The sequence below is a fragment of the Polynucleobacter sp. 78F-HAINBA genome (assembly GCF_018882325.1).
GTDB lineage: Bacteria > Pseudomonadota > Gammaproteobacteria > Burkholderiales > Burkholderiaceae > Polynucleobacter.
The window spans coordinates 230,687-287,043 of record NZ_JACVOQ010000002.1 but is presented as its reverse complement, the minus strand read 5'-3'; the positions used below and the strand labels follow the sequence as shown (position 1 = coordinate 287,043).

Here is a 56,357-nt window from a genome sequence, read left to right as displayed (position 1 = left end):
AGACTTCCGCCATGAATGATTTAGTTAGCAACGATACCGTTACCAAGAATGAGCTCTCGGAAGCCCTCTTTGATCAAGTTGGCCTGAATAAGCGTGAAGCCAAAGACATGATTGATGCTTTCTTTGATCGCATTGGGCAATCTCTAGAAACTGGCGTAGAAGTGAAGATTTCAGGTTTTGGTAATTTCCAATTGCGCAATAAGTCTGCGCGCCCTGGTCGTAATCCTAAGACCGGTCAAATGATTCCGATTGCAGCCCGTCGCGTTGTTACTTTTCATGCAAGTCAAAAGCTCAAGGACGTAGTTGAGTCACATGCTCGAGAAAACAGCATTTGATGCTGGGTCGGTGCTGCTCAGTTCGCAGCTCCCCCCAATTCCCGCTAAGCGTTATTTCACTATCGGTGAGGTATCAGACCTTTGCGGGGTTCGCTCCCACGTACTCCGTTACTGGGAACAAGAGTTCTCACAGTTAAGCCCACAAAAGCGTCGAGGCAATCGTCGCTACTATCAACATCATGAGGTTGTCTTAATTCGCAAGATTAGGGCGCTTTTGTATGAAGAGGGCTTCACGATCAGTGGCGCCCGAAACCGCCTAGATGAGGCTCGTGGTGAGCTTCGCTTGCGTGATGAGTTGCAGGCCGTTCTGCAAATTCTCTCCAAATAGTTGCTGATACAATTTTGTTTCTCGTCGGGGCGTAGCGCAGCCTGGTAGCGTACATGCATGGGGTGCATGTGGTCGGAGGTTCAAATCCTCTCGCCCCGACCATTCACTCAATTTCAAATTTCCTATGACATCCAGTTCAAACGACACGACTTACTTCGGCTTAACCATTCCTTTTTTGGCTCACTTAGGTGTTGTACCCGAGTACGCTGAAGGGGGTAAATCGCGAATTAGCCTAGTCATAAAGCCGGAGTTTGAGAATAGCTTTCATATTGCCCATGGCGGAGTGGTGATGACTTTGTTGGATTTTGCGATGGGGGCAGCAGCTCGCAGCACGATTGATCAGCCTCTTGGCGCCATGACAATTGATATGAGTGTGAGCTTCTTGCGTCCTAGCGTGGGCAAAATCGTTGTTGAGGGAAGCGTTCTCAAGTCCGGAAAAACCATTAATTATTGTGAGGCAGTGGTTTTAAATGAGGCCGGTGAGGTCACCGCTAAATCTAGCGGCACATTTATGCTCCGGAGATAGTGTTTATATACCTATTATAAATATAGTATTTATAATGATTATGTTAATTATTTAACTATAAATACTCCAATAGGCTTATTTCTAAAGGGTTATTAGTCTTATTGAATATATATTCCGATTTATTAATATCTGTATATAATGACTATTCAGGAATAGCCAATCCTTAGTTATTCCATAAAATTAATATTCGGAGAAATTAATACATGTCTTCTTATAAAGAACTTTTAGCCCAACGTGAATTGTTGGATAAACAGATTAAAGAGGCGGTTTTGCGTGAAAAGGCTGATGGCATTGCAAAAGCCAAACTCATCATTGAACAGTACGATTTAACAGCATCAGACTTATTTAGTCGTAAAGCTGGTGTGCGCAGCTCTAGTGGCAAGGTTGCGCCGAAGTACCGCAACCCATCTACCGGCGATACTTGGACTGGTCGCGGTAAGGCTCCAAAATGGATTGAGGGAAGAGATCGCAGTAATTTCCTGATCTAATCTATTGATTTAAATAGGTTTACTGTTTGAAAAAGGCCGCTCATTGCAAATTGAGCGGCCTTTAACTTTGGCGCATCGCAACTAAGGCTTTAAGCGCACTTTCGATTGAGGGCCTGGATAAACATAGGCTCCAACAGTTCATGACGGTTTTTATCTCCCAAAACAGTCTCAAGCTCTGGATTGGTGGCTGGATAGCCAATAATGAGGGGATTTTGATCAATTAAGCCATTTTCAAGCTCTTCTTGGAGGACTTCTGGGTACTGGGGCCTCACCCCAACTGTATTTTCATCTGCTAAGCCCATTACCCCAGGATGCAGGCGTATAAATCCTTCATCTACTAGAATAGGAATACGCTGAGTGTCCTTGTTTTTACTGAGATAATGGATTAGATGAACCTGCTCAACAGGTGGAATTAGGGCGTCGAGAAATATCAAATCAGGGGAGATTGATACCGCCTTCATGAGGCCTTCAAGGCTATCTACTGCTACCTCCATATCCACCTTTAACTGCCAACATTGAATAGATTCGATTAATTCATGGCTATTTTCAATTCTCCTGAATATCCCCATGGCAATACAGTTTTGGGTTGTTTTTTGCCTCATAGCTCTTTTACGACGAGCAAGCTGTTGATCTAAAGAGCTTGCCAGAATGCGACGGTGGCCTCCACGGGTCTTCCAAGCGATTAATTCACCTAATTCAACCATTTTCTGGACGGTACCAAGTGATACTTGCAATACTTTCGCGCTTTGACGAGTACTTAGATATTCCAATTCTGGGGTAATTGCTTTCATATATCCTTAATCTCATTAATTCATTTGAAGATTTAGAGAATACGAATCAATCCCAGGGGAATCTGTCAGGAGCGGTTTAAATCAGAGTAGGAAAATTCTTATTCGGGGTCAAAATAGGGAAATACCCCTGAAAGCCCCTAAATCAGGGAAAGCCCTTTATGAATCAATGGGTAATCGTGTTAAATTAGCATCGTTGTAAGAGTATTCGCACAGATCAATTCGTAAAGCGGTTTAGCCGTGGAGTGAATGGTTTTAACCACAGTTTTTATTCGGGAAACCCGATGAAAGGTGAGCATCATGATGCAGGATCAAAGAGATAATTCCTATCTCTTCGGCGGAAACGCCCCCTACGTAGAGGAACTCTACGAATCCTACTTGCACGATCCAGCTTCTGTAGCTGATCATTGGCGAGACTATTTTGATAACGTGAAGCAAATTCCAGCGGTCGACGGTTCCTCTCGAACTGATATTGCCCATGGACCTATTGTTGCTTCATTTGCAGAGCGCGCTAAGCAGGGTCCAATCAGAACGATTTCTGATTCCGCTGATTCGGAGTTGGGTCGTAAACGCGTTGCCGTTCAACAGCTTATTGCCGCGTATCGCAACGTCGGTAATCGCTGGGCGAACTTAGATCCATTGAAGCGCACAGAGCGCCAGGACATTCCTGAATTGGATCCAGCTTTCTATGGCTTTACTGATGGCGATATGGATATCGTCTTTAATACCAGCAATACATTCTTCGGCAAGAACGAAATGTCCTTGCGTGACTTGCTGCAGGCATTGCGTGAAACTTATTGCGGCACGATCGGTGTCGAGTTTATGTTTATTGCCGACCAGAAGATTAAGAAGTGGTGGCAAGAAAAATTAGAATCAATTCGTTCAACTCCACAATTTAATGTGGACGAAAAACGTCAGATTTTGGATCGCGTCACTGCGGCCGAAGGTTTGGAGCGTTACCTCCAGGCCAAGTATGTTGGTCAAAAACGATTCTCTCTTGAGGGTGGTGAAAGCTTCATTGCCTGTATGGACGAGTTGATTCGTGACTCTGGCAACAAGGGTGTTCAAGAGATCGTTATTGGTATGGCCCACCGCGGTCGTTTAAACGTTCTGGTAAATACCTTGGGCAAAATGCCTAAAGACTTGTTTGCTGAGTTTGAACACAAAGGCCCAGAAACATTGCCTGCGGGTGACGTGAAATATCACCAGGGTTTCTCAAGCGATATCTCCACGCCTGGCGGTCCAGTACATTTGTCTTTGGCATTCAATCCATCCCATTTAGAAATCGTTAACCCAGTAGTAGAGGGTTCTGCACGTGCTCGTATGGAACGTCGTGGCGATATGCTCGGTCTCCAAGTGATGCCAGTATTGGTTCACGGTGATGCGGCGATTGCTGGACAGGGCGTAATGCAAGAAACATTAGCGATGTCTGAGGTTCGTGGTTACTCCACGGGCGGCACAATGCACATCGTGATTAATAACCAAATTGGTTTCACAACTTCGGATCCACGCGACTTGCGTTCTAGCTTGTATTGCACGGACATCATGAAGATTGTTGATGCTCCTGTATTGCACGTGAATGGCGATGATCCTGAGGCGGTAGTCTTGGCAACGAAGCTGGCTGTTGAGTTCCGCATGAAGTTTCATAAGGATGTTGCGATTGACATCATCTGCTTCCGTAAGCTTGGCCACAATGAGCAAGATACGCCTGCAATGACTCAGCCTTTGATGTACAAAATCATTGCTGCACACCCAGGCACACGTAAGTTGTATGCCGACAAGCTAGAAACTCAAGGTGTATTGCCTGCTGGTACTGGCGACCTTATGGTTAAAGAGTATCGCGCTGCCATGGACGAAGGTAGGCAGACTTCCGATCCAGTGCTGAGTAATTTCAAAGGCAAGTTTGCGGTTGATTGGTCTCCATTCCTAAATAAGAAGTGGACCGACGAAGCTGATACCGCTATTCCGCTGACTGAGTGGAAGCGTTTAGCTGAAAAGATTTCAACTGTTCCTGAGGGCTTTAAAGCGCACCCATTGGTTTCTAAGGTCTATAACGATCGCGCAGCAATGGGACGTGGCGAAGTCAACATCGACTGGGGTATGGGTGAGCACATGGCTTTCGCATCCTTAGTTGCCAGCGGTTACCCGGTACGTTTATCGGGTGAAGATAGTGGACGCGGTACCTTTACTCACCGTCATGCAGTGCTGCATGAGCAAAATCGTGAGAAGTGGGATACCGGTACTTATATTGCGCTTCAGCACGTCACTAAAGATCAAGCTCCATTTGTGGTGATTGACTCGATTCTTTCTGAAGAGGCTGTACTTGGTTTTGAATATGGCTATGCTGCTGCTGAACCAAACACCTTGACTATCTGGGAAGCGCAGTTCGGCGATTTCGCGAACGGTGCTCAAGTGGTAATTGATCAATTTATCGCTTCAGGAGAAGTGAAGTGGGGCCGTGCAAATGGCTTGGTCATGATGTTGCCGCACGGTTATGAAGGTCAAGGCCCTGAGCATTCATCTGCACGTTTAGAGCGCTTTATGCAGTTATGCGCCGATACCAATATGCAAGTGATTCAGCCAACGACTGCAGCACAGATCTTCCACGTATTGCGCCGTCAAATGATTCGTCAGTTCCGCAAACCGCTGATCTTGATGACACCAAAATCATTGCTGCGTAATAAAGAAGCTGCCTCACCATTAACTGAATTCACAAAGGGCGGTTTCCAAACCATCTTGCCTGAGCGTGATGAGTCTATTGATGGCAAGAAGGTAACTCGTTTGGTGATGTGTTCCGGTAAGGTCTATTACGACTTAGCGAAAACACGTACCGAGAAGAAGATTGACGATGTTGCCATTATTCGCTTGGAGCAGTTGTATCCGTTCCCGCATAAAGCATTGACTGCTGAGTTGAAGAAGTATCCGAATCTGCAAGAGGTTGTGTGGTGTCAAGATGAGCCACAAAACCAAGGCGCTTGGTTCTTTGTTCAGCACAATATTTTGGAGAACATGTCTGAGGGTACGAAGTTGGCATATGCAGGTCGTCCAGCGTCTGCTTCACCAGCTTGTGGATATGCCCACCTCCATCAAGAACAACAGAAATCTCTTCTCACTGCAGCATTCGCAAAACTAAAGGGTTATGTCATTACGAAGTAATCGTAGACGTCACTCAATATACAAACACTAAATAGGATTAATCATGGCTATTTTTGAAGTTAAAGTTCCTCAACTCTCCGAGTCAGTAGCAGAAGCTACTTTGTTGCAATGGAAAAAGAAAGTCGGCGATGCCGTCGGTCAAGATGAAATCTTGATTGAAATTGAAACTGACAAAGTGGTGCTAGAAGTTCCAGCGCCATCTGCCGGCGTTATTACAGAGATCGTAGTTGCTGATGGCGGTACTGTAGTTGCTGAACAATTGATTGCCAAGATTGATAGCACAGCTGTTGCTTCAGCCGCTCCCGCTGCTGCTGCACCTGCAGCAGCCCCAGCTGCTGCTCCAGCACCAGCTAAAGCTGCCCCTGCAGCGAAATCATCTGGCGCAGCTGCCGCACCTTCAGCAGCAAAAATTCTCGCAGAGAAAAATATCGATGCTGGTCAAGTTGCTGGCTCTGGACGTGATGGTCGTATTACCAAAGGCGATGCATTAAATGCTTCTGCCGGTGGATCAACTGCTGCTGCTTTGCCAAGTGCACCAATTCCGATGGGTGATCGCCCAGAAGAGCGCGTACCAATGAGCCGCTTGCGTGCTCGTATTGCTGAACGTTTGCTCGAATCACAAGCAAACAATGCCATCTTGACTACCTTCAATGAAGTCAACATGGCTCCAGTAATCGCTATGCGTAACAAGTACAAAGATCAGTTTGAGAAAGTTCACGGCGTTAAATTAGGTTTCATGTCTTTCTTCGTAAAAGCGGCTACTCATGCGTTGAAGAAATTCCCATTGTTGAATGCCTCTGTTGATGGTAACGACATCGTGTACCACGGTTATTTTGATATTGGTATTGCCGTAAGTTCACCACGCGGTTTGGTTGTTCCAATTCTCCGTGACGTTGACCAAATGAATTTGGCTGATATTGAGAAGAAGATTGCCGAGTTTGGTGTTAAGGCACGCGAAGGTAAATTGTCATTAGAGGACTTAACTGGCGGTACATTCTCCATCTCTAATGGTGGTGTATTTGGCTCCATGCTTTCTACTCCAATTATTAATCCTCCACAGTCTGCGATCTTGGGTATTCATGCAACTAAAGAGCGTGCTGTAGTTGAGAATGGCCAAATCGTGATTCGTCCGATTAACTACTTGGCTTTGTCATATGACCATCGCATCATTGACGGTCGTGAGGCAGTTCTTGGTTTGGTAGCAATGAAGGATGCGTTGGAAGATCCTTCACGTCTTCTCCTTGATTTGTAAGAGGGAAGAATATGAGCCAATCATTTGACGTATTAGTTATCGGCGGTGGCCCTGGTGGCTACATCGCCGCAATCCGTGCAGCCCAACTGGGTTTCAAGGTTGCTTGCGCGGAATCTAACGCCTACGACGATCCAAAGGGTGAGCCACGCTTAGGTGGAACCTGCTTGAACGTTGGTTGCATTCCTTCCAAAGCTTTGCTTGCCTCTTCCGAAGAGTTTGAGAAGATTAGTCATCACGTTGCTGACCACGGTATCACTGTAGGATCAGTGAAATTGGACTCCGGCAAGATGATCGCTCGTAAAGATGCGATTGTGACAAAGATGACTGCTGGTATTCAGTTCTTGTTCCGTAAGAACAAAATTACTTTGTTAAAAGGCCATGCTTCTTTTGAAGGTAAGGGCGCTGACGGCTATCAAGTCAAGATCGACGGTAAAGACAAAGAAGTCGTTACTGCTAAAAACGTGATCATTGCTACTGGATCCAAGGCGCGTCATTTGCCAGGCATTCCTGTCGACAACGTGTTGATTAGTGACAATGAAGGTGGTCTAAAGTTTGATTCCATTCCGAAGAAGTTAGGCGTCATTGGCGCTGGTGTGATCGGCTTGGAGTTGGGTTCTGTTTGGCGCCGTGTTGGCTCTGATGTGACTATTCTTGAAGCGCTCCCATCTTTCTTGGGTGCTTGCGATCAGGGCATTGCAAAAGAAGCGCAGAAGATCTTCACTAAGCAAGGCCTCAAAATAAATATGGGCGTCAAGATTGGTGAAGTTAAAGCCGACAAGAAGGGTGTTGTTGTTAACTACACCGATAGCGAAGGTAAAGCTCAGAAATTAGAATGCGATCGTTTAATCGTTTCTGTTGGCCGCGTTCCCAATACTGAAAAATTAGGTCTTGATAAGATTGGCCTCAAAGTAGATGAGCGTGGTTTCATTCCGATTGATGATCACACTTGTGCAACAGCAGCACCTGGCGTATACGCTGTGGGTGACGTTGTTCGTGGACCTATGTTGGCTCATAAAGCTGAAGATGAAGGCGTATTGGTTGCTGAAACTATCGCCGGTCAAAAGCCACACATTGATTACAACTGCATCCCTTGGGTTATTTACACCGATCCAGAGATTGCATGGGTTGGTAAAACTGAAGAGCAGCTCAAACAGGCAGGCATTGCTTACAAAGCAGGTCAGTTCCCATTTGCTGCTAACGGTCGTGCATTAGGCATGGATCGAGCTGATGGTTTCGTCAAAGTATTGGCCGATGAAAAAACCGATGAAATCTTAGGCGTTCATATTATTGGGCCTAATGCTTCTGACTTAATTGCTGAAGCAGCCGTAGCAATGGAATTTAAAGCGGCAGCTGAAGATATTGCCCGTATCTGTCACCCACATCCAAGCTTGTCGGAAGTGGTTCGCGAAGCAGCATTAGCGACGGATAAACGTGCATTAAACATGTAATTGAAAGCATTAGAGTATTACCATCAAGAGTTAAAGGCGCGCGGGTATCAAAGTGATCCCGCGCAGCTTGCTGCCATCGAGCGCTTACAGCGCTGCGAAGATGAGTGGATTGCTTATAAAGAAATCCGCAGTAGTGGCTTAAAAAAGAAACTGTTTAAACCAAAACTACCCCGTGGCGTTTATTTGTGGGGTGGAGTAGGTCGTGGTAAATCCTTTCTCATGGATTGTTTCTTTGCGGCTTCGCCCTTGGAAAAAAAGATCCGCATTCATTTTCATGAGTTCATGCGCGAAGTGCATCGTGAGTTGCATGAGCTTTCTGGTTTATCTGATCCGCTGGATGAGCTCTCCAAAAGAATTGCTAAGCGCTATCGACTGATTTGTTTTGACGAGTTTCATATCAACGATATTGCTGATGCCATGATTTTGTATCGCTTACTGAGCGCGTTATTTGAAGATCGTGTTCAATTTGTGATGACATCAAACTATCAACCAAGTCAGCTCTACCCCAACGGCTTGCATCGAGATCGCTTATTGCCGGCCATTAAGCTTTTGGAAGATAAGCTAGATGTCATGAACGTCGATGCGGGTAATGACTATCGTCGCGTCCAGATGGCGCAAGTTGAGGCTTATCTCACGCCGGTTAATGCTGAAACTCATGCAACCCTAATGCAAATGTTTCAGACCTTGATAGGTAATCAAAAAGAAACTGTCCGCCCAGTTTTGCGGATTGAATCTCGTGAGCTAAGACCTCTGCATATGGCCGAAGGAGTGGTTTGGTTTGATTTCCAAACCCTTTGCTGTGGTCCAAGATCACAAAATGACTATTTAGAGATCGCCAATCAGTTTCATACGTTGATTCTGTCTGGTGTGCCCTATATGCCCCCTAGAATGACTAATGAGGCCCGTCGCTTTATTTGGCTGATTGACGTCTTATATGACCATAAAATCAAATTAATCATCTCTGCAGACGTCCCAGCAGTAGATTTATATACTGAAGGTCAAATTACCAGCGAGTTCTCTAGAACAGTTTCTCGCTTAATCGAGATGCAATCCCGCGATTACCTCGATGCGCCTCGCCGGGTAATTGACACCAGCTTGACCTAAAATAGGGTCATGACCAGTAATTCCAGCCTAAACGCCGATTTACACTGCCATTCTGTTGTTTCTGATGGAACCTTAACACCTGAGCAGCTGGCTGAGCGCGCCTATGCAAATGGCGTGCGTTTATGGGCTTTAACTGATCATGATGAATTGGGTGGCCAGGAGAGAGCTCGGGCCGCAGCAAATTCGCTTGGTATGGACTACCTTTCCGGAGTTGAGATTTCAGTGACCTGGATGGGGCAGACTATTCATATTGTCGGCTTAGGAATTGATGCCGCACATGCTGGAATTCTAGAAGGCTTGCGTCTCACACGCGAGGGTCGTGGTAATCGTGCTAGGCAGATGGCAGAGCAATTATTAAAAGCTGGAATACCTGGCGCATATGAGGGTGCACTGCATTTTGCGGGCAATCATGAGCTGATTGCCCGCACTCACTTTGCACGCTTCCTAGTGGAACAGGGCATTTGCAAAGATACCGATCAGGTTTTCAAGAGATACTTGGTTGAAGATAAGCCTGGCTATGTACCCCATCTCTGGGCAACGCTAGATGATGCGGTTGCATGGATCAAGGGGGCGGGGGGCGCCGCTGTAATTGCGCATCCAGGACGTTACAAGCTTAGCGCTATGCAGATGGATGAACTCTACAAGCACTTCAAAGAAATCGGCGGCATGGCCATTGAGGTGATTACTGGCAGCCATAGTCCGAATCAATATCAAACTTATGGCAAGATTGCTCAGCATTATGGATTTTTAGCTTCTCGAGGCTCTGATTTTCATGATCCTGAAGAGAGTTATATTGATCTGGGTACATTGCCGCATTTGCCGGATCATTTAACCCCTGTGTGGTCACTTTTTCACTAATCGATTTCTCCTATTTGCTTAACTAGTTTTAATTACCTTAAAAGAATACAAATCAAGATGTTTGCAGAACGCGTTCTCTCTGGCATGCGACCAACTGGTAGCTTGCACCTCGGCCATTACCATGGTGTTTTAAAGAATTGGGTTCGCTTGCAGTCCGAGTATCCCTGCTACTTTTTTGTAGCAGACTGGCATGCCTTAACCACCCATTATGAAACCCCAGATGTCATTGAGCAATCTGTATGGGACATGGTGATTGACTGGTTGGCTTGCGGTGTTGATCCAAACCAAGCCACTTTATTTATCCAGAGCAAAGTGCCTGAGCATGCAGAGCTATTTTTGTTGCTATCGATGGGTACGCCTTTAGGTTGGTTGGAGCGTGTGCCAACCTATAAAGATCAAATCGAAAAACTTAAAGAAAAAGATTTGCAGACCTACGGGTTTCTAGGTTACCCCTTGCTACAGGCTGCCGATATATTGATGTATCGCGCACAATTTGTGCCGGTAGGTGAAGACCAGGTGCCTCACGTAGAAATGACTCGTGAAGTAGCACGCCGCTTTAACTACCTTTATGGTCGCGAGCCTGGCTTTGAAGAGAAGGCGTTAGAGGCGGTTAAAAAATTAGGTAGTAAGCGCGCAAAGATGTACGCTGAATTGCGTGTTGCGTTTCAGGAGCGTGGCGATGATGAGGCTCTAGAGCAAGCCAAGGCTTTGCTACAGGAGGCGCAAAGCCTTTCAATGGCAGACCGTGAAAGATTATTTGGTTTCTTGGAAGGCGCCCGCAAAATTATTCTGCCTGAGCCACAAGCTTTACTGACAACTGCATCACGTATGCCAGGTATTGACGGTCAAAAAATGTCCAAGTCTTATGGCAACATGATTAGCATTCGTGAAAATCCTGAAGATGTGATCAAGAAGATCAGGACAATGCCCACCGATCCTGCGCGGGTGCGAAGAACCGACCCGGGCGATCCTGCGCGTTGTCCAGTATGGCAGTTACACACGGTGTATTCGAATGAAGATACTAAGGCCTGGGTTCAAAAAGAGTGCCAGTCAGCGGGTATCGGATGCTTGGAGTGCAAGCAGCCTGTCATTGATGCCATTCTTGCTGAGCAGCAGCCCATGTTTGAACGTGCCCAGAAGTACCTAGATGACCCTAGCCTATTGCGATCCATCATTGCGGATGGTAGCGATAAGGCGCGTAAGGTTGCTCAAGAAACCATGCGTGAGGTCCGAGAGTCTATGGGCTTAGCGTATGACTAAGGCCACCTTTTGACATCAATGCATGATGCTATTGCAAACGCATCTCCTTGGGTAAGGCGTTTTGCTCCCACCATTCCAAATGGTGGGGTGGTTCTGGATCTAGCTTGTGGGGCAGGTAGGCATTCTGTTTTGCTGGCATCTCAGGGCCACACTGTTTTAGCTGTTGACAGAGATATTGCTGCTTTGGGGTCTCTGAAAGATGCCCTCATTCAAACCCAAGAGCTGGATCTTGAAGGTGTTGTCTGGCCCTTGCTAGGTAGGCAATTTTCCGGAATTGTCGTTACGAATTACCTCTACCGCCCATTCTTGGATGAATTGCCCAAAATGCTCTGCGAGGACGGCGTTTTAATCTATGAAACCTTCGCGGAAGGGAATGCCCAATTTGGCAAGCCTTCCAACCCCAATTTCCTGCTAAAACCAGGCGAATTGCTTGCTTTGGCAGAGCGATCAGGCTTGAAAGTGATTGCTTATGAGGATATTTACCTCGACCAACCTAAACCAGCTATGGTTCAGCGGATTTGTGCCGTAAAAGGCCATTTAAAAGGGTGCATTCCGTTACAATTTGGTGGTTAACATTCAGATAATTCAGACACATTCAGTGACTAATACAACACAATCCAACGCTAGTAAAAAGCCTATCGCAGGCAGTATGCCTGCCATTGTGACGCCAATGTTTGAAGATGGAAGCCTGGATTTTCCGGCCTTACGTTCATTGCTGGATTGGCATGTTGCCGAAGGTACAGATGGCATCGTCATTGTTGGTACGAGCGGTGAATCACCTACGGTGTCCGTTGAAGAGCATTGCGAGCTTATTAAGACGACGGTCGAACACATTGCTGGACGTATTCCGGTAATTGCTGGCACTGGCGGCAATTCGACTACAGAGGCAATTGAGTTAACTCAGTTTGCTAAATCTGTTGGTGCTGATGCAAGCCTTCAAGTTGTTCCTTATTACAACAAACCAACTCAAGAGGGCATGTATGCCCACTTCAAGAAAATTGCTGAGTCAGTTGATCTGCCTGTGATTCTTTACAACGTTCCCGGTAGAACGGTTGCGGATCTTGCTGGCGAAACTACAGTGCGCCTAGCGGGTGTTCCTGGAATCATCGGCATTAAAGATGCTACCGGAAGCATTGAGCGTGGCACTTTGTTGTTAGCTGATCTCAAGCACGCTGGCCACCAAGATTTCTCTGTATTTTCGGGCGATGATCTCAGCGCTGCAATGCTCATGCTCATGGGCGGTAAAGGCAATATATCTGTAACTGCAAATATCGCGCCACGTTTGATGCATGAACTATGTCAGGCCGCGATGTCTGACGATGTAGTTAGAACGCGTGCGATTCAATATCAATTACTGGCTGTTCATAAAGCCATGTTTACCGAGGCAAATCCGATTCCTGTGAAATGGGCTCTGCATGAAATGGGCAAAGTTACAGCTGGAATTCGTTTGCCTTTAACCCCTTTAAGCGTTGCTTTGCGTGAACCTTTGAAGACTGCAATGAAACAGGCTGGCTTACTATGATGAATTTGATGCAACTCCTGCGCCGATATTGTGCGACTTTACTAATCCTCGCTTTTGCAAGCTTTGCTTTGCTTGGATGTAAATCCGTTGGAACAAACGATACGGTTGATTACAAGTCCGCTGGCGCTGTTCGTGGGCCTAATCTATCCTATCCACCAGACCTCATTACCGCTCAAGCGGATCGTCGTTATATTGTTCAAGATGGTTCTGCCACGATGTCTGAGTACAACGCTGCAGTAAAAAAATCAGTGCAGACTCGCAAGAATGTCATGACCGGTATTCCGGGTATGCGGATTGCGCGTGATGGTGAGCGACGTTGGTTGGTCGTTGAGAAGCCAGCTCCAGAGCTATACCCACAAATTAAAGATTTTTGGCAAGAGAATGGTTTCTTGTTGGTCATTGATTCACCATCCACCGGCATCATGGAGACGGACTGGGCCGAGAATCGCGCTAAGATTGCACAAGACTTTATTCGCAATATTGTTGGCGGCGCCTTAGATTCAATTTATGACACTGGAGAGCGTGATAAGTACAAGACCCGTCTTGAGGTAAGTAAGCCTGGTGAAACTGAGATTTATATTACTCAGCGTGGTGCCATTGAAAAATGTACAACTGATAGTACTGGTGCCTGTATCTCGACGATTTGGACCGCACGCCCGAATGATCCAGAATTAGAAGCTACATTTTTGGCTCGCTTGATGGAGCGCCTGGGAATGACGCAAGAAATGGCCAAGGCTCAAGTTGCTGCACCATTGGGACCTAAGACACCAAAAGCAAAGTTAGTTCAAGAGGGCGTTAATACTGCTCATATTGAAATGGCTGCTGGCTTTGACCGCGCATGGCGTGACACAGGACTTGCTTTGGATCGCTCGAACTTTACTGTTGAAGACCGTAATCGTACGAACGGTGTTTACTATGTGCGCTACGTTAACCCTAAGGATTTGGGTGATACCAAGGGATTTTTCACCAACTTGTTTAGCAGCAAGGACGACTCTAGCTTGAAGGCTAAGAAGTACCTCGTAGTAGTTAAATCAACTGGGGATAATTCTTCAAGCGTCTATGTTCAAGATGCTGACGGTAAACCAGAAAATACTGCGGCTGGATTACAGCTCCTGACCTTGCTTACCGAACAGATGACTCGTTAAGCTACTGGTTTTAAAGATACCAGCCAATAAAAAAGCCGCTTTTCAGCGGCTTTTTTTCTTCAAGAAGAAGATTACTTCTTAGCGTCAGCAGCTGGAGCAGCTGGTGCAGCAGCAGGAGTATCAGCAGCAGGTGCAGCAGCAGGTGCAGCAGGAGCAGCTTCTACAGGTTTTGCTTCTTCTTTCTTACCGCAAGCGGCCAAAGCGATTGCCAACATTGCTACGAGTGCGAGTGACTTCTTCATTTGTAATTTCCTCTTAAAAAATTATCATTAATAACCGGTTATTAATACTTAGAAAGTACAGGGTTACCCCTTAGGTACTTTCCAGTAATCATTATAGCTACCTCTAAATCAGACGTTAAAAAACCAACCACCCAGCCTCAAATGCATCAAAAAGGCTATTATTTGCATCGATTTTGCCGACAGAGCCCTTAAATTGCTTTTTGGCGGCAAGTGCGCGCCAAGCCTTCTTGATTGAACCAGCTTGTCCAGCAGTCACATCTTCGCCATTGCAATAAATCCTAGCGCCTATTGCGAGGAGTCTTGTTTGAGGATGCAGCTTTACTGTCCGCTTGGAAAGCTGAAAACTAAATTCTTCAGGTGAAAGCTCATCCGCGCTTCCATCAAAAAAGGCCTGGGGTTTTGGTTCGCTGAGGTAAGCAGCAATTCCAGGAAGGAAGGTTTCTATGCGGTCCAGCTTTAAGTGGTTTAATTTTTGTGCAACTTGTTTAATGAGCTCTTCCGGAAGTTGCTCAGCCTGACTGGTTGCCGTTTGCTTGGGGTCAGCAAAGCGCTTTTCTAGCTCTGGGATATCTTCAAGAGATTCCGCTAAACGCCATAAACCTTCCTGCAATATTTCTTTATAACTTTGCGCTCTAAAGCCAACGGACCAAGTTTGACAGCCTCCATCTAAGGCAATGCCGTCATGAGCAACGTGAGGTGGTAGATAAAGCATGTCACCTGGTTCTAGATCCCATTCCTGCTCTACCTTAAAGTTTTTCAGAATCTTCAAGGGTAGATCGGGGTTAAGACTCAAATCTTTCTGCTCCGAAATGCGCCAATGCCTGCGTCCCGACATCTGAATTAAAAAGACATCATATGAATCAAAGTGCGGGCCAACGCCGCCGCCAGGGCCAGCAATGCTGATCATTAAATCGTCTAAGCGCGCATCGGGAATAAACCGAAACCAAGAAAGAATGTTTGCTGCTGCAGGATGTCGCGCTTCCATCCCTTGGAGAAGTAGGGTCCAGTTGGGAGACTCAAGCGAAGGAATTGCTTTCTTTTTAAATGGACCGTCTGTAAAGGTCCAGGGCTTTGCCTTGATCAATCTAGATTCCACTGCTTCATTGCTTGATATTTTGAATAACTCTTCAGCAGATATTGCGCTTCCCAAAGGTTCACCCATGCGTTTGGCAAGCTCAAACGCGGGGATAGCGCCGCGGACTAATAGTGGCTTTTTATGCCAATAGGTCTTCATAAACTGCTGAGGGCTATTGCCCCCCAGAAGAGCCCATGGGCGATCTAGTGGAAGGTTTTGGGGTGCCTGTGGAGGATCGTAGGGCTTGCTCAAGTAAAATGCAGTCATATAGGTAAAAAGCTGTTTAAAACACAATGTTGAATGAATTACGCATGAAAATCGAAAAAAATACCGTTGTATCCCTGCGCTACAAATTAACCGATGCGCAAAACAATATTATCGAGGAACCAGATTCTCCGATGGTATACCTGCATGGTGGATATGAGGGTACTTTTCCCAAGATTGAAACCCTGTTGGATGGTCAGGACGTTGGCTACGAGGCTAGCATTCAGCTTGAGCCCAGCGAGGCCTTTGGTGAGTACGATCCTGAGTTATTAAAGATTGAGCCACGCGCACGCTTTCCTGAGCCTTTGGAAGTGGGTATGCAGTTCGAGGGTGTTCCTGATGCTGAAGACGAAGGTGACTCTGGCGACGCTGATGATGAACCGCTTATTTACACCGTTACCGATGTTGCTGATAGTCAAGTGGTTTTAGATGGGAATCATCCGCTTGCTGGAATGGCGCTCCGGTTCTGGGTTCAGGTAGAAGACATTCGCGCTGCTACTGACGAAGAGATTGAGAACCGTCATCCCGAGGGTGGCGAAGCGTTTGCATTCGGAATGCCTGATGATTCCGATGACGGTGATGATGAATTCGCGGGAGATATTTCTAATCCTGGTAGCTCATCACCAACTCTACATTAGAGCCAATAGACTTACTCTTTAAGCCATTCTTTTAGGGCGCCCAAGTCACGCTTGGTGTCGCTCGATTCGCTCTCATCGGATGCTGGTGTATTGCTCAATTTAGCAAGCGCCTTCTCAAGCATTGCGATTTTGGCCTCTTGCTCAAGGGTGGCATCAATCAAACCTTTTAATGCCATAGACACTGGGTCATCTACATTTGGTGTGACACCATAAGCTGAGAAGTATTCCTTGACCTTGCTGTCTGGTGTACTTGCCTGCGGTAAATCTGGGTGCAAAATGCGCGCAGGAATTCCTACTGCAGTTGCTCCGGCCGGAATTTCTTTGAGTACTACGGCATTGGATCCAACGCGTGCACCATCGCCTACGGTAAAGCCTCCGAGTACTTTGGCACCTGCGCTAATAACAACACCTTTGCCTAAAGTAGGGTGACGCTTCACGCCTTTGTACAGCGATGTTCCACCCAAGGTAACACCTTGATAGATGGTGCAGTCATCACCAATTTCTGTGGTCTCCCCAATGACGATGCCTAGACCGTGATCTAAAAATACCCGACGACCGATCTTCGCACCAGGATGAATTTCAATACCGGTAATAAAGCGAGCCAGCATCGACAGAAGTCGTGCAATCCACTTCAGACCTAAGTTCCATAAACCATGAGATACCCGATGAATCCATACAGCATGCAAACCTGGATAGCAGGTAATGACCTCTAAGCGATTTCTAGCGGCGGGGTCACGAACAATGATGGAGTCGACTTGGTCGAAAAGCGAATTAAACATAGAACGATTTTAACGGGTAAAGCTGAATTTATTTTCTCAAGAGCATCTGCTTGGCAATCCCGCGCAGAAGATCGATTTCTTCTTTGTGGAGGCGAGTTCTAGCAAAGAGGGCTTGCAAACGGGGCATGAGCTTCTTTGGATTAGCGGGGTCAAGATAGCCAATGGCCTCAAGCCCTTCACGCCAGTGATCCAACATGGCCGCTACAGCAGCGGGATCAGCATAGTCGACTAGCTCGGCATTCGAGTCTGAGGGCGAGGCCCCCAGATCATTAACTAAGGACTCCCTGAGAGTAAAGGCGCAGACCATCATGGCTTGAGCGAGGTTCAATGAGGGGTAGAGTGGGTTGGCATCAAGCCACACCCGATGGGTGCAAAGCGATAGGTGATGATTATCTAGGCCAGTGCGCTCAGGGCCAAACAGGAGTGCAACTCGCTGATTGCCCGCAATAGCAGCCTGAATGAGGGGGCGAGCATCTTGCCAATTCATGGCCGGTGGCCCGAATTCACGATCACGACTAGTTAAGCCCAGGACTAGGGCGCAGTCTTGAACTGCGGACTCTAGGGAGGAGGATTCCTGGCTGGATTCCAGAATATCGCTGGCACCGCTTGCTAAAGCAATGGCCTCAGGCGTCTGTGCAACCCCCAGAATCTTCGGTGAAATCAGGCGCAGATCACTAAACCCCATGGTTTTGAGTGCGCGGGCAGCCGAGCCCACATTTCCTGGGTGGCTGGTTTCAACGAGAACCCAGCGTAATAACTGTGCCTGAGCGGTATTCATATTGAAAAGATTTCTTTAGGGGCTTGGGAGTTCAAATGGGCAATCGTTTAGAATCAGGGTGTTAGCTCCTTATTGTCATGCAGTTTGCAATCTGGTGAGCTTGTTCTTATTTAATTTGTCCATCAATACTATGCATCCCATGTTAAATGTGGCCGTTAAGGCTGCCCGTCGTGCCGGAACCGTGATTAATAGAGCTTCTCTGAATTTAGAGCGACTCCAGGTTGACCGCAAACAACATAATGACTTTGTAACCGAGGTGGACAGACAGGCTGAAGCGGCCATTATTGAAACGCTCAGCGAGGCTTACCCATCTCACGGCTTTTTGGCTGAAGAGACTGGCGCCCAAAATACAGATGCTGAAAATGTATGGATCATTGATCCATTGGATGGCACAACCAACTTTATTCACGGTTTCCCACAATATGCAGTTTCGATTGCATTGGCTGTTAATGGCGTAACACAGCAGGCAGTGGTCTATGACCCAACTCGTGATGAACTCTTTACTGCTACTCGCGGTGCAGGTGCGTATTTAGATCGTCGGCGTTTGCGCGTTGCCACTCAAGATCGTTTGGCTAATTCCTTACTTGGCACTGGTTTCCCATATCGCGAAGATCAAGACTTAGAAAAGTATTTGAAAATCTTTGGCGACATGTCACGTCAATGTGCTGGTCTTCGTCGCCCTGGGGCTGCGTCACTAGATTTAGCGTATGTTGCAGCTGGCCGTTACGATGGATTTTTTGAGAGTGATCTCAAGCCATGGGATATGGCTGCCGGCGCTTTGTTGATTACTGAGGCCGGTGGTTTAATCGGCAATTACCGTGGTGAAGAAGGCTTCTTGCAAAGCGGTGAAGTGATGTGTGCAAATCCACGCATCTTCGCTCAGATGGTGCAGTGCCTATCTAAATATTCCACCTGTTAATTAGGCGGCAGTATTAATTTTTGATCAGATCGGCGTAACGTACGCCATCTTGATTAATGAGAAGTGCGCTCGCACGTGGTCGCCCGCTTTCAGGGTGATCTAAATCCCAGTCTGATAAGACCCAGCGCTGCCACTCTTGATCTAAAAGATGCTCTTGATGGTGCTTGGGCAGATGGGTATGCCCATGAATCAACCGATTGCAGGCCTCATCTCTCAGGACCGCAGCGCAGGCTGCCAAGGTGACATCTGTTTTAGCTTGTGCTACTTCAGGAGAAGAACTCATAGCACGTTGATATTGCACGCCACTATTGCTACGTAAATGATTTGCAATGGAGCGACGCCAATTTAAAGGCAATCGTAGAAATAATTTTTGGATCCACGGTTTACGAACCCATCCGCGGAAAACTTGATAGCCAATGTCTGCCGTGCACAGCGAGTCACCATGACAGAGAACATAGTCAGATCCAGCAATATTAATTTTGCTCGGATCAGTCAAGAGAGTCATGCCTGTCTTGCTTAAAAAATGCTTTCCAACTAAAAAGTCTCGATTGCCATGAAGGTAATAGGTCTTCACTTTGGTGGAGAGTGTTGCAAGCGCATGTTTGACTTCTTGCTGGAAAGGAGAGTGCAGAGCGGCATCATCTCCAACCCAATACTCAAATAAATCTCCCAAGATAAATACCGCCTCTACCTTGGGGGCATCCTTTTCGCAAAAATCAAAGAATCGTTGCGCCGTCAAAGGCATTGACGGCGTGAGATGCAAGTCAGAGATGAATAGCGCGCTCGCGTATTGCGGAATCATTCCTCGAGAACGCTTGCCTTTTCAATCACAACATCTTCAGCAGGAACATCTTGGTGAAAGCCGGCATTACCTGTTTTTACTTTTCGAATTGCGTCGACCACATCAAGACCATCTGTGACTTTGCCAAAAACCGCATAACCCCAGCCTTGAGCATTTGGAGCTGTATGGTTCAAGAAATCATTGTCATTCACGTTAATGAAAAATTGGGCTGTTGCAGAGTGTGGATCGCTAGTGCGAGCCATAGCTACTGTGCCGCGCTCGTTCTTGAGGCCGTTGTTTGCTTCGTTCTCAATTTTGGCGCCAGAGGATTTTTCTTTCAGGCCAGCAGTCATGCCGCCGCCTTGAATCATGAAGTTGTCGATCACGCGATGAAAGATGGTGCCATCGTAGTGGCCGCTTTTCACATACTGTAAAAAATTAGCAACGGTCTTTGGTGCTTTAACAGCATCCAATGAGAGGGTGATATCACCCTTATTTGTTTTGAGTAGAACTTTAGCCATGATGAATTAACTTTCTGGTGAGTTAGTAGATAAAAACTGTAAAAAAATTATTTTGAGATTGGCGCAGTTGGTGAAGCTGGTGAAGTTACTTTTTTAGGTGGCTTCAGTATTTCCATTAATGCTTTTGCACGATTGGTGTACTGACGTTGATTCAGGGCAGCATCTTTTGCCGCATTGTCATAGGCCTGCGCAGCAAGACGAACGTAGACTTCACCTAAGTTGGCGGAGGCAACTGTATAGCTTGGACGCAATTTCAAGGCGAGCTCAAGATAATCTCGCGCTTCAATCCAATTGCCTTGGTTTGCTGCAAGTGCGGCTAAGTTGTTATAGGGCTCAGGTAGCTCTGGAAATTGCTGAGTAATTTCCACTAAAGTCTTCTTGGCTGCCTCCCACTGGCGCATTTCAATCTGCATGCGTGCTTTTACATATCGGAGTTGCACGTTGCCTGGAGTTTTCTTGAGTTGCTGATTAATCTTATCGATGGCTTCGGGATATTTCTTGGCCTTAATGAGCTTTTCAATATCTGACGGAACACCATTTTTAGTAACTGGATCCGGTTCAATGATCAAAAAGGACAGAAATGGAACTGCTACAGAGTCTGAGAGCTCAGAGTTAAATTGATCGTATCCAGCATCATTGCCAGCAAGTCTTGGAGGGTCATTGGGGCCATAAGATCCCAGATAGGGTGCTTGAGTGCCTTGAGCATTGGTGGAGGCGCTATTTAGGGCCTTAATTTCGGCATCCGCAAGCTGTTGTCCAGGGGTGCTGCAGCCCACAAGTAGTAAAACAGCAAAAATAGCGCTCAAGCCACCCAAATGGGCTGGACGAAGTGAAAAAAGGTTAGCTGACATAGAGGGTGGGGTGAAAAACTGGCTCATTCGATATACTCAGCGCTCAGTCTAACAAATTGGCGCTACTTGCCCACCTTTATAGCCTCTATGCTGCAAATCTATAACACTCTCAGTCGTTCCAAGCAGGCCTTTAAACCCATCGAGCCGGGCAAGGTGAAGATGTATGTCTGTGGAATGACAGTCTATGACTTTTGTCATATTGGCCATGCCCGGGTGATGATTGTGTTTGATATGGTGGTGCGCTGGTTGCGAGCCAGTGGTTATGAGGTCGTTTACGTCCGCAATATCACCGATATTGACGACAAGATCATCAATCGGGCGATTGAGAATGGTGAGCCTATTTCTGCTCTGACACAGCGTTTTATTGACGCTATGCATGCCGACTCAGATGAGTTGGGTTTGATGTACCCAGACCATGAGCCCCGCGCAACAGATTACATAGCGCAAATGCAAGGGATTATTGGGCGCTTGATTGAAAAAGAATTAGCCTATCAAGGCGAAGATGGCGATGTGAATTTCGCTGTTCGTTTATTTCCAGAATATGGTCGTCTTTCTGGTAAATCTTTAGATGAACTGAATGCAGGTGAGCGGGTCGCCGTTGGCGGTGGCAAACGTGATCCACTGGATTTTGTTTTGTGGAAAAGTGCAAAAGCAGAGGAGCCTGTCGATACCCGTTGGAAATCTCCTTGGGGTGAAGGTCGCCCTGGATGGCATATTGAATGTTCTGCTATGTCATGTGATTTGTTGGGAGAGCATTTTGATATTCATGGTGGAGGTGCTGATTTGCAATTTCCGCATCACGAGAATGAGATTGCTCAAAGCGAAGGTGCTCTATATGGACAGGACCACAAAGCCAGCGATCAACCGTTTGTAAATTATTGGATGCACAACGGACATATTCGGGTGAATGAAGAAAAGATGTCCAAGTCATTGGGTAATTTTTTCTTAATCCGTGATGTGCTGAAAAATTTTGATCCTGAGGTTCTGCGCTTCTTTATGTTGCGCGCACACTATCGCAGTCCTATTAACTATAGCGATGCACAGCTCGAGGAAGCTCGCTCTGGCTTAGTTCGTCTTTATACGGCCTTAGCCCAAGTACCGCTTAGCGATAAGGCTGTAGACCCCCATTCACCATGGGCGAAGCGCTTTGCTGATGCCATGAATGATGACTTCAATACACCTGAGGCTATTGCGGCACTCTTTGATTTGGCGAGCGAGGTCAATCGCGCACAGGGTGAGGAGAAGGCGCAATTGGCAAATACTCTCAAAGGATTGGCTGGAGTTCTTAATTTCTTGCAGCGTGACCCAACGGTATTTTTGCAAGAAGGATCTCGAGGAAATGATGCGGGGCTATCTGCCGCCGCTATTGAAGAGCAGATCGCCGCACGAGTAGCTGCAAAGCAAGCTAAAGATTTTGCTAAAGCAGATTTAATTCGTAAAACATTATTGGAGCGGGGCGTAGTATTGGAAGATAAACCCGGCGGCCTAACTGAATGGCGTAGAAGTTAAGTAATCCAATTCATGATTGAGAATGTATTTTGACTAAAGTTGTAGAGCAAGAAATTTTTGAAGAATCAGCCCCAGAGTATTGGGAGCAAGCTTGTGCTGAGTTAATAAAGCACGACCGTATTCTCAAAAAATTGATTCCTAAGTATGGTTCAGTTTTTTTAAGAACGCGTGGCGATGCTTTCACAACCCTGGCAAGGTCAATTGTTGGTCAGCAAATATCCGTGGCTGCAGCCCAGTCTGTTTGGAGCCGGGTTTTATTGGCGTCTAAAAATAAAGTTACCCCGAAAAATATCCTTACCTTAAGTATTGAAGAATTACGCGGAGCCGGCTTATCGGGTCGTAAAGTGGAATACATTCGCGACCTAGCCGATCATTTCGATTCTGGCCGTTTACATGCCAACCAGTGGAAAGGCATGGAAGATGAGGTCATCATCAAGGAATTGTGTGATATTCGGGGAATTGGGCGCTGGACGGCTGAAATGTTCCTCATGTTTAATATGGTGAGGCCCAATATCCTCCCTTTGGACGATGCAGGCCTAATTAAGGCCATTTCCCTCAATTACTTCAGTGGAGAGCCTGTCAGCAGGCATGAGGCCCGTGAAGTGGCTGCAAATTGGGCCCCTTGGCGCACCGTAGCCACCTGGTATATGTGGAGAAGTCTCGACCCCATCCCCGTTGAATATTAAAATCAAGCTATGAAAACGACTTTCCTGGATTTTGAGCAGTCAATCGCTGAACTAGAGTCAAAGATTGAAGAGCTGCAGTTTGTGCAAGATGAATCATCAGTAGATATATCTGATGAGATCAAAACGCTTACCGAAAAAAGTCAGCAGCTGACTAAAGATATTTATGCGAACCTAAGCCCTTGGCAAGTTTCACAAGTTGCGCGTCATCCACAGCGTCCTTACACGCTGGATTACGTGAGCGCATTGTTTACAGATTTTCATGAACTTCATGGTGACCGTAATTTTGCAGACGATCAATCCATTATTACTGGCTTAGCCCGTTTTGAGAATCAGCCTTGTGTGGTTATCGGCCATCAAAAGGGTCGCGATACTAAAGAACGTGCTTTAAGAAACTTTGGTATGAGTCGTCCAGAGGGTTACCGTAAAGCAAAGCGTGTCATGCGCTTGGCGGAAAAATTTAAGTTGCCTGTGTTCACTTTTGTCGATACACCAGGCGCGTTCCCAGGCATCGATGCAGAAGAGCGTAACCAATCCGAAGCGATTGGCCACAACCTCTATGTTCAGGCTGAATTAGAAGTTCCAATCATCGCCACCATTATTGGTGAGGGCGGTTCTGGCGGCGCACTTGCGATTGCCATGGGCGACGTGGTGTTGATGTTGCAAAACTCAACCTACTCTGTGATTTCACCTGAAGGCTGCGCATCTATTCTTTGGAAGACTGCTGATAAAGCACCAGAGGCTGCTGAGCAACTGGGTTTGACTGCACAACGTTTAAAAGCAATTGGCTTGATTGATAAGATCGTCGCCGAGCCAACTGGCGGCGCACATCGTGATTACGAGACCATGATGAACAGCATGCGTAAAGCTTTGGCTGAGTCACTCAAGACCTTCGATGGCATGAAAGTAGATGCGCTTCTTGAGCGTCGTCATGAACGCTTGATGAGCTATGGCAAGTTCAAGGAAATCGAAGCCAAGCCTTAAGGCAAAAGCCAAAGCAGCCAAACGTATTGGGCTCGCCTTAAGTGGTGGGCTTGATTCGGTTGTGTTGCTCGATACGGTTTGCAAGGCTGTGCAAGCAAATGCTACCAAAGAGCCAACTGAGATTTGGGTTTTTCATATTCATCACGGTTTGCAAAAGCCTGCGGATCAATGGCTGGAGTTCTGCGAGAAGCTGGCTAAAAAGTATCGGGTGCATTTTGACTTCCGTCTATTGCATTTCGCAGATCAATCCCAAGGTAATATCGAAGCCAGAGCAAGGGCAGAGCGCTATGACGCTTTAACTGACTTATGTATTGAGCATGGCATTGAAGATCTGCTGCTGGCGCATCACCAAAATGATCAGGCGGAAACTGTTCTCTTGCAACTCTTGCGAGGCTCTGGTGTAGCGGGCCTCTCTGGTATGCCACTCAATCGTGCGAACACAAAAGATGCCAGCGCAAAAGATGCCAAAACCATTACTCTTTGGCGCCCGCTATTAAATCAAAGTAAGGCCGAGCTAGAGGCCTACGCCAAAGAACATAAACTGAAATGGGTCGAAGACCCCAGCAATCAAAACCCGCGCTATCGTCGCAATGCTATTCGCAAAGAAATTATTCCAAGGCTGGAAAAAATTCAACCCGGCGTAATTGCTAACTTGGCTCGCAGTGCAGACTTGCTAGCCCAATCCCAAGTTCTGCTGGATCGTTTGGCCAGTCAAGATGGAAAAGGAATTGTTGAGACTAAGAGTCTGAAGTTAAAACCGCTTCTGGCATTCGCTAATGCTGATAGACCTGCCGCCAACAATTTGCTGCGCTATTGGCTCAAGTTAAATGATCTGGCGATGCCTTCTCAAGAACGCCTTGAATCTTGGTGGAAGGATCTGAATGCCGTCAAATCAGATTCAAGCTTAGAGTGGCAACATGATGAGGTGAGCATTTATTTGTGGCGTAACACCTTACAAGTAGCCAAGCCCAAAGTCGGGCGCTGGGTGTTTCAGGACGTACCCACAAGTAGGAAGTTGCTTGGGCTCCCTGCGGATTGGGTTGCTCAAGCCCAAGCAGAAGGCCGCATTGAGGAAAGACTGCGTCAGGGGGCGGAGAAGATTCAAATCAAGCCCAATGCTCCGCGTAAGACGCTTAAGAACCTCTTCCAGGAGTCCGACACGCCACCTTGGGAGCGACAGGTACCATTGCTCTATATCAACGAGCAGCTTGTGGCTGTAGCGGGGGTGGGGGTCAGTTACCCGCATTTGGTTCCAGGTGGGAAAAGAGTTTTGCCTTGCTGGGAATTGCTTTAACTTAGTAAATCCCGCCCGATTCTTTTTGGTGGCGAACGGCATTGATGAGGATCGTATTTTTTGATTCCTCAAAGCTATATAAGGCGATATAGCCACTCTTTCCCCGAGAAATCACCAGCTCCCTTAGATGGGTATCGCAAAGTCTTCCAACTAGCGGGTGCCTTGCTAGAATTTTTACAGCTTCTTCAATGAGTTCAATTGTGAGAAGTGCAGCACTTTTGTCATTTTCTATTAGGAAGTCAGTAAGTCGCTCTAAATCATCAAGTGCTTGGGGAGCAAAAACAATTCTTACCAATTGCTAACTTTCAATATAGTTTTTTTCCCTGTGATACGGTTTTTCATTGCCTCAAAAACCTTGTCTGATTCGAAGACCTTACCATTCTTGATAACCCCTTGACGAGCAATGTTGGCTTGCTGAATAAAGTTTCTGCGTATTTCCGCATTGAGGCTGGCTTGCTTAATAGCTTCCACCATAAATGCGTGTGGAGTCATGCCAAGCTCTTTAGCTGCATTTGTAGCTTGTAGTTTTATTTCTTCGGTGAGCTTTAGGGAGGTTGTGCTAACAATGCTCATAATGGTCTCCTGGTGTTACTTTAGTAACACCAATCCTATCGCTAGACCTAGCTACTGTCAATGCCCACGTTTTGGACTATAAAAACCCTGTAAAATAAGCCCCTTTTAGACCCTAGGGAATGTAATTCCCTGTAAATAGACAATACGACGGTTTTTATGGCTCTTATCGTTCATAAGTATGGTGGCACCTCAATGGGCTCAGTTGAGCGCATTCAGAATGTTGCTAAACGCGTTGCCAAGTGGATGCGTGCAGGTCACCAGGTAGTGGTGGTGCCTTCAGCTATGTCTGGCGAAACCAATCGTTTACTTGGTTTGGCAAAGGATATCAATCCCAATGCAAGCCCACGCGAACTCGATCAAATCGCCTCGACAGGTGAGCAAGTGAGCTCTGGCTTATTGGCTTTGGCATTGCTACGCGAAGGTGTGGATGCAGTCAGCTATGCAGGTTGGCAAGTCACTGTTCACACGGATTCTTCATTTACTAAAGCACGCATCAAGAGTATTGATGACAAGAAAATTCTCGCTGATCTCAATGCGGGACGTGCTGTGGTGGTAACTGGTTTCCAGGGCGTAGACCCTAACGGCAATATCACTACTTTAGGTCGCGGCGGTTCAGATACATCAGCAGTTGCGATGGCTGCAGCCCTTAAGGCGGACGAGTGCCTGATCTATACAGACGTAGACGGTGTCTATACGACTGACCCCCGTGTTTGCGAAGATGCACGTCGCTTAGACAAAATTACTTTTGAAGAAATGCTAGAAATGGCAAGTTTGGGTTCGAAGGTATTGCAGATTCGTTCAGTTGAGTTTGCAGGTAAGTACAAAGTTAAAACCCGTGTTCTGTCATCACTGACAGACCCGTTGATGCCCCTTGATCAAGAGATGAAGTCGGGCACCTTGATTACATTTGAAGAGGACAGCACTATGGAAGCCGCAGTTATTTCCGGCATCGCCTTTGCGCGTGATGAAGCAAAAATTACCGTTCTTGGCGTTCCTGATCGCCCAGGTATCGCTTATCAAATTTTGGGTCCGATTGCGGATGCCAATATTGATGTGGACATCATCATTCAGAACCAATCCTTTGAAGGTAAGACGGACTTCACTTTCACAGTGCCACGTGCCGATTATCAAAAGGCCTTGGACTTACTTAAGAACAACGTTCAAGCCCATATCGAAGCTAAAGAAATCACTGGTGATCCAAAGGTTTCTAAAGTGTCCGTGGTTGGCGTTGGCATGCGTTCCCACGTTGGTGTTGCAAGCAAAATGTTCCGCACCTTATCGGAAGAGGGCATCAATATTTTGATGATCTCTACTAGCGAAATTAAGATTTCTGTTGTGATCGATGAGAAATACATGGAGCTGGCTGTTCGTGCTCTCCATAAGGCATTTGAGCTGGATCAGAAGTAATAAACACGCAGTAAACGCTTCAAAAACGCAGTAAAAACCCTCAGCCAACGGAATCCGTTAAACTGTGGGTCGTTGTAAAGGCATCAAGCAGGGAGACGTGGCCGAGCTGGTCGAAGGCACTCCCCTGCTAAGGGAGCATCGGGGCTAAAACTCTGATCGGAGGTTCGAATCCTCTCGTCTCCGCCAAAATCCTTGTGATTTACCTGCTTGAGCCGCTACGACAAACCACTAAGCCCCTTAACCGGGGCTTTTTCTTTTTCTGTAAACGACTCTACCCACCAGCCTACCCACCACTAAAACATAGCTTGATTTAGGATTTTTGCGTAGATAAGCCAATTGGCCTCAATTCAAGATATGAAATGAATGGCACTAGGGTAGTTTGTAATCCTCGTGGTTATGTTCGATCTAACCACGCTGAAAACCCAGAATTCAATCCAGCTCTTATTGTTGAAATCTAGTTGTCGGGCAAGATCTTCTTAATGAGGGATTAACTCTTAGCTAAAGTCTTGATTAATTCAGGACTACAAATATCATCAATATGCCTAAAGGCCAGAGAGATTCCTTCAATTTGATCTGCAGGAATTCCAAGGCTTTCGAAGTGTGTTTTCGACTGCCTCGTTACTCGCCATATGCGATCGATAATGGAGCTTGCTTGCTGCGCAGATAAACCAAAGCGTTCTTTAGCCCCATAGGCATTGTCTAGGGTTGCTAGCTTGCCTTGAGGTCCAATGCCTAGATGTTGATAGCGCTCACTTGCAATGACTGCATGGGGCATCACATCATAGAGTGGGCTTAGACTCCAGCCTTTAAGCTCCTGATTCCATAAGAAGGCATGATTGCGTAGATGATCATCATCGTTGCTGACAAAAAGGTTAAAGATCATGCGTGCATATAGTTCTTCAACATCCGATTTGACGGTTTGAACCAGGCAATATCTGCGTATAGCATCCGCAATATCCATATAGCTTTTTGTATTGGACTCTGATTCGTGGCAAGCAACAAGGGTGAGGGCGCTAACCACATGATGACGAATTTCTACTGGTCGAGCACAGGCGATCCAAGAGCGATCAAAGCGTTTGACCATCAACACCTTTTTCTTGCCGACTTGCTCTAATTGGGTTTGAGCTACATTAAGACCAGCTAACTGCGCAAGTTTGAGGGTGGCGTATTCAATGCTTGGTACATCTAAAGCGCCATCATTATTGCCTGGGAACTTGGCCATCCATAAAATGTTGTCATCGTCGCGCACGCTTGCCTTTGGGCGCATACCCCCTAGGCCGCTACCCACAATCAAAATTTTGGATAGCGCTTCGGAAACTGGTAAGCCAGCCTCAATCTTTTGCGCACCTTCCAGTACGTAAGATAGATTGTGAATACTTTCATGAGCAGGGCGCTCTTCTTGATCTAAGGAGGCTCGAACATCTAATGCCCCAATGCGATCGCTACCAGCCTCAAGAAGGTAGGTTGATTCAGGCAGGCTATTAGCTGGAACCTTAAGTCTTGCTTCAATGACTCTTCTTCCCCAAGAATCAGGAGCAGCATCACGAATTCCGCCAAAAACTTCTAGACCATTTGGAGGAACGAGGCGCTTGCCTTTGATCTCACTTTTATTCTTAAGACTAAGGGCAACAGGATCAATTTCCTGTGCAGTGCCCCTATCTAGGTAGCGCAGGCCATAGGCAAATGAAGAGGCAATAAGTCTTGAGCCTTCCTCATCTACTTGCAGTTGTCCTGCTGGCACAAATTCACCATCAAGATTGGCAAAGACAAACAGGTCTTTGGTTGTGTTTGCCATCAGAAATCAAGCGCTTTCATTTCAGCTGCACTTAAGTCGCGAACGCGTTGTGGGCGCAAACGACGCTCCAAGGCAGCAATCGCAGGATCATTGCCGCTTAAGAGTTGCAGTAGGGTCATGCCTGGAGCGATTGCATCTAAGTAACGCAGGAGCGCGCCAATGGCAACGCCAGGATCACCTTTTTCAATACGCTGGGCAGTTGCACGAGCAAGGCCGGCACGAACCGCAGCCTCACCTTGGCGAACATGACGAGCAATGCGCAAGGAAACCAGGCATTGGGCTATTTCAGCGGATTGGCCAAGTTGCTTTGATGCTAGAGATAGCTGTTGATCTACGCGCATAGTTGCCTCATGCTCTTCATTAAGTATAAGGCCCTAATATAGCTGTTTAGATCTCATTGGTCAATAAAAATGACTCATAAATAAGTCCTTAAATACATTAATGACTAATTTATGAGTCATTTACTGATTTAAATAGGTGGAATATAGGCGGTCTATTTCCGTCAAGGGCACCCCAAAAGGGTGGCTTGCGCACCCTTGATGGTTATAGGCAAAGAAACGATCTTTTATGCCCAAGGTGGCGCAATGACACATTGGACATAAAGACCGGTGCGGCTAAGTGATTGCCTAATGGTGGTATCGATATTCCTGGGTCTTTCCACCATATCTATAAGAGGCAACCCTTGCATCCTGGACGTAGATATAACTCTCTTTATGCAGATTGCCTAGGATGCGAGCAAAGCCTTCAAAAGCCTCTTTGATGTATCTAGCCTTCTCATCCTTGGTATTGGTTTCATCGATGATCTTGATATCAAAGTAAAAGCTATTCATGTTTTGATCGCTCAATAGCCTCCCGCCAACCATCAGCATTCAGGATCGACATAATTAATTGCAATTGCTGTTACTTCCTTCATCTTGTCCAGAATGCGGTGGGTGAGACCTAACAATAATTCGTATATGGCTTTCAATGCCGGACCTTCATCTGCTTGCCGGCGTATTCGCTAAATCCCATCCTCTTTAAGCATTCGAACCCCTTTTCTTTGCCCGCATAATTATTTATTACTAAAGTTCACAACCTCACAACTTCTGTGGTATAGTATTACTAAAGGAGGGTAAATGAGAAGAGCGATACCAAAAACACATCAAGCTTTAGATTGGATAGGGAAGGGGATGACCGCAGCTCAAGCCGCTAGGAAGATGGAGATTTCAGAATCTAGCGTCTACGCCGCCTTAAGAAAAACAAAAGCAAAAGATTCAGGTTGTTGTCCAACGTGTGGTCACAAATTAAGGAAATAAGATGAAAAAAACTCTATTAGCTGTAGCCTCAATCTCCGTAGCTGCATTTGCATACGCAAATACCTCATCTGATTCTTCTGAGTTGGTAAGTCAGCAATGTAAGATCTCGGCTGAAGCAGTTTCCACATTGAAAGGTTTACGTTACGGCAATACATCTATTCGCAAGGATGTGGCCGGCCTAATTAATTTGAATCTCAAGGTTCAGGAAAATAAAGATGCAGCGCAGATGACCTTAAATCGTATGGTTGATGATCAAGTCAATTCAGCATCTGCATTGGAAGCAAAGTACTGCTCTTAATGCTGTGTGAATGGGGTGAATGGGTTTTACCAATCATCGATAAAGGTGTGTGATGACCCATTCATTTGAATGTCTGGAATGTGGCAACCCCAGGGGGATGATTGGGGAGTGTCGTCAATGCGGAAGCGAGGAGCTTCCTATCCCGCATAGCGATACGATGGTGCTGAATTTGAAGTTCGATAGTCCAAGTGCTGAAGGGGCTTTGGATCGCTTAACCATTGCTCTACGCCGCGCATCAGAAGTGGGCATTAAGGCAATGATCTTGATCCATGGCTATGGAGCAAGTGGCGAGGGCGGAAGAATAAAGTGGGTCGTACATGACGCCCTCGAAAATAACTATTTTTCAGACCGCGTCGATGAATACCATTTTGGCGAGCAAACCGCCTTTGGTAGCGAGTCCTATCATGCGCTTTTGCGAAGAAGGCCAGGCCTTAAAGCCTATCTTAAGCACTTTAAGGAAGGCAATGCTGGGATGACAGTGCTAATACTGTAATTGCTGAGTGGAATTGCTTAGAATGGATCAATTAATTCCTTTAAGCCTATCAACTAGGAGCGGTAATGACTGCTAAAAAATCAACTATCCACCATGAAGAAGCTCAGATTAACTCTGAGAATTTGATTGGTGACTTCAAGGCGCTCATGGCGGATGCTGAAGATCTTATAAAAGCAACAGCAAGCCATGAGGATGGACCTCTGAGTGCTATTCGCTCAAAGGCTTTGGATACGCTCAATAATGCGAAAGAAAGCCTTTCTTCAATGGAAGGCACTTTGACTGAAAAGGCTAAAGTCGTTGCTGAGGGTGCTGATGAGTTCGTTCATCGCAATCCTTGGGAGGCAGTCGGCGTTGCTGCTGGTCTTGGCCTGTTAATTGGCCTCTTTATTCGTCGTCGCTAGGCACTCATGTCCCAAGAAAATCTTTTATCGTCCCTCAAGAATCTAGTCTCTACAGGTGCGTCAATCGCCCAGACGCGTCTGGAGTTGATCTCCACTGATGTTCAGATTGCACGCGCTAAGTTTTTGAGTTTGATGGTCATGATCATCTTTACCTTATTTTTCTTGTTTTTTGGTTTAGTGATGCTGGCCTTGCTCATTGTTATTTATAGCTGGGAGGCTGATCGCATCTTCGCATTAAGTCTGCTTACTGGTGGATTCTTATCCGTCGGAATTATTTTGGCGCTGGTAGTCTTGCGTTCTCTCAAGACTATGCCTAAATTATTTGAAGCAACGATTGCTGAGCTATCCAAAGATCGCCAGGAGCTTGCTAAGCGATGAGTCGAAAGATTTCAGAGCTTCTAGCTCGGCAGCGAGTTCTTCAGGAGCGCGCGGCGCAAGAGCGCGCTGATTTTGCCTTGCATTTTGAACCAATAGAAAAGCCCTTATCTTGGGCTGATAGGGGTGTAGATGCCTTTAATTTTGTGAAGAGCACCCCAGTGCTGTGGACTGGCGCATTTGCTGTACTGGCCCACTACAAACCCAAGCTTGCTAGTAAGGTGCTTGCTGTAGGCTGGGGCGCTGTCAAGCTACTCAAAACCGCCAAGAAGCTGGTGTAACTCTAGCCCTTAGGCTATTAGTACGGTTTTATTAGTAATTCCTTTTCGAGTTAGCAGGTCGCCACCATTTAAACCGGCGATTTCTAAAAAAGTTAAAGCCCCCGCTACTTCAAACCCTGCTTTTTTAAGTAACTGACTGGCTGCAATGATGGTTCCGCCAGTAGCCAAAACATCATCTAGGATCAAAACTCGTGCCCCAGCCGGCAGGGTGGATTGCTGAATCTCCAGAGAGTCAGAGCCGTATTCCAGGCCATAGGATTCTCGATGGCTAGCCAAGGGTAGCTTATTGGGTTTTCGGGCTAAGGCGAGCCCCTTATGAGCCTGGTGGGCTAGGGCAGCACCAAAGATAAATCCACGTGACTCAATACCTAGAATATGGCTGTAGTCAAACTGCTGGGCCAGCGCCTCTAGTCGAAGGGTAGCCTCCTTAAATGCTGCTGGATTGGCTAAAAGTGGGGAGATATCCCTGAATAGGATCCCTGGCTTAGGAAAGTCCGGGACTCCGGGTAGATAATCTAATAAATTCATCAACAGCCAATATGAAAACAGAACTTCTTATTATTACCGCATTAGAGTCCGAGCTCAAGCGTGAAGCTCTGCCAAGTGGGGTGGAAATTGTTTATTCAGGCGTTGGCAAAATTAATGCTGCCATAACCAGCATCAAAGCCATTCACCAATACTCACCAAAGAGAATATTGAATTTCGGTACCGCAGGGAAAATCAAAACAGAATTACAGGGGCTACTAGAAATCGGTAAGGTCATTCAGCGCGATATGGATGCTGAGCCACTAGCACCCCGCGGCAGCACTCCTTTTTGCGCTAGACCACAAGAGTATGTATCTACCGGAAGATTTATCTGTGGCTCTGGTGATAGCTTTGTGACGGCATCCGATCCTTGGTTGCATAGCCAAGGTGTTGATGTTGTTGATATGGAGCTATTTGCAATTGCTGCGATTGCACATGATCATCACATACCTTGGCAATCATTTAAATACATCACCGATGAAGCTAATGAAGACTCTGGGGAAGACTGGCAGGCGAAAGTTCATCTCGGCCAAGAACTCTTTTTGGCGGCTTTAAGTCAGGCTCTTGCTAACGATTCCTAGTTACCTTATTCCTTAATTTGAGCCCAAAATCACCCTAAAAGCACCTAAGTAAGGTTTTTTACCCTCATCAAGCTTGTGGTGATTTCTGCTGAGTCGCACCGGCAAAATAAGTTCTTGTGTTATAAAATTCATTGACTAGTCAATTAGTTTTATGAAAAATACCAGCCCTTCACCATCCTCTTTCTACACCCCGGATAATTACCGCCCCCAGGGGAGTGTGGCTTATTTGATGTTGCGTAACAAATCAAGCTATCAACGCCTAGGTGATTTGAGGCTGGCAGATCTTGGTATTACTGCAGCGCAGATGAGCGTGTTGCTCCTCGTTTCACATTCTGAAGCGGCTACGATTTCTTCCTTATCGCAAGCGTTAGGAGTTAATGCCGCAGCAACAGTGCGCGTGGTTCAAAAACTGGAAAAGATGAAACTCATACAAAAAGAGCTCTCCAAAAAGGACGGACGTGTAATTGGCCTATCGCTCACTGCTGACGGAAAGAAGGCGGCAATATCGATTCCACCACTGTGGTGCGATCTATTAAATCAGTCATTAAATGGCTTTACGCAAAAAGAATTTGATCAATTACGCGATTTCTTATTGCGAATTGAAAAAAATAATTTACAGCAACTTGAGGTGAGCTCATGAGGCGCTTAGCTTGGGTATGTAGCGTAGTCCTAGTGACGTCCATAGGCTCTCTCCTATCGGCTTGTGCCTTTTTTCCTAGGCAGGCATTGCCTGAGCAAGCTGCGAAATCCATTGATGTGCTTGAGCCAAAGCTGGCTACACAAACCAATAGCAATAACAGCAGTACTAATCCTATTGAAGATGCATGGTGGACGGCATTTGGCGACCCCCAGTTAAATCAATTGATTCAACTGGGGCTTAAGCAGTCTCCTAGCTTGGATACATCAGGCGCAAGGATAGCGGCAGCCCAAGCGATGTTAGAGAGTGAAAGGGCGGCATTTATTCCTCAGGTAAGTGTTGGAGGTCAGGTTGATCGACAACAACTTTCACAGAATTATATTTTTGTGCCTGGCATGCCTATTTACACTGGATACGGACTAGCCAATGCTTCACTGAGTTGGTCTTTGGATATTTGGGGAAAGCAAAAGAAGTATTTTGATGCCGCCAAGAATCAGGTACTTGTTGCTCAAGCAAATTACAAAGCCTCAGAACTTCTTCTCTCGACAACGATTGTGCGCGTTTATTTTGACTATGACCATATGGTTCAGGCTCGAGCACTCTATGCGAGGGAGCTTGAGGTCAGAAAGAATTTACTGCGTATTGCCATTGACCGCCAGCACGCAGGTCTAGTTGATGCGTTGACAGTAAATCAGCGCAAGGTAGAATTAGAGTCTGCTCAAGCTAATGTAAATCAGTCTAATTTGAGTGTGAAGATGATGCAGCATCAACTTGCTGCTTTGGTTCAAGAGGGCCCATCCTGGGGTGAATCGCTCAAGGCCCCATCGATTCAGGCAACCAATCTTAGTCTCCCCGAAGTTATCCCATCCGATCTATTGGAGCGCAGGCCTGATTTACAGGCATTGTTAAGTCAGATTGATGTAGCAAAGCTGCAATTAGAAGGTGCAAAGTTAGAGTACTTGCCGGACGTGAATCTTGCAGGTTTCATCGGAGTTCAATCATTTGGCTTATCCCAACTTTTTTCTAGCAGAAGTCAGCAATTTAGTATCGGCCCTGCGATAAATCTGCCAATCTTTGATGGCGGCGTAATTGATGCCAACGTAACTGGCAAAGAAGCCAATCGAAACCAAGCGATTGCCTCATATCAGGAGCAACTAGTACAAGCTTTGCGAGAGGTTGCCGATAGCATTGGATCTGTGAAGAATACACAGGCTAATTATGAGGGCTTCGCTAATGCCGAGATAAACGCCAAAAGAAATTTTGAAATTACGCGCAGTAGAAGCGAGGTTGGAATCGCCTCCAAAGAAGCGTCTTTAACTGCGGAGCAGGCTTATCTGTTGCAGGGGCAAAACTATGCAGATGCTAAATCCAAACTGTTAACTGCCAATGTGGTGCTGGTTCAGGCCTTAGGCGGATCTTATCTTCAGTCTAAATCTGAATCTAGAACTCAAGCGAAATTAAGCGGACAAACTCAATAAGTATTTCACTCGGAATATCCATGGACACTACTACAAACAATGGCGGTTTTAATCGACCAAAAGCTTTCAAGATCTTTTTCGCGATCCTGGTTGGCGTCTTTCTTTTAGGACTGCTGTACTGGCTTATTTTTAGCCGTAATTCAGAATCTACTGATGATGCATATGTAGCAGGTTCTCAGATTCAGGTTGTATCCCAAATAGAAGGCGCGATTGCTACTGTCAATGTTTCTGAAACCCAATCTGTCGAGGAGGGCCAAACACTCTTTAGGGTTGACCCTACAGAAGTACTGATTGCATCTGAAAAAGCAGACATTGATTTGCGCAATGCGAATGCAGATTACCAAAAGCGTAAGGTCTTACAGGGCGATGCCAGTGTGTCAAAAGAGGAGCTGGAACACTCTCAGTTGGCCTTGCTAAAGGCGATGGCTAATGCCCGCCAAGCCTACATCAATCTGCTTCGAGTCGATGTTCAAAGTCCAGCTAAAGCCACAATAGCAAAGCGGTATGCTCAAGTTGGCCAGCGTGTAGCTCCAGGCACTCAACTGGCAATGATGGTTGCGGGCGATCAGATTTGGGTTGATGCGAATTTTAAAGAAGATCAGCTTAAAAATATTCGCATTGGACAGTCGGTGAAATTGGAATCTGACATCTACGGAGGCAAGATGGAATTTCATGGCAAGGTAGTTGGCTTTGCCCCTGGAACAGGTTCCACTTTAGCCCTTTTGCCACCTCAGAATGCCACAGGAAATTGGGTAAAAGTAGTGCAGCGCTTACCTGTGAGAATCGCGCTGGATAGTAATGAGTTAAGTAAGCACCCCTTAAATATTGGCTTATCAATGAATGTTAAAGTCGATACTAGTGATCGCGATGGTAGTTCACTACAGGCGATGGATAAAGGTCCCATTAGTGACACTACTATTTATCAAAAGCAATTTGATAAAGCTGAGCGCCATATTCAGTCTCTATTGACGAACTCTAAGAAGCCATAATTAGCCCTTATGAGTGCGCCTGAGCTAGAGCCTCTTAAGGGATATAAGCTGGTACTTGGAACCTTGGCTTTTGCCTTGGGATCCTTTATGAACGTTCTTGATATGTCCATTGCAAACGTTGCTTTACCAACTATTGCAGGAGATTTTGCTATTAGCCCAACTCAAGGGACCTGGGTCATTACTTCCTACGCAGTTAGCGAAGCTATCTTTTTGCCATTAACCGGCTTTCTAGCCAAGAGAATTGGCGAGGTACGTCAGTTTATCTTTGCCACAATACTTTTTACGATAGCTTCAATGCTGTGTGGGTTGGCGCCATCCTTCGAGGTGCTGGTCATCTCGCGCATCTTGCAAGGCATTGTTGGCGCTTCAATGATTCCGCTTTCCCAAACCTTGATCATGAAATGTTATCCGCCAGCAAAGCGGGGTATGGCATTGGGTATTTGGGCGACAACTACCATAGTGGCGCCTGTATTAGGACCCTTAATTGGTGGCTGGCTTACCGATAATTTGGTATGGCGTTGGGCTTTCTATATCAATTTGCCATTTGGCATTTTGATTGCTGTGATGGTTTACTGGTTGTATGGGGCTCCAAAGCCTGAGTCCTCTAAAGAGAAAATTGATCTTATTGGCATAGCGCTACTAGTTGCTGCTGTCGCCTCGATGCAAATTGCACTTGATAAGGGTAGTGAATTAGATTGGTTGTCATCATCATTCGTTGCAACTTTAGCAACGATCTCCTTTATCTCTTGGGTCGCCTTTGTTCTCTGGGAGTTGGGGGCAGAGCACCCCATTGTGGATTTGCGCTTATTTAGGCTGGTGAACTTTCGTACCTCTGCCATCTGCTTGGGGATAGGATCTTTTGCCTTTTACATCTACATTGTGATCGGCCCTTTATGGCTGCAAACCCAATTGGGCTATACCGCATTTAACTCTGGCAAGGTCATGGCAATCACTGGAGTATTGGCTTTATTTTGTGGCCCTTTATTTGGGGCCAATATCCATCGTATTGACGCGAGAATCATTGCTACTATTGGATTTGCCGCCATGGCAATTGGGTGCTGGATGGCTGCCGGCTTTACAACTGGCGTCGATGAAAAAACACTGATGTTTGCTCGCCTCATTATGGGTGTGGGTATTGCAGGATTCTTCATGCCAATGTCTGCAATTTCTATGTCACAGCTCAGGGGGAGTCAAATCGCTTCTGGTACGGGTATCTCTAACTTTTTAAGAAACGTGGGTGCCAGTGTAGGAACAGCGGTTGCCACTACGCTCTGGCAGGACAATGCGATTAGACAGCATGAGAACCTCATGAGCAATATTCAGACGGGGAATCTTGCATACCAACAATTGATGGAAACAACTGCCAAACTCGGCATGACAGAAATGCAGCGATATGCCTTAGTTGATAACTTGGTTACCTCTCAGGCCTACATGCTTTCAACCAATCAGCTAATGCTATTGGCAGGACTCATTTTGGTGGCGCTGATGCCCCTAATCTGGTTATCTAAACCTCCATTCGGATCGGGCCTTATCGGTCACTAATGAGGCTTTAATGGCGCTCCATCATTAGGGATTTCACTAAGGTACTCTGAGCATAGCGCCTAGAAATGCAGGCCATCAAATCAAGCAATTTTTTTGAGTGGAGGCTAAGATGTGGTTATGAACGGCATAACAACAATCCAAGGTCCAGAGTGGAATGATAAGCGCTGGCTTTGGTTATTGAGCCCAACCATTCCATTTGCTTTTACCGCCTCTATTCTGGCATTCGTATTGACCGGTCATTGGCTCTATTTGCTTTTTGCCCCAGCCATCATTCATATCGCCATCCCTATCTTAGATCTGACTTTTAGTGAAGACTTTAGCAATCCTCCGGAATCCGCTGTCGAGAGCTTAAATAAAGATTTCTTTTATCGCGCGCTGGTTTGGGTTTATGTTCCCTTTCAGCTCATTGGCACAGTCTATGGAACTTGGCTGGCAGCGACTCAGTCTTTAGATTGGTATGCCTACATCGCCCTAGTATTTACTGTGGGATCTACCAATGGTATTGGCATTGGAACTGCTCATGAGTTAGGGCATAAACAAGAGTCCGTAGATCGCTGGCTTTCTAAATTGGCATTAGCCTCCAGTATGTATGGCCACTTCTTTGTGGAACATAACCGCGGCCATCATAAGCGGGTGGCAACACCAGAGGATCCTGCTAGCGCCCGTATGGGGGAAAGTTTTTGGGCATTTCTGCCGCGTACTGTATTGGGCAGCCTAATTTCCGCATGGGAATTAGAGCGAGAACGCTTAAAAAGAAAAGGGAGGGTCGTTTGGAGTATTCAGAATGAAAATCTCCAAGCTTGGTCTCTCACGATTCTCTTGTACGGTGCTCTCATATTTTGGTTGGGATGGGCGGCACTAATCTTTCTTGTCCTTCAGGGCATCTACGCTGCCTCGATGTTGGAAGTTGTGAACTATGTAGAGCACTACGGTCTGTTACGTCAAAAAGATCAAAATGGTGGGTACGTGCGCTGTGCACCAGAGCACTCTTGGAACAGTAACCATATAGTCGGAAATATTTTGTTGTATCACCTACAGCGCCATTCTGATCATCATGCTCATCCAACTAGACGTTATCAAGCATTACGTCATTTTGGAGAGGCTCCTCAATTGCCAGGTGGTTATGCATCCATGATTACCTTGGCGTATTGCCCGCCCCTCTGGTTTGCCTTAATGGACAGACGGGTAGTGCGCCATTACGCTGGGGATATGAGCAAAATCAATATACAGCCTTCAGCTAGATCAAAGCTGATGAATCACTGGAGTAATCAACAATGAAGTCTCAGGCCTTTGATTACATTGTCGTGGGTGGTGGGTCTGCTGGTAGTGTGATGGCAGGACGACTTAGCGAGGATGCCGGCACTAGCGTTGTATTGCTGGAGGCTGGCGGTAATGGTGATAGCTGGGTCGTTAAAACGCCTGCGGCTGCCGTAGCTATGTTACCCACATCAATCAATAACTATGCCTTTCAAACGGTACCCCAGAAGGGCTTAAACGGCCGTCGAGGATATCAGCCCAGAGGAAAGTGTTTAGGTGGCTCTTCGGCGATTAATGCCATGATTTACACCAGAGGGCATCGCTCTGATTACGATCACTGGGCAGCGCTTGGCAATATAGGCTGGTCATATGACGAGCTACTTCCTTACTTTAAGAAAAGCGAAAACAACACCACAATTCAGAATTCCTTCCACGGTATTGATGGCCCTTTATCTGTATCAAATCTGCAGTCACATAATCCTTTTCAGCAAATCTATTTGAATGCAGCCAAGGAAGCCGGATTTCCGGTTACGGAAGACTTCAATGGTGCTGAGCAAGAGGGTTTAGGGATTTATCAAGTTACCCATAAAAATGGTGAGCGCTGGAGTGCAGCGCGTGGCTATTTACACCCCCATATGGGTAAACGAAAAAATTTAAATGTGCAAACTGGTATTCAGGTTGAGTGTATTTTGTTCGAAGGTAAGCGCGCTGTGGGCGTGAGCTATATGCAGGGTGGTAAACAGCACATCATGCGCGCTAACAAAGAAGTTATTCTGTGTGCAGGCGCCTTCCATTCCCCACAATTACTCATGGTTTCAGGGGTGGGGCCTGCTCAAGAGTTAAAGAAATTCGATATACCAGTTATCCATGATTTGCCTGGTGTAGGTCAAAATCTTCAAGACCATCCAGACTTTATTTTTGGCTATTCAGCAGATAGCCTTGATCTGATCGGCATTTCTTTAGGTGGTACGGTTAAATTGACTGGTGAAATTATCAAGTATGTTCGTTCACGCGAAGGTATGATTGCCACCAACTTTGCAGAGGCGGGCGGCTTCCTCAAAACAGATCCCAGTCTTGAGGCGCCAGATGTGCAATTGCATTTTGTAGTTAGCTTAGTGGAAGATCATGCTCGTAAATTACATATGGCCCATGGCTATTCGTGTCATGTATGCGTTCTGAGGCCTAAGAGCCGTGGGCAGATTACGCTAGCTAGTAACAGTATGCAAGACGCACCATTAATTGATCCAGCTTTTTTGGCTGAAGAAGAGGATTTGGAAACCCTAGTTAAAGGTTATAAGCTGACCAAACAACTAATGGATGCCCCCTCGTTTACTAAGATACGCAAAAAAGATGTCTTTACACCTAATGTAAAAACAGATGATGACATTCGGAAGATTATTCGGGAGCGGGCTGATACGGTCTATCACCCAGTGGGCACCTGCAAGATGGGCCATGATGCAATGGCAGTAGTTGATGCAAACTTAAAAGTTCATGGCATGGAGGGGCTAAGGGTGGTTGATGGCTCGATCATGCCAACCCTAATCGGAGGCAATACTAATGCTCCCATCATTGCTATCGCTGAAAAAGCAGTAGACCTGATCCGAGCAGGTCGCTAATCTAGCCCATCAAAATTGGGGGTGCGCTTTTCTAAAAAGGAGGTCAGCGCTTCTTTTGCTGCTGGACTATGGAGTCTATCGATGAAGTGCTTGCCTTCAATATCAATTTGATTGAGTACTGCAGCCTTAAGTTCACCCTCTTTTAACAAAGACTTCGTTCTTGAGACTGATCCGGAGGATAAGGTAGTTAGTTTTTTGGCTCTCTGCTCCGCATAAGGCAGTGCAGATGGTTCTGAAATTACTTTGTTTACAAATCCAATTTGATGGGCTTCATCAGCGCTGATGGGTTCACCAAAAAGCAATATTTCTGAAGCCTTTTGATGGCCAGCGAGACGTGGTAGCAATAATGAGACCGCACCCTCTGGAACCAAGCCCAAGGAAACGAAAGGAAATATAAAACGAGCATTCTTCTGCGCGTATACCAAATCGCAATGAAACAGTAATGTTGCCCCAATGCCAACCGCAACTCCATCAACTGCTGCGATTAAAGGCTTAGTTAGTCCTGCTAGCGCCTTTAACAAATTAATGGGTGGCGCATCTTCATGTGTAATCGGCGATTGCATGAAATCCACAATATCGTTACCTGCTGAAAAGGCATTGCCAGCCCCAGAGATCAACATCACCTTCACTTGAGGGTTTTGATCTCCATCAAAGAGTGTCTGTGTAAGTTCACGATACATTGCATTAGTAAATGCGTTCTTTTTCTCAGAACGGTTCAGTAATATCTTCAGAATCCCGTCAGACAGATGGTGATTAATCATGTGATCTACGCTGCACCTTTAAGCAAAATTGCTTTAGTTTGATCATATTCAACTTTTAATCGAGCAACAAACTGCGCTGTAGGCGTAACTGCTTTTACGGCGCCAATACCTTGACCACAGCCCCAAATATCTTTCCAGGCTTTCTGGGCTGCGCCACCAAAGTTCATTTTGCTCGGATCGCTTTCTGGAAGATTATCTGGATCCAAGCCAGCATTGCGAATAGAGGGTGCTAAATAGTTCCCAGAAACACCAGTAAAAAGGTTGCTCAAGATAATATCATCTGAGTTGCAATCAACCACTGCTTGCTTATAGTCTTCACTCGCACGCGCTTCTTCAGTGGCAATAAATGCAGAGCCGATATACGCATAGTCAGCGCCTATGGCCTGGGCTGCTAAAACTGCACCGCCAGTAGCAATGGAGCCACTCAGTACTAATGGTCCTTTAAACCATTCCCGAATTTCCTGAATTAATGCAAAAGGACTTTTAATGCCGGCATGTCCACCAGCACCAGCTGCAACTGCAATTAAGCCATCAGCACCTTTTTCTTTCGCCTTTTTAGCAAAAGCATTATTGATGATGTCATGCAATACGATTCCGCCATAGCTATGTGCGGCAGTATTAATTTCTTCGCGTGCACCAAGGGAGGTAATGATGATGGGTACTTTGTATTTGACGCATAGCGCCATATCATGTTCAAGACGATCGTTGCTCTTGTGCACAATTTGATTAATGGCAAAAGGTGCGGCTGGCTTATCCGGGTGTTCTCTGTTGTATTCCGCTAAGGCAGTAGTAATTTCAATCAACCATTCTTCAAGCTGTTCAGCAGGTCTGGCATTGAGGGCTGGCATAGAGCCAATCACACCCGCTTTGCACTGGGCAATCACTAATTTAGGATTGCTGATAATAAAAAGTGGGGCTGCAATGACGGGTAAATTACCATCCGCCAAATGTTTGCGTAGAACTTCTGGAAGAGGTTGATTGCTCATATTTTTTAAATGATCTGTAGATTACTGCTCAGCTTTGTACCAAACTTGGGTGCGACCTAATAATGGAATGCCAATATAGCCGCGGACATCCATCTTTTTGCCATCTTCAGTTGCAACCTTAACTTTGTAGGTTTCGCCATTCTTTGGGTCTAAGATTTTTCCATCTGACCAAGTGCCTGCCCCATCTTGCTTAAGATCACTCATGATTTTCATGCCAATAAGAGGCTTATCTTTACGATCGTCTTTGCACAGATTGCAATAAACTAGCGGCGTTTCGCCTGGGGCTGGGAATGTTTTGATGATGGTGCCCTGTAAAAACCCATTGGCCTCTTCAATCTTAATTAAGGAAGCCGGTTGATTGGTTTTATCGTCAATTGTTTTCCAAACCCCAATAGCTGGATCGGTAGCTTGAGCATACGTATTGCCAGCAATCAGACCAAGAATACAGGCCGATAGAATGATTTGTTTTTTTAACATTCTGATGTCTCCCATTTTTGATAAAAGCTGATTAGCAACGCTCAAATATTCCAGCAGCGCCCATACCGGTACCAACGCACATCGTCACCATGGCGTGTTTAAGATTACGTCTCTGTAGCGCATGAATCGCTGTTGCAGCTCGGATGGCGCCTGTTGCGCCCAAAGGATGTCCAAGAGCAATAGCGCTACCCAAAGGATTGACTTTGCTTTGATCCAAACCAAGATCTCGAATGACCGCTAAAGACTGGGCTGCAAACGCTTCGTTTAACTCGATCCAGTCCAAATCCTGCAAATTGAGTCCAGCCAGTTTTAACGCAGCTGGAATAGCCTCTTTAGGGCCGATGCCCATAATCTCCGGGGCAACGCCTTTGACGGCAAAACTTACAAAACGTGCCAAAGGAGTGAGGCCAAAGGTCTTGATCGCTTTTTCACTGGCTAAGATGAGTGCGCCAACACCATCAGAGGTTTGTGAGCTATTGCCAGCGGTCACGCTACCTCTAGCGGCGAATGGAGATTTGAGTTTCGCCAACCCTTCAAGCGAGGTATCGATCCGTGGGCCTTCGTCTTTCAAAAATTCACGCCACTGTATATCCACTTGGCCTTTATCCAGATTCATCGAGCGATGGGCAACCTTGACAGGAAAGATTTCAGAGTTAAATTCACCGGCGGCTTGTGCGGCCATAGCCTTTTGATGAGAATGAAATGCAAAAGCATCTTGATCTTCGCGACTGATCTTCCATTGTTGCGCAACTTTCTCGGCGGTTAAGCCCATACCGTAAGCAATACCAATGTTTTCATCGGCCATAAAGATTTCTGGTGACATCGATGGAGAGTTGCCACCCATGGGAACCATACTCATTGACTCAACACCGCCAGCAATCATCACATCCGCTTCGCCAACCCGAATGCGGTCAGCTGCCATAGCAATGGCATTTAATCCAGACGAGCAGAAACGGTTGACAGTAATACCGCCAATAGTATTTGGTAGACCACCTAGGAGTAATCCAATGCGGGCCACATTCAATCCTTGTTGACCTTCTGGCATGGCACAGCCAATAATGGCATCCTCAATGGCTTTGGGATCTAGGGTGGGTACTTGCGTCAGAATATGTTGTAAGGCGTTGCCAAGTAAGTCATCCGGACGAGTATTTTTTAATGCACCTCGCCCAGATCTACCAACGGCACTGCGAGTGGCAGCAACGATATATGCGTCTTGAATATTTTTCATAGTGATATCTCGGTAAATTAGTTTCTAACAGGCTTGCCAGTTTGGAGAATACCCATAATCCGTTCCATGGATTTAGGGTGACCAATGAGCTCCACAAATGCCTGGCGCTCCAGTTTGAGCAGCCACTCTTCAGTAACAAGCGTTCCTGCATCGACATCGCCACCAGTAATGATCTGAATGATCTTCTGAGCAATGTGCGCATCGTGTTCAGAGATAAAGCCACCGTCACGCATATTGACTACTTGACCCATCACGGTGGCGGCAACAGAACGGCCACCAACCGGTATTAAGGTTGGTATAGGAGGTCTGTATCCGGAGTAGCGCATTGCTTTGACTTGATCTTGTGCCAAAGCCAGTAATTCATAGACGTTTGCAACGATAATGTCACCCTTTTGGAGGTAAGCCATCTTCATTGCTTCTTGAGCTGATGAAGAAACCTTAGCCATTGCAGCATTTTCAAAAGCGGCTTTGGTAAAATCCAAATAATTGGTGTTCCCAGCAAGCGCAACGCCTTGAGCCGCACGAATGGCTGCTTCTTTAAGTCCGCCACCAGCAGGTAATAAGCCAACACCAACTTCCACCAGGCCAATATAGCTTTCCATAGCAGCAACTCTGCGCGCAGATTGGAGAACTAATTCACAACCACCCCCTAGGGCAATACCAGAGACTGCGGCAACTACAGGCACTTGGGAGTATTTGATTTTCATCATCGTATCTTGAAACTCTTTGACGAATGGCTCAACTCCAGCGGGGCCGCCTTTCATAACCATAGGCATAGCAGCTTCTAAATTGGCGCCTGCAGAGAAGGGTCCGCCAGGAGTACCAAGCTTTAAGGATGTCGGCTGCCAGATGACTAATCCCGCGTAGTTTGCTTCTGCAATCTCTACGGCCTTTTGTAGGCCGCTTAATACGTCTGGGCTAAAGGTATTCATCTTCGAGCGGAAGGATGCAATTAAGACCTCAGGTTGATTGGCATCGACCCAAGCGCGGAAGTCGGTATTTTCAAAAATAGTAGTGCCCGCAGTTTTAGGATCTGGTGAACCATCTCCCAATAATGGTGCTCTGAATACTTGCTTTTGATAAACCGGCAAGGAAGAGCGTGGAATGTATTTATTTTCAGATGCAGACCATGAGCCTTCAGGAGTGTGGAAAGCTTGCTTATCAGCTACGGGACCGCTAAACAGCCAAGCTGGTAATGGTTCCTTGCTGAGTGTTTTGCCAGCATCAATATCTTCCTTGATCCAGTTAGCCACTTGCGTTACACCGGCAGCTTGCCAGTCCTCAAAGGGTCCTAGATTCCAGCCATAACCCCAACGCATTGCAAAATCGATTTCACGGGCAGATTGTGCAATCTCACCCAAGTGAATCGCGCAATAGTGAAAGATGTCACGATAAATAGCCCATAGGAATTGCGCTTGTGGTTCATCGGTATCACGGAGTAACTCAAGGCGCTCAGCAATTGGCTTTTTCAGAATACGCTCAATTAAAGGTTCAATAGTTGCGGTGGAGGGCTTGTATTCACCGGTAGCGGCATCCAGTACAAGAACATTCTTACCGTCTTTTCGATAGAAGCCTGCCTTTGCCTTTTGGCCTAAGGCGCCTTTGGCAATAAGCTGAGTTACTACGTCTGGAATTTTAAATAGAGTTGAGAAGGGATCCCCTTGTAGAGAGTTCTCCATGGTTTTGATTACATGAGCCATGGTATCTAAGCCAACAACGTCGCTAGTTCTAAAGGTCGCTGATTTGGCGCGACCTAGTTTGCTGCCAGTGATTGCATCCACCGCATCAAACCCAAGACCAAACTTTTGCGCTTCAGCAAAGACCGCCAAAATTGAGAACACGCCTACGCGATTACCAATAAAGTTTGGTGTGTCTTTAGCTCTGACAACACCTTTACCCATGGTAGATGTCATAAATGTCTCTAGCGCATCTAATGCTACTGCATCAGTATCGGCGGCAGGAATGAGTTCCAGTAAATGCATGTAGCGCGGTGGATTAAAGAAATGCACACCGCAAAAGCGTTTCTTTAGATCGCCTGAGAAACCCTTAGCTAGTTCGCCAATAGGTAGGCCAGACGTATTGGTGGCAAATAATGCATGCGCTGGAATATGCGGGGCAACTTTCTCATAGAGAGCATGCTTCCAATCTAAACGCTCTGCAATCGCTTCAATTATGAGATCACAGTCGGCTAACAACCCCAAGTCATCTTCATAGTTGGCTGCCTGAATCAAATTAGCATCACTCGCAAGGCCTAAAGGGGCGGGCTTGAGTTTCTTAAGATTCTCAATAGCCTTAAGGGCAATCGCATTTTTATGAACTGGTTTGCCATCATCCGATTTTCCCGGCAGGTCAAATAAGACAACTGGTAACCCAACATTAATGCATTGGGCGGCAATCTGTGCGCCCATGACGCCAGCACCCAGGATGGCTACTTTTTTAATAATCTTGTTTTCACTCATATTCAGTCTCTCAGAAAAATTCAGCTGGCATTGCCATCAACGATTTGGAGCCGGCGCGCGCTTGACGAATCAGCATTGCGGTCTCAGGCAGGAGTTTGTCAAAGTAAAAGCGGGCAGTGGCCAATTTCGCTTGATAAAAAGGATCGTTGCTAGATTTATTGGCAAGTGCAATTTTGGCCATGCGTGCAAATAAATAGGAGTAAATCAGATGACCCACTACACGTAGGTAGGGAACGGCAGCAGCTCCTACTTCTTCGTGATTCATCATGGCTTTCATACCAATCTCTTTAGTGAGTTTTTCAACTTTAACGGCGATATCAGAAAGGGGGTCAATAAATTCCCGCATTTCTTTGCGAACGCCTTCATCCTCAATGAACTTTTCGATAATCTTTCCAAATTTGGTAAGTTTTTTTCCCATATCACCAAGTACTTTGCGTCCTAAAAGATCTAGTGATTGAATCGTATTGGTACCTTCATAGATCATATTGATGCGAGCGTCACGCACATACTGCTCCATGCCCCATTCAGCAATGTAACCGTGACCACCAAATACCTGCATGCCTTCATTGGTAGCTTCAAAAGCGTTATCAGTCAAGAATGCTTTAATAATTGGGGTGAGTAGGGCAACCATCTCACCCGTTTCTTTGCGAACTTTTTCATCTGGATGATTGAGTTCGGTATCGATCATGAGGGCTACCCAGTAGGAGAATGCTCTCCCGGCTTCTGCGTAGGCTCGTTGGGTCAATAACATTCTGCGTACATCGGGATGAACAATAATCGGATCCGCTACCTTTTCAGGTGCTTTCGCTCCAGTGAGGCTGCGCATCTGTAAACGTTCTTTTGCATAGACAACTGAGTTTTGATAAGCCACTTCAGTTAATCCAAGACTTTGCATTCCTACACCAAGGCGAGCCGCATTCATCATGACGAACATGGCATTTAAACCCTTGTGAGGTTCTCCAACTAGGGTGCCAATGGCGCCATCAAAGTTCATGACGCAAGTGGCATTGCCATGGATACCCATCTTGTGTTCAAGAGATCCACAGGAAACTGCGTTAGGCTTGCCAACCGAGCCATCTGACCCAACCTGAAACTTCGGTACCGCAAACAAGGAGATGCCCTTGCTGCCGATAGGTGAGTCCGGTAACCGTGCAAGAACAAGATGAACAATGTTCTCAGCAAGATCATGATCTCCGCTGGAAATAAAGATCTTTGTTCCGGTAATAGCGTAAGTACCATCAGCTTGAGGTTCAGCTTTGGTTTTAAGTAAGCCCAGATCAGTGCCGCAATGTGGTTCAGTTAAACACATTGTTCCAGTCCATTGACCAGATACTAATTTCTCAAGGTAGGTTTTTTTCTGCTCATCAGTGCCATGGGCATGCAAGCACTCGTAGGCACCGTGTGATAAGCCTGGATACATCGTCCAAGATTGATTGGCTGAGTTCAGAGTTTCATAAAGAACGGTATTGAGTAATTGCGGCAATCCTTGCCCACCATACTCGGGATCGCAGGATAGGGCGGGCCAGCCACCAGCAACGTATTGCTCGTAGGCTTGCTTAAAGCCAGTGGGTGTTGTGACCGATCCATCATCATGGCGTGTACAGCCTTCCTTATCGCCAATCTGATTCAAAGGGAAAGCAATTTCGCTAGCAAACTTACCGGCTTCCTCGATGATTTGATTCATCGTGTCTTTATCAACATCTTGATAGGCTGGTAGGTTAGAAAACTCCTTACCAGCATCTAGTAGCTCATGAATTACAAATTGAATGTCGCGGAGTGGTGGGTTGTATTGAGGCATATTAGCTCCAGATTTGATAAAAATGAAAGTTATTTGGTGGTTGCTTGGTGATTGAGAAAAATATTCTTAATGAGCTTATTTGCTAGTGCCAAGCTCTTTGGGTTTTGCAGAAATCTTGAATCGTGATGCGCTCCCAACACAATGCTGTAAAGATGAAAAAGCATTTCTTGGGGAACAACGGTTTTCTTGAGGTGTCCAGCTGCAATGGATTCATTGATGGCACGAAGCAGGGCGGAGCGCCAGTCTTCAACGCTGTGTACTAATTCATCACGTACGATTCCAGGGCGATCGTCAAACTCAGCAGCGCCTGCAATAAAGAAGCAGCTAGAAGTATTCTCGCCAACACTGATCTTCAGCCAAGAATCAATCATTTGGCGTAAACGCGGTAGGCCCTTAGGTTTGGTAAGTGCTGGCGCAAATACGCTATCGGCAAAGAATTGGTAGTACTTGCGTATCACTTCAATCTGCAGTTCTTCGCGGGAGCCGAAGTGGGCAAAGACACCGCTCTTGCTCATGCCAACCGAGTCAGCTAAGTGGCCAATGGTGATTCCTTCTAGCCCTGACTTGCTAGAGATCTCAAGGGCGGCCTCCAAAATCATTGATTTTGTAGTTAAACCTTTTTTGGGCTCTGTAGATAAAGCCAGAGAGGTAGACCTTGTATCAAGCATGGGAATCAATATTAGCCTTCATTGTTGTAAAAATAATACGATCGTTCGTTTATATTACAGCAATATCCTACAACCCACAACCCACGTCAAATAAGCACTACAGAATGCTTACTGCCCGTAGGACTAATTTATTTGTTGCATCGCAAAATAAATAAAGGGAAAACCCGAGATGCAAATCAAATTAAAACTAGTTAGGATTCATCCAGTTGTTTCAGATTAATTAGAAGAATCAAAAATAGGAAGATATATGAAAACAGTAAAGATTAGCGCGTTAGTTTTAGCAATGGCTGGTGCATTCGCAACAAGTGCTAACGCTCAGTCAGCAAAGACAAATGCTTGGGAAGGTTTTTATGCTGAGGCGGCAGTGGGCTATGGTTCATTCACTCCTACTATTGGCAGCGCTTATATAGTGCCAAAGGCAGGTCCAACTAGAGGATTGCAGGTTCCAGTATCGACCCAGCAAAACGATTTGGGCTCTGGAACAAACAAGATAGGCTTAGGGTACACATTTGGCATTGACGATAAATACACGCTCGGTATAGCGGCGAGCTACTCTATTGGGGCTTCATCACCTGCAAGCGGAAGCTTTTGGACTGCTTCGACCGTCAATTCGCCTACATGGTTCAAATATCAGATAAAAGATGTTTGGTCGGTAACCGTTAACCCTGGCTACGTGATCGATAAGGATAAGTTAGCTTATGCAAAAGTGGGTATGACAGGTAACACCATGGGTATTAATGGCGGTACGGCTAATTATCAAACTTATAACTTTACAGGATACGTGCTAGGTTTGGGTTACAAACAAATGGTTACTCAATCTGTCTATTTCCTTGGCGAGGTCAACTATGCCGGAATTAGTTCCAAAACAGCAACAATTCAAACTAGTTCTGGCCCTCTTTCCGGTAATGTAGGGGGTTCAGGTGTTGATGTGTTAGTTGGTGTAGGCTATAAATTCTAACTAGCATTGCAACATTAATCTAAGCCCTCCTTACAGAGGGCTTTTTATTTTTTTCCTCATGAATTATTTGCAACATATGCGTAGAATGGTTCATGCAGATTTATTAATCTGAATACAAATTAAAATATATCGAGACAGGAAATAACTACATGGTTAATCCCACAAAACCTTGGTTAAAAAACTATCCTGAGGGCGTTCCTCATGATGTTGACATCTCAGAATATGATTCATTGTTGGACATGTTCGAAGAATGCTTTGAGCGCTATCCAAATCGCCGAGCATGTGAGTATCTGGGTAAGTTTTTAACTTATAGCGAGCTTGATCAGCACTCCAGACATTTTGCCGCCTACTTACAAAGTTTAGGCTTAGAGCCAGGGTCTCGAGTTGCCATCATGCTACCTAACGTGATGCAATTTCAGATTGCGATCTTAGGTGTATTGCGCGCTGGTTTTGTTGTGGTTAATGTCAATCCGCTTTATACGGCGCGTGAGCTGGAGCACCAACTTAAAGATAGTGGCGCATCTGCTCTCATCGTTCTTGAAAACTTTGCACACGTTTACCAACATATTGCCTCAAGCGCGCCACTGAAGAAGGTCATTGTTACCTCAATGGGCGAGATGATTGGTCTCAAGGGGGCAATAGTTAATTTTGTCGTCCGCAAGGTTAAAAAGTTGGTCCCTGCTTGGCATTTACCTGACCATACTCTCTTTACACATGCTTTGAGTGAGGGTGGTCGTCATAAATGGAATAGACCTAATACAACTCTTAATGACATTGCTTTCCTTCAATACACCGGTGGTACCACTGGGTTGTCTAAAGGCGCCATTCTGCTGCATAAAAATATTCTGTCCAACGTTATTCAGACGGACTTATGGTTAGAGCCAGGATTGAAACGTAAGCAGGTAGACCAGCTAGTCTTTTTGTGCGCATTACCGCTCTATCACATCTTTGCTTTAACAGCATGTGCGCTTACGGGAATGCGCAAGGGCGGCCTTTTAATTTTGGTGCCCAATCCACGTGACTTTGATGGCTTTATTAAGTTATTGAAGAAGCATCCAGATATCAACATCTTCCCTGGAGTAAACACTTTATTTAATGCCTTGATGCATAAGCCAGAATTTGCTTCAGTAAAGTTCCCTAATATTTTGGCAACCATCGGCGGCGGTATGGCAATGCAAAAAGTGGTTGCTGATCAGTGGCAGAAAATGACTGGTGCTCCTATTGCTGAGGGTTATGGTCTATCAGAGACCTCTCCAGTCGCTTGCGTTAATTCTGCATTGATCGAGAGTTTCACCGGATTCATTGGCTTGCCAGTCCCTGGTACTGAGGTCGTTATTTTGGGTGATGATGGCATAGAAGTGCCGTTTGGAACTCCAGGCGAGATTTGTATTCGGGGCCCACAAGTGATGGCTGGCTATTGGAATAAGCCCGAAGAAACTAAGAATGTGATGACGGCTGACGGCTTCTTTAGATCGGGCGATATCGGCATCATGAATGCAGATGGCCTAACCAAGATTGTGGATCGCAAGAAAGACATGGTGCTTGTCTCTGGATTTAATGTGTATCCAAATGAAGTGGAAGAAGTGCTATCGCTCATTCCGGGTGTATTGGAATGCGCTGTCATTGGTGTACCAGACGAGGATTCTGGTGAGGCAGTAAAGGCGTTTATCGTTAAGCAGGACCCTGATTTATCGGAGGAGACTATCTTGGCGTATTGCAAAGAAAATCTCACCAACTACAAGCGCCCCAAGCACATTGTCTTCCGTAACGATTTACCGAAGACCAATGTTGGAAAAATTTTAAGACGTGAGCTCAGGGATCTATGAGTCATATCCCTAAAATATTGCAAGGGCTTCGATTGCCGGTCATCTCGGCACCGATGTTCACTGTGAGCTATCCAGAGCTCGTCCTTGCGCAATGCAAGGCAGGTATTGTGGGATCGTTCCCAGCTCTAAATGCTAGACCACAAGAAAAGCTGGATGATTGGTTAAGTCAAATCCAGAGTGAGTTGGTGGATTTTCAGAAATCCAATCCAAACTCTAGGGTTGGGCCATTAGCGGTTAACCAAATCGTTCACGTCTCCAATGCACGACTAGAACAGGATATGTATTCCTGTGTAAAGCACCGCATTCCGATTTATATCACTAGCTTGAGAGCTCCTGTTAAGGAGATTATTGATGCCGTACATAGCTATGGCGGCATTGTCTTGCATGATGTTGTTAATATTCGCCATGCTGAAAAGGCTTTAGAGGCGGGTGTGGACGGTTTGATATTGGTCGCTGCTGGAGCAGGAGGCCATGCCGGTGCATTGTCTCCATTTGCACTGGTAGGGGAAGTAAGAAAGATATTTCAAGGGCCACTCGTACTATCTGGGGCAATCTCAACGGGTGATGCAGTATTGGCCTCACAGGCAATGGGTGCTGATTTTGCTTATATGGGGACTCGCTTTATTGCCAGTCAAGAAGCGCATGCGAGCGAGCAATATAAACAAGCCATTGTGACTGCACAAGCCGCCGATATTGTCTATACGGATCATTTCACAGGCATTCATGGCAACTATATTAAGCAGAGCATCATTAATGCCGGCCTAGATCCAGCCAATCTTCCAGATGGTGATCCGCAAGCGTTTGCCAAACTCTCGCAAGCGGGTAAAGATGGTTCTAGCGCTAAAGCTTGGAAAGATATTTGGGGTGCAGGTCAGGGCGTAGGTCTTATAGACGGGGTACCCACGGTTGCTCAGATCATGGATCAACTCGAGAGTGAGTATCAGGCGGCAAAGAAGCGCTTAGCTATCTAAAATTTGCCTAATATAATGAGGGATTAATATTTTCCTCAATTGTCTTGGGTAATTAACTGCTCATCGTGATTCTTTGGCTACGCTCACTACTGTTTTACCTATTTGGCTTTACATCAGTCACCATTTTTGCGACTGCGATTATTTTGGTCATTCCATTTACTAGTATTCGTACTCGCTACAGTATGGGTGTAGCTTGGTGCAGATTAATTCAGAAAGTTTTGTATTTACTCTGCGGTATTAGGTCTCAAGTTAAGGGATTGGAAAATATTCCAAAAGATCCTAATAAGCCTTTAATTGTTCTGGGCAAGCACCAGTCTGCCTGGGAAACCTTTGTTTATCTATCGATATTTCCAAAAGAACTCTGTTTTGTATTTAAAAGGGAGCTTTTGTATGTGCCATTCTTTGGATGGGCCCTAGCTTCATTACGTATGATTCATATCAATCGTGGCGATCGAGAAAACGCCAGAGAAGCCGTTGCTGCCCAGGGTAAGGTAGTTTTAAAAGAGGGTAGATGGATTGCGATTTTTCCAGAAGGTACTCGCACTCCTCGAGGATCGTTTAAGCCTTATCGCAAAGGTGGCGTACGTCTCGCCATCAGTACGCATACCGATATTCTGCCAGTCGCACAAAACTCAGGTGCAATTTGGCCAAGAAAAACTTTTCTTAAGCGCCCTGGTTTGATTACGCTTTCAATTGGCCCAGTCATTTCCGTTCAAGGAAAAACTGAAGAGCAGTTGCAGCTGGAGGTGGAGGCTTGGATTGAAGGTGAGATGCGCAGACTTGATGCGCCTGCTTATAGCAATTAAATAAGCAACAAAAATCTAAAAATATACCTAGCTTTTCTTAATCTTCTTACGTATGTAGAGTGTCTTGGTAATGCGCGCAACGACATCTTCTTCTCGGTCTTTCACATCGACGACAAAATCCCTCAGGACTTTATTGCCAGACTCGGCGGCGTTAATAATCTCGTCAATTTGAGATTGAGTAAGCTCAAAGGAGGCATGCACAGGACCCTTACCAGGCTTAAGGAACTCAATTTTTGCTGCTTGATCCCAAACAATGTAGCCTTTACCAATATTTTGAGACACCATCATCATGAAGAAGGGGTCAGTCATTGCAAATAGGCTTCCGCCAAAGTGAACCCCTAGGATGTTGCGATTTAAAAGACCATGCTTTAAGCGAACTTTGGCGTGACGAAAATCTTTAGCAATACTTTCCACGGTAATGCCTGCACCCAAGAATGGGGGCCATATATTCATGCCCTTACGCAGGAGGTTTGCATTCATCATAGTCTTCAATCTTTACTTTGACTGAGGGGTCTTGCCAACCATCTTGGCTGCCCTCAAGAAATCAAAGTCGACACCTTGGTCTGCTTGAGTAACGGTATCCAAAAAGAGCTTTTTATATCCACGCTCAGCTGTTGGTGAGGTGATGGGGTTATCTTTCATGCGCTGAGCTAATTCTTCATCGGAAATTAAAAGGCTTATCTCACGATTTTTAACGCTTAAGCGAATGTGATCGCCATTGCGTACTTGAGCTAAAGGTCCGCCAATTGCAGATTCAGGAGTAACGTGCAGCACAATTGTGCCAAAGGCGGTGCCGCTCATACGTCCATCAGAAATACGTACGATGTCTTTCACGCCTGCACGTGCCAATTTCATCGGAATGGGAATATAGCCTGCTTCTGGCATGCCGGGAGCGCCTTTAGGTCCAATATTCTTAAGTACCAAAATATCTTCAGCGGTGACATCCAATTCTGGACTATCAATGCGGTTAGCTAAATCAGCGGCATGCTCAAATACTACGGCTCGACCTTCATGCTCCATCAATTTTTCATTGGCCGCTGATTGTTTAATAATCGCGCCACCAGGAGCAAGGTTGCCGTGCAATACGGCAATGCTGCCACGTGGATAGATAGGCTTATCCAAAGGACGAACTACATCTTGTTTGAAGCTCGGCGGTGCAGCATCAATTTCTTCGCCTAGTGTTCTACCCGATACGGTCATGGCATTTAGCTTCAGCAAAGGCTTAAGTTCGCGAAGTAGGGTAGTCATGCCACCTGCGTCATGGAAATTTTCCATGTAATGATCGCCAGAAGGTTTTAAATCAACCAGAACCGGAGTCTCGTCGCCCATCTTATCGAGAGCATCTAAGTCGATTTCTAACCCCATGCGTCCGGCAATAGCGGCGAGGTGAACAATGCCGTTCGTTGATCCGCCAATCGCTAGCAATACGCGCATAGCATTTTCAAAAGCATCTGCAGTGAGCACTTTGTCGATGGTTAAACCTTCTTTTGCCATCTTCACCGCACAAGTACCAGTTTCTTCAGCAACGCGGATACGATCGGCCGTAACGGCGGGAGGAGTGGCGCCACCTGACACAGTCATGCCAAGCGCTTCAGATATGCAAGCCATAGTGCTGGCGGTACCCATAACAGAGCATGTGCCTACGCTGGCAACAAGCTGATCATTCACTTCATCTTTTTCTACTTCATCAATTTCACCAGCGCGGAACTTGCCCCAATAACGGCGGCAATCAGTACAAGCACCTACGCGTTCACTACGATGTGAGCCAGTCAACATGGATCCTGTAATAAGTTGGATTGCTGGCAGTCCTGCGGAAGCGGCCCCCATCATTTGTGCGGGTACAGTTTTATCGCAACCACCAATCATGACAACAGCATCCATAGGCTGTGCGCGTAACATTTCTTCGGTGTCCATTGACATCAAATTACGCAAATACATACTGGTTGGCGCAGCAAAACTTTCATGAATGGAGATTGTTGGAAATTCCATTGGCAAACCACCAGCTAACATAACGCCACGTTTTACTGCTTCAAGCAGTTGCGGCATATTGCCGTGACAAGGGTTATATGCGCTACCAGTATTAATGATGCCAATAACAGGGCGATCTAATGCACTATTGGTATAGCCGGCACCCTTAATAAAAGCTTTGCGCAAGAATAGAGAAAATCCTTTATCGCCATAGCTAGTCAAGCCTTTGCGTAAACCGCTCTCTGCAGGATCTTTTGGTTTATTGCTCATGAATGTCTCACATCTCTTTTAAGTGTTCTTTTGTATCATTGTAGCGATTCAAGACCTTATTTACCTACAGTCCGCCACCCCAGCGATATTGCCAAGAGAGTCCCAGTGCA

The 56,357-nt window shown here is 46.1% G+C and carries 59 protein-coding genes, 2 tRNA genes and 1 pseudogene (1 of these 62 cut by a window edge); 38 read left to right on the top strand and 24 right to left on the bottom strand.

The window, feature by feature from the left end; genetic code table 11:
- The first annotated feature begins 11 nt into the window (after positions 1–11).
- The 5 genes from ICN11_RS03555 to ICN11_RS03535 all read left to right on the top strand — a co-directional run bounded on the left by ICN11_RS03555 (position 12) and on the right by ICN11_RS03535 (position 1,677).
- The gene (locus ICN11_RS03555; protein WP_216133192.1) at positions 12–335 is read left to right on the top strand and encodes an integration host factor subunit alpha; all 324 of its coding nucleotides are present in this window, start codon (positions 12–14) and stop codon (positions 333–335) included.
- On the top strand, positions 313–663 hold the full coding sequence (locus tag ICN11_RS03550; protein ID WP_015421015.1) for a MerR family transcriptional regulator: 351 nt from the start codon (positions 313–315) through the stop codon (positions 661–663). The genes ICN11_RS03555 and ICN11_RS03550 overlap by 23 nt, the downstream gene beginning before the upstream one ends.
- Positions 664–688: 25 nt before the next feature.
- A tRNA-Pro gene (locus tag ICN11_RS03545) sits at positions 689–765 on the top strand.
- 22 nt (positions 766–787) lie between these two features.
- Positions 788–1,189 carry a PaaI family thioesterase gene (locus tag ICN11_RS03540; RefSeq protein WP_216229170.1) on the top strand — a complete coding sequence of 134 codons (402 nt, stop codon included), beginning with the start codon at positions 788–790 and terminating at the stop codon, positions 1,187–1,189.
- Between the two features lie 203 nt (positions 1,190–1,392).
- A complete protein-coding gene (locus tag ICN11_RS03535) occupies positions 1,393–1,677 on the top strand; it encodes an H-NS family nucleoid-associated regulatory protein (RefSeq protein WP_216229169.1) in 285 nt (94 codons plus the stop codon).
- Positions 1,678–1,766: 89 nt separating this feature from the next.
- On the opposite strand, the gene ICN11_RS03530 is transcribed toward ICN11_RS03535, so the two are convergent.
- Positions 1,767–2,468 carry an excisionase family DNA-binding protein gene (locus ICN11_RS03530; protein ID WP_216229168.1) on the bottom strand — a complete coding sequence of 234 codons (702 nt, stop codon included), beginning with the start codon at positions 2,466–2,468 and terminating at the stop codon, positions 1,767–1,769.
- A gap of 297 nt (positions 2,469–2,765) precedes the next feature.
- On the opposite strand from ICN11_RS03530, the gene ICN11_RS03525 reads away from it, so the two are divergent.
- The 9 genes from ICN11_RS03525 to bamC all read left to right on the top strand — a co-directional run bounded on the left by ICN11_RS03525 (position 2,766) and on the right by bamC (position 14,210).
- Positions 2,766–5,621: a 2-oxoglutarate dehydrogenase E1 component gene (locus ICN11_RS03525; RefSeq protein WP_216229167.1), complete on the top strand. Its 2,856-nt coding sequence runs from the start codon at positions 2,766–2,768 to the stop codon at positions 5,619–5,621.
- A 43-nt stretch (positions 5,622–5,664) separates the two neighbouring features.
- Complete coding sequence (gene odhB / locus ICN11_RS03520; RefSeq protein ID WP_216229166.1) at positions 5,665–6,873, top strand: 2-oxoglutarate dehydrogenase complex dihydrolipoyllysine-residue succinyltransferase; 1,209 nt, start codon at positions 5,665–5,667, stop codon at positions 6,871–6,873.
- Positions 6,874–6,884: 11 nt separating this feature from the next.
- Positions 6,885–8,321, top strand: coding sequence for a dihydrolipoyl dehydrogenase (gene lpdA, locus ICN11_RS03515; protein ID WP_216229165.1), 1,437 nt, complete (start codon positions 6,885–6,887; stop codon positions 8,319–8,321).
- Positions 8,322–9,425: a cell division protein ZapE gene (zapE, locus tag ICN11_RS03510; RefSeq protein ID WP_216229164.1), complete on the top strand. Its 1,104-nt coding sequence runs from the start codon at positions 8,322–8,324 to the stop codon at positions 9,423–9,425. It begins immediately after the preceding gene.
- A 9-nt stretch (positions 9,426–9,434) separates the two neighbouring features.
- Positions 9,435–10,283, top strand: a complete 849-nt coding sequence (locus ICN11_RS03505; RefSeq protein WP_216229163.1) for a 3',5'-nucleoside bisphosphate phosphatase — start codon at positions 9,435–9,437, stop codon at positions 10,281–10,283.
- A 57-nt stretch (positions 10,284–10,340) separates the two neighbouring features.
- Positions 10,341–11,543 carry a tryptophan--tRNA ligase gene (locus tag ICN11_RS03500; RefSeq protein ID WP_216229162.1) on the top strand — a complete coding sequence of 401 codons (1,203 nt, stop codon included), beginning with the start codon at positions 10,341–10,343 and terminating at the stop codon, positions 11,541–11,543.
- A gap of 18 nt (positions 11,544–11,561) precedes the next feature.
- Complete coding sequence (locus ICN11_RS03495) at positions 11,562–12,116, top strand: bifunctional 2-polyprenyl-6-hydroxyphenol methylase/3-demethylubiquinol 3-O-methyltransferase UbiG (protein ID WP_216229198.1); 555 nt, start codon at positions 11,562–11,564, stop codon at positions 12,114–12,116.
- A gap of 76 nt (positions 12,117–12,192) precedes the next feature.
- A complete protein-coding gene (gene dapA, locus ICN11_RS03490; protein ID WP_216229197.1) occupies positions 12,193–13,065 on the top strand; it encodes a 4-hydroxy-tetrahydrodipicolinate synthase in 873 nt (290 codons plus the stop codon).
- Positions 13,065–14,210 (top strand): outer membrane protein assembly factor BamC, encoded by a 1,146-nt coding sequence (gene bamC, locus ICN11_RS03485; RefSeq protein WP_216229196.1) that lies wholly within the window; start codon positions 13,065–13,067, stop codon positions 14,208–14,210. Before dapA ends, bamC begins: the two co-directional genes overlap by 1 nt.
- Before the next feature lie 71 nt (positions 14,211–14,281).
- Here the strand turns inward: bamC and ICN11_RS03480 are convergent, their stop codons facing one another.
- Positions 14,282–14,452: a hypothetical protein gene (locus tag ICN11_RS03480; RefSeq protein ID WP_216229161.1), complete on the bottom strand. Its 171-nt coding sequence runs from the start codon at positions 14,450–14,452 to the stop codon at positions 14,282–14,284.
- A gap of 115 nt (positions 14,453–14,567) precedes the next feature.
- Positions 14,568–15,794 (bottom strand): cupin domain-containing protein, encoded by a 1,227-nt coding sequence (locus tag ICN11_RS03475; protein ID WP_216229160.1) that lies wholly within the window; start codon positions 15,792–15,794, stop codon positions 14,568–14,570.
- A 44-nt stretch (positions 15,795–15,838) separates the two neighbouring features.
- Between ICN11_RS03475 and ICN11_RS03470 the strand changes: the two genes are divergently transcribed.
- Positions 15,839–16,429: a peptidylprolyl isomerase gene (locus tag ICN11_RS03470; protein ID WP_216229159.1), complete on the top strand. Its 591-nt coding sequence runs from the start codon at positions 15,839–15,841 to the stop codon at positions 16,427–16,429.
- Positions 16,430–16,440: 11 nt separating this feature from the next.
- Here ICN11_RS03470 and cysE read toward each other — a convergent pair whose 3' ends face one another.
- Both cysE and ICN11_RS03460 read right to left on the bottom strand, forming a co-directional pair.
- On the bottom strand, positions 16,441–17,208 hold the full coding sequence (gene cysE / locus ICN11_RS03465; RefSeq protein ID WP_216229158.1) for a serine O-acetyltransferase: 768 nt from the start codon (positions 17,206–17,208) through the stop codon (positions 16,441–16,443).
- A gap of 28 nt (positions 17,209–17,236) precedes the next feature.
- A complete protein-coding gene (locus ICN11_RS03460) occupies positions 17,237–17,986 on the bottom strand; it encodes an RNA methyltransferase (RefSeq protein WP_216229157.1) in 750 nt (249 codons plus the stop codon).
- A 130-nt stretch (positions 17,987–18,116) separates the two neighbouring features.
- Here ICN11_RS03460 and ICN11_RS03455 point away from each other — a divergent pair, with 130 nt between their 5' ends.
- On the top strand, positions 18,117–18,905 hold the full coding sequence (locus tag ICN11_RS03455; RefSeq protein WP_216229156.1) for an inositol monophosphatase family protein: 789 nt from the start codon (positions 18,117–18,119) through the stop codon (positions 18,903–18,905).
- Between the two features lie 13 nt (positions 18,906–18,918).
- On the opposite strand, the gene ICN11_RS03450 is transcribed toward ICN11_RS03455, so the two are convergent.
- Genes ICN11_RS03450 through ICN11_RS03440 form a run of 3 tightly spaced genes read right to left on the bottom strand, consistent with a single transcriptional unit; the run spans position 18,919 to position 21,058 of the window.
- Positions 18,919–19,707, bottom strand: coding sequence for a UDP-2,3-diacylglucosamine diphosphatase (locus ICN11_RS03450; RefSeq protein WP_216229155.1), 789 nt, complete (start codon positions 19,705–19,707; stop codon positions 18,919–18,921).
- On the bottom strand, positions 19,704–20,207 hold the full coding sequence (locus tag ICN11_RS03445; RefSeq protein ID WP_216181608.1) for a peptidylprolyl isomerase: 504 nt from the start codon (positions 20,205–20,207) through the stop codon (positions 19,704–19,706). The genes ICN11_RS03450 and ICN11_RS03445 overlap by 4 nt, the downstream gene beginning before the upstream one ends.
- Positions 20,208–20,254: 47 nt before the next feature.
- Positions 20,255–21,058, bottom strand: coding sequence for a lipopolysaccharide assembly protein LapB (locus tag ICN11_RS03440; RefSeq protein ID WP_255539868.1), 804 nt, complete (start codon positions 21,056–21,058; stop codon positions 20,255–20,257).
- Positions 21,059–21,145: 87 nt separating this feature from the next.
- On the opposite strand from ICN11_RS03440, the gene cysS reads away from it, so the two are divergent.
- From cysS to tilS, 4 genes are read left to right on the top strand one after another with little or no spacing between them, the layout of a single operon-like run.
- Positions 21,146–22,567 (top strand): cysteine--tRNA ligase, encoded by a 1,422-nt coding sequence (gene cysS, locus ICN11_RS03435; RefSeq protein WP_216229153.1) that lies wholly within the window; start codon positions 21,146–21,148, stop codon positions 22,565–22,567.
- Positions 22,568–22,596: 29 nt separating this feature from the next.
- Positions 22,597–23,253 carry a DNA-3-methyladenine glycosylase gene (locus ICN11_RS03430; RefSeq protein WP_216229152.1) on the top strand — a complete coding sequence of 219 codons (657 nt, stop codon included), beginning with the start codon at positions 22,597–22,599 and terminating at the stop codon, positions 23,251–23,253.
- 9 nt (positions 23,254–23,262) lie between these two features.
- A complete protein-coding gene (locus ICN11_RS03425; RefSeq protein WP_216229151.1) occupies positions 23,263–24,234 on the top strand; it encodes an acetyl-CoA carboxylase carboxyltransferase subunit alpha in 972 nt (323 codons plus the stop codon).
- Positions 24,200–25,528, top strand: a complete 1,329-nt coding sequence (tilS, locus tag ICN11_RS03420; RefSeq protein WP_216229150.1) for a tRNA lysidine(34) synthetase TilS — start codon at positions 24,200–24,202, stop codon at positions 25,526–25,528. Before ICN11_RS03425 ends, tilS begins: the two co-directional genes overlap by 35 nt.
- Before the next feature lies 1 nt (position 25,529).
- Here tilS and ICN11_RS03415 read toward each other — a convergent pair whose 3' ends face one another.
- Both ICN11_RS03415 and ICN11_RS03410 read right to left on the bottom strand, forming a co-directional pair.
- Positions 25,530–25,823 carry a type II toxin-antitoxin system RelE/ParE family toxin gene (locus ICN11_RS03415; protein WP_216229149.1) on the bottom strand — a complete coding sequence of 98 codons (294 nt, stop codon included), beginning with the start codon at positions 25,821–25,823 and terminating at the stop codon, positions 25,530–25,532.
- Positions 25,817–26,101, bottom strand: coding sequence for a hypothetical protein (locus ICN11_RS03410; RefSeq protein WP_216229148.1), 285 nt, complete (start codon positions 26,099–26,101; stop codon positions 25,817–25,819). The genes ICN11_RS03415 and ICN11_RS03410 overlap by 7 nt, the downstream gene beginning before the upstream one ends.
- Before the next feature lie 156 nt (positions 26,102–26,257).
- Between ICN11_RS03410 and ICN11_RS03405 the strand changes: the two genes are divergently transcribed.
- Complete coding sequence (locus ICN11_RS03405) at positions 26,258–27,508, top strand: aspartate kinase (protein ID WP_216229147.1); 1,251 nt, start codon at positions 26,258–26,260, stop codon at positions 27,506–27,508.
- Positions 27,509–27,599: 91 nt separating this feature from the next.
- Positions 27,600–27,694, top strand: a tRNA-Ser gene (locus ICN11_RS03400).
- A 301-nt stretch (positions 27,695–27,995) separates the two neighbouring features.
- On the opposite strand, the gene ICN11_RS03395 is transcribed toward ICN11_RS03400, so the two are convergent.
- The 3 genes and pseudogenes from ICN11_RS03395 to ICN11_RS03385 form a co-directional block, all read right to left on the bottom strand.
- Positions 27,996–29,303, bottom strand: coding sequence for a type II toxin-antitoxin system HipA family toxin (locus ICN11_RS03395; RefSeq protein ID WP_216229146.1), 1,308 nt, complete (start codon positions 29,301–29,303; stop codon positions 27,996–27,998).
- Positions 29,303–29,644 (bottom strand): helix-turn-helix domain-containing protein, encoded by a 342-nt coding sequence (locus ICN11_RS03390; protein WP_216229145.1) that lies wholly within the window; start codon positions 29,642–29,644, stop codon positions 29,303–29,305. The genes ICN11_RS03395 and ICN11_RS03390 overlap by 1 nt, the downstream gene beginning before the upstream one ends.
- Positions 29,645–29,929: 285 nt before the next feature.
- A pseudogene (locus tag ICN11_RS03385) lies at positions 29,930–30,300 on the bottom strand (4-oxalocrotonate tautomerase family protein).
- A 299-nt stretch (positions 30,301–30,599) separates the two neighbouring features.
- Here ICN11_RS03385 and ICN11_RS03380 point away from each other — a divergent pair.
- From ICN11_RS03380 to ICN11_RS03360, 5 genes are all read left to right on the top strand, one after another.
- On the top strand, positions 30,600–30,896 hold the full coding sequence (locus tag ICN11_RS03380; protein ID WP_216229144.1) for a hypothetical protein: 297 nt from the start codon (positions 30,600–30,602) through the stop codon (positions 30,894–30,896).
- A gap of 52 nt (positions 30,897–30,948) precedes the next feature.
- Positions 30,949–31,389, top strand: a complete 441-nt coding sequence (locus ICN11_RS03375; RefSeq protein WP_216229143.1) for a Smr/MutS family protein — start codon at positions 30,949–30,951, stop codon at positions 31,387–31,389.
- Between the two features lie 65 nt (positions 31,390–31,454).
- Complete coding sequence (locus tag ICN11_RS03370) at positions 31,455–31,790, top strand: YqjD family protein (RefSeq protein WP_216229142.1); 336 nt, start codon at positions 31,455–31,457, stop codon at positions 31,788–31,790.
- Positions 31,791–31,796: 6 nt separating this feature from the next.
- A complete protein-coding gene (locus ICN11_RS03365; protein WP_216229141.1) occupies positions 31,797–32,168 on the top strand; it encodes a phage holin family protein in 372 nt (123 codons plus the stop codon).
- Positions 32,165–32,446: a YqjK-like family protein gene (locus tag ICN11_RS03360; RefSeq protein WP_216229140.1), complete on the top strand. Its 282-nt coding sequence runs from the start codon at positions 32,165–32,167 to the stop codon at positions 32,444–32,446. The genes ICN11_RS03365 and ICN11_RS03360 overlap by 4 nt, the downstream gene beginning before the upstream one ends.
- 9 nt (positions 32,447–32,455) lie before the next feature.
- Here the strand turns inward: ICN11_RS03360 and ICN11_RS03355 are convergent, their stop codons facing one another.
- Complete coding sequence (locus ICN11_RS03355; protein ID WP_216229139.1) at positions 32,456–32,974, bottom strand: adenine phosphoribosyltransferase; 519 nt, start codon at positions 32,972–32,974, stop codon at positions 32,456–32,458.
- A gap of 11 nt (positions 32,975–32,985) precedes the next feature.
- Here ICN11_RS03355 and ICN11_RS03350 point away from each other — a divergent pair, with 11 nt between their 5' ends.
- The 7 genes from ICN11_RS03350 (at position 32,986) to ICN11_RS03320 (ending at position 41,071) form a co-directional block, all read left to right on the top strand.
- Entirely contained in the window at positions 32,986–33,552 is a 567-nt protein-coding gene (locus tag ICN11_RS03350; RefSeq protein ID WP_216229138.1) for a 5'-methylthioadenosine nucleosidase, read from the top strand.
- 151 nt (positions 33,553–33,703) lie between these two features.
- Entirely contained in the window at positions 33,704–34,192 is a 489-nt protein-coding gene (locus tag ICN11_RS03345; protein ID WP_216229137.1) for a MarR family winged helix-turn-helix transcriptional regulator, read from the top strand.
- Positions 34,189–35,667, top strand: coding sequence for an efflux transporter outer membrane subunit (locus tag ICN11_RS03340; protein WP_216229136.1), 1,479 nt, complete (start codon positions 34,189–34,191; stop codon positions 35,665–35,667). The genes ICN11_RS03345 and ICN11_RS03340 overlap by 4 nt, the downstream gene beginning before the upstream one ends.
- Before the next feature lie 20 nt (positions 35,668–35,687).
- Positions 35,688–36,656 (top strand): efflux RND transporter periplasmic adaptor subunit, encoded by a 969-nt coding sequence (locus tag ICN11_RS03335; RefSeq protein WP_216191502.1) that lies wholly within the window; start codon positions 35,688–35,690, stop codon positions 36,654–36,656.
- A 9-nt stretch (positions 36,657–36,665) separates the two neighbouring features.
- Positions 36,666–38,198: a DHA2 family efflux MFS transporter permease subunit gene (locus ICN11_RS03330; protein WP_216229135.1), complete on the top strand. Its 1,533-nt coding sequence runs from the start codon at positions 36,666–36,668 to the stop codon at positions 38,196–38,198.
- 117 nt (positions 38,199–38,315) lie between these two features.
- Positions 38,316–39,476: an alkane 1-monooxygenase gene (locus ICN11_RS03325; RefSeq protein ID WP_216229134.1), complete on the top strand. Its 1,161-nt coding sequence runs from the start codon at positions 38,316–38,318 to the stop codon at positions 39,474–39,476.
- Complete coding sequence (locus ICN11_RS03320; protein WP_216229133.1) at positions 39,473–41,071, top strand: GMC family oxidoreductase; 1,599 nt, start codon at positions 39,473–39,475, stop codon at positions 41,069–41,071. Before ICN11_RS03325 ends, ICN11_RS03320 begins: the two co-directional genes overlap by 4 nt.
- Here the strand turns inward: ICN11_RS03320 and ICN11_RS03315 are convergent.
- From ICN11_RS03315 to ICN11_RS03285, 7 genes are read right to left on the bottom strand one after another with little or no spacing between them, the layout of a single operon-like run.
- A complete protein-coding gene (locus tag ICN11_RS03315) occupies positions 41,068–41,832 on the bottom strand; it encodes an enoyl-CoA hydratase (protein ID WP_216229132.1) in 765 nt (254 codons plus the stop codon). The two genes, ICN11_RS03320 and ICN11_RS03315, sit on opposite strands and share 4 nt — an antisense overlap.
- A gap of 5 nt (positions 41,833–41,837) precedes the next feature.
- Positions 41,838–42,818, bottom strand: coding sequence for a nitronate monooxygenase family protein (locus tag ICN11_RS03310; protein ID WP_216229131.1), 981 nt, complete (start codon positions 42,816–42,818; stop codon positions 41,838–41,840).
- A gap of 21 nt (positions 42,819–42,839) precedes the next feature.
- On the bottom strand, positions 42,840–43,295 hold the full coding sequence (locus ICN11_RS03305; RefSeq protein WP_215322062.1) for a DUF2147 domain-containing protein: 456 nt from the start codon (positions 43,293–43,295) through the stop codon (positions 42,840–42,842).
- Between the two features lie 31 nt (positions 43,296–43,326).
- Positions 43,327–44,523 (bottom strand): acetyl-CoA C-acyltransferase, encoded by a 1,197-nt coding sequence (locus ICN11_RS03300; RefSeq protein WP_216229129.1) that lies wholly within the window; start codon positions 44,521–44,523, stop codon positions 43,327–43,329.
- A gap of 17 nt (positions 44,524–44,540) precedes the next feature.
- Positions 44,541–46,982, bottom strand: a complete 2,442-nt coding sequence (locus tag ICN11_RS03295) for a 3-hydroxyacyl-CoA dehydrogenase/enoyl-CoA hydratase family protein (protein ID WP_216229128.1) — start codon at positions 46,980–46,982, stop codon at positions 44,541–44,543.
- A gap of 10 nt (positions 46,983–46,992) precedes the next feature.
- A complete protein-coding gene (locus ICN11_RS03290) occupies positions 46,993–48,780 on the bottom strand; it encodes an acyl-CoA dehydrogenase C-terminal domain-containing protein (protein WP_216229127.1) in 1,788 nt (595 codons plus the stop codon).
- Between the two features lie 29 nt (positions 48,781–48,809).
- Positions 48,810–49,448: a TetR/AcrR family transcriptional regulator gene (locus ICN11_RS03285; protein ID WP_216229126.1), complete on the bottom strand. Its 639-nt coding sequence runs from the start codon at positions 49,446–49,448 to the stop codon at positions 48,810–48,812.
- A gap of 247 nt (positions 49,449–49,695) precedes the next feature.
- On the opposite strand from ICN11_RS03285, the gene ICN11_RS03280 reads away from it, so the two are divergent.
- The 4 genes from ICN11_RS03280 (at position 49,696) to ICN11_RS03265 (ending at position 54,009) form a co-directional block, all read left to right on the top strand.
- Positions 49,696–50,406 carry an outer membrane protein gene (locus ICN11_RS03280; protein ID WP_216229125.1) on the top strand — a complete coding sequence of 237 codons (711 nt, stop codon included), beginning with the start codon at positions 49,696–49,698 and terminating at the stop codon, positions 50,404–50,406.
- Between the two features lie 149 nt (positions 50,407–50,555).
- On the top strand, positions 50,556–52,232 hold the full coding sequence (locus ICN11_RS03275) for a long-chain-fatty-acid--CoA ligase (protein ID WP_216229124.1): 1,677 nt from the start codon (positions 50,556–50,558) through the stop codon (positions 52,230–52,232).
- Positions 52,229–53,203 carry a nitronate monooxygenase family protein gene (locus tag ICN11_RS03270; protein WP_216229123.1) on the top strand — a complete coding sequence of 325 codons (975 nt, stop codon included), beginning with the start codon at positions 52,229–52,231 and terminating at the stop codon, positions 53,201–53,203. Before ICN11_RS03275 ends, ICN11_RS03270 begins: the two co-directional genes overlap by 4 nt.
- A 68-nt stretch (positions 53,204–53,271) precedes the next feature.
- Entirely contained in the window at positions 53,272–54,009 is a 738-nt protein-coding gene (locus ICN11_RS03265) for a lysophospholipid acyltransferase family protein (protein WP_370623593.1), read from the top strand.
- Between the two features lie 27 nt (positions 54,010–54,036).
- Here the strand turns inward: ICN11_RS03265 and ICN11_RS03260 are convergent, their stop codons facing one another.
- The 3 genes from ICN11_RS03260 to ICN11_RS03250 form a co-directional block, all read right to left on the bottom strand.
- Positions 54,037–54,492 carry a DUF4442 domain-containing protein gene (locus tag ICN11_RS03260; RefSeq protein WP_255533022.1) on the bottom strand — a complete coding sequence of 152 codons (456 nt, stop codon included), beginning with the start codon at positions 54,490–54,492 and terminating at the stop codon, positions 54,037–54,039.
- 12 nt (positions 54,493–54,504) lie between these two features.
- On the bottom strand, positions 54,505–56,247 hold the full coding sequence (locus tag ICN11_RS03255) for an IlvD/Edd family dehydratase (RefSeq protein WP_216229122.1): 1,743 nt from the start codon (positions 56,245–56,247) through the stop codon (positions 54,505–54,507).
- 64 nt (positions 56,248–56,311) lie between these two features.
- Positions 56,312–56,357 carry the final stretch of a transporter gene (locus ICN11_RS03250; protein WP_370623590.1) on the bottom strand. The gene runs 818 nt beyond the window's last position, so only the last 46 of its 864 coding nucleotides appear in the window; the start codon falls outside the window, past its right edge; the stop codon is at positions 56,312–56,314.

Coding starts and splice junctions, on each gene's coding strand:
- ICN11_RS03270 (WP_216229123.1), top strand. CDS start 52,229: ATGAGTCATATCCCTAAAATATTGCAAGGGCTTCGATTGCCGGTCATC.
- ICN11_RS03355 (WP_216229139.1), bottom strand. CDS start 32,974: ATGAATTTATTAGATTATCTACCCGGAGTCCCGGACTTTCCTAAGCCA.
- ICN11_RS03310 (WP_216229131.1), bottom strand. CDS start 42,818: ATGAGCAATCAACCTCTTCCAGAAGTTCTACGCAAACATTTGGCGGAT.
- ICN11_RS03550 (WP_015421015.1), top strand. CDS start 313: ATGCTCGAGAAAACAGCATTTGATGCTGGGTCGGTGCTGCTCAGTTCG.
- ICN11_RS03365 (WP_216229141.1), top strand. CDS start 31,797: ATGTCCCAAGAAAATCTTTTATCGTCCCTCAAGAATCTAGTCTCTACA.
- ICN11_RS03390 (WP_216229145.1), bottom strand. CDS start 29,644: ATGCGCGTAGATCAACAGCTATCTCTAGCATCAAAGCAACTTGGCCAA.
- ICN11_RS03275 (WP_216229124.1), top strand. CDS start 50,556: ATGGTTAATCCCACAAAACCTTGGTTAAAAAACTATCCTGAGGGCGTT.
- ICN11_RS03260 (WP_255533022.1), bottom strand. CDS start 54,492: ATGATGAATGCAAACCTCCTGCGTAAGGGCATGAATATATGGCCCCCA.
- tilS (WP_216229150.1), top strand. CDS start 24,200: ATGGCAAGTTCAAGGAAATCGAAGCCAAGCCTTAAGGCAAAAGCCAAA.
- ICN11_RS03285 (WP_216229126.1), bottom strand. CDS start 49,448: ATGCTTGATACAAGGTCTACCTCTCTGGCTTTATCTACAGAGCCCAAA.
- ICN11_RS03340 (WP_216229136.1), top strand. CDS start 34,189: ATGAGGCGCTTAGCTTGGGTATGTAGCGTAGTCCTAGTGACGTCCATA.
- ICN11_RS03335 (WP_216191502.1), top strand. CDS start 35,688: ATGGACACTACTACAAACAATGGCGGTTTTAATCGACCAAAAGCTTTC.
- ICN11_RS03530 (WP_216229168.1), bottom strand. CDS start 2,468: ATGAAAGCAATTACCCCAGAATTGGAATATCTAAGTACTCGTCAAAGC.
- ICN11_RS03395 (WP_216229146.1), bottom strand. CDS start 29,303: ATGGCAAACACAACCAAAGACCTGTTTGTCTTTGCCAATCTTGATGGT.
- ICN11_RS03410 (WP_216229148.1), bottom strand. CDS start 26,101: ATGAGCATTGTTAGCACAACCTCCCTAAAGCTCACCGAAGAAATAAAA.
- ICN11_RS03455 (WP_216229156.1), top strand. CDS start 18,117: ATGCATCCCATGTTAAATGTGGCCGTTAAGGCTGCCCGTCGTGCCGGA.
- ICN11_RS03380 (WP_216229144.1), top strand. CDS start 30,600: ATGAAAAAAACTCTATTAGCTGTAGCCTCAATCTCCGTAGCTGCATTT.
- ICN11_RS03525 (WP_216229167.1), top strand. CDS start 2,766: ATGATGCAGGATCAAAGAGATAATTCCTATCTCTTCGGCGGAAACGCC.
- dapA (WP_216229197.1), top strand. CDS start 12,193: ATGCCTGCCATTGTGACGCCAATGTTTGAAGATGGAAGCCTGGATTTT.
- ICN11_RS03405 (WP_216229147.1), top strand. CDS start 26,258: ATGGCTCTTATCGTTCATAAGTATGGTGGCACCTCAATGGGCTCAGTT.
- ICN11_RS03540 (WP_216229170.1), top strand. CDS start 788: ATGACATCCAGTTCAAACGACACGACTTACTTCGGCTTAACCATTCCT.
- ICN11_RS03440 (WP_255539868.1), bottom strand. CDS start 21,058: ATGTCAGCTAACCTTTTTTCACTTCGTCCAGCCCATTTGGGTGGCTTG.
- cysE (WP_216229158.1), bottom strand. CDS start 17,208: ATGTTTAATTCGCTTTTCGACCAAGTCGACTCCATCATTGTTCGTGAC.
- cysS (WP_216229153.1), top strand. CDS start 21,146: ATGCTGCAAATCTATAACACTCTCAGTCGTTCCAAGCAGGCCTTTAAA.
- ICN11_RS03370 (WP_216229142.1), top strand. CDS start 31,455: ATGACTGCTAAAAAATCAACTATCCACCATGAAGAAGCTCAGATTAAC.
- ICN11_RS03555 (WP_216133192.1), top strand. CDS start 12: ATGAATGATTTAGTTAGCAACGATACCGTTACCAAGAATGAGCTCTCG.
- lpdA (WP_216229165.1), top strand. CDS start 6,885: ATGAGCCAATCATTTGACGTATTAGTTATCGGCGGTGGCCCTGGTGGC.
- ICN11_RS03500 (WP_216229162.1), top strand. CDS start 10,341: ATGTTTGCAGAACGCGTTCTCTCTGGCATGCGACCAACTGGTAGCTTG.
- ICN11_RS03305 (WP_215322062.1), bottom strand. CDS start 43,295: ATGTTAAAAAAACAAATCATTCTATCGGCCTGTATTCTTGGTCTGATT.
- ICN11_RS03315 (WP_216229132.1), bottom strand. CDS start 41,832: ATGATTAATCACCATCTGTCTGACGGGATTCTGAAGATATTACTGAAC.
- ICN11_RS03445 (WP_216181608.1), bottom strand. CDS start 20,207: ATGGCTAAAGTTCTACTCAAAACAAATAAGGGTGATATCACCCTCTCA.
- ICN11_RS03330 (WP_216229135.1), top strand. CDS start 36,666: ATGAGTGCGCCTGAGCTAGAGCCTCTTAAGGGATATAAGCTGGTACTT.
- odhB (WP_216229166.1), top strand. CDS start 5,665: ATGGCTATTTTTGAAGTTAAAGTTCCTCAACTCTCCGAGTCAGTAGCA.
- ICN11_RS03300 (WP_216229129.1), bottom strand. CDS start 44,523: ATGAAAAATATTCAAGACGCATATATCGTTGCTGCCACTCGCAGTGCC.
- ICN11_RS03475 (WP_216229160.1), bottom strand. CDS start 15,794: ATGACTGCATTTTACTTGAGCAAGCCCTACGATCCTCCACAGGCACCC.
- ICN11_RS03480 (WP_216229161.1), bottom strand. CDS start 14,452: ATGAAGAAGTCACTCGCACTCGTAGCAATGTTGGCAATCGCTTTGGCC.
- ICN11_RS03470 (WP_216229159.1), top strand. CDS start 15,839: ATGAAAATCGAAAAAAATACCGTTGTATCCCTGCGCTACAAATTAACC.
- ICN11_RS03350 (WP_216229138.1), top strand. CDS start 32,986: ATGAAAACAGAACTTCTTATTATTACCGCATTAGAGTCCGAGCTCAAG.
- ICN11_RS03345 (WP_216229137.1), top strand. CDS start 33,704: ATGAAAAATACCAGCCCTTCACCATCCTCTTTCTACACCCCGGATAAT.
- ICN11_RS03425 (WP_216229151.1), top strand. CDS start 23,263: ATGAAAACGACTTTCCTGGATTTTGAGCAGTCAATCGCTGAACTAGAG.
- ICN11_RS03360 (WP_216229140.1), top strand. CDS start 32,165: ATGAGTCGAAAGATTTCAGAGCTTCTAGCTCGGCAGCGAGTTCTTCAG.
- ICN11_RS03495 (WP_216229198.1), top strand. CDS start 11,562: ATGCATGATGCTATTGCAAACGCATCTCCTTGGGTAAGGCGTTTTGCT.
- ICN11_RS03325 (WP_216229134.1), top strand. CDS start 38,316: ATGAACGGCATAACAACAATCCAAGGTCCAGAGTGGAATGATAAGCGC.
- bamC (WP_216229196.1), top strand. CDS start 13,065: ATGAATTTGATGCAACTCCTGCGCCGATATTGTGCGACTTTACTAATC.
- ICN11_RS03460 (WP_216229157.1), bottom strand. CDS start 17,986: ATGAATACCGCTCAGGCACAGTTATTACGCTGGGTTCTCGTTGAAACC.
- ICN11_RS03505 (WP_216229163.1), top strand. CDS start 9,435: ATGACCAGTAATTCCAGCCTAAACGCCGATTTACACTGCCATTCTGTT.
- ICN11_RS03375 (WP_216229143.1), top strand. CDS start 30,949: ATGACCCATTCATTTGAATGTCTGGAATGTGGCAACCCCAGGGGGATG.
- ICN11_RS03320 (WP_216229133.1), top strand. CDS start 39,473: ATGAAGTCTCAGGCCTTTGATTACATTGTCGTGGGTGGTGGGTCTGCT.
- ICN11_RS03450 (WP_216229155.1), bottom strand. CDS start 19,707: ATGATTCCGCAATACGCGAGCGCGCTATTCATCTCTGACTTGCATCTC.
- ICN11_RS03295 (WP_216229128.1), bottom strand. CDS start 46,982: ATGAGTGAAAACAAGATTATTAAAAAAGTAGCCATCCTGGGTGCTGGC.
- ICN11_RS03280 (WP_216229125.1), top strand. CDS start 49,696: ATGAAAACAGTAAAGATTAGCGCGTTAGTTTTAGCAATGGCTGGTGCA.
- ICN11_RS03535 (WP_216229169.1), top strand. CDS start 1,393: ATGTCTTCTTATAAAGAACTTTTAGCCCAACGTGAATTGTTGGATAAA.
- ICN11_RS03290 (WP_216229127.1), bottom strand. CDS start 48,780: ATGCCTCAATACAACCCACCACTCCGCGACATTCAATTTGTAATTCAT.
- ICN11_RS03255 (WP_216229122.1), bottom strand. CDS start 56,247: ATGAGCAATAAACCAAAAGATCCTGCAGAGAGCGGTTTACGCAAAGGC.